The organism is Pseudomonas sp. SCT, from assembly GCF_003864275.1.
Classification (GTDB): domain Bacteria; phylum Pseudomonadota; class Gammaproteobacteria; order Pseudomonadales; family Pseudomonadaceae; genus Stutzerimonas; species Stutzerimonas stutzeri_AE.
This window is the reverse complement of record NZ_BDJA01000003.1, coordinates 508,456-560,655: the sequence shown is the minus strand read 5'-3', so window position 1 is coordinate 560,655 and position 52,200 is coordinate 508,456. Positions and strand designations below refer to the sequence as shown.

The following is a 52,200-nucleotide window of genomic DNA, read 5'->3' as shown; positions in this document are numbered from 1 at the left end:
GAGGCCGGTTTCAAACCGCTCGGGTTGGGAGGGAGGAATAGGCCGCGCCTCACCAGAAGGGCCGTGTGCGGCTGTATCCAAGTCCAAGCTATTGCTTCAGATAGCGCCAGTGATGGTGTCGGACGTTCCAGCCAGCGGACGGCTACGTTGCTACTGGTGAATCATCAGGGGGAGAGGTTGCGCAAGGTGTGCTTGAGATGCAGCTTGTTGAACAGCTCGATAGGGCGGGGGCAAAAAGCAGTCTGTGGTGGTCAACACATCCCTGACAGAGTGGATTTCGTCTACCGCTAGTTAGCCCGTTGTCGTAGTGATGCGGAGTGATCAAGTTGTAGCAGCGCATCGGAAGTGGGTGATGCCCCGTTGAGCCTCTAAGACCGTGGAATCCGTTGCTGGTACCCATTTCGATTTTAGAATGCGGAACAGGCGCGCCTAGGGAGCTCACGGTTCAGCCGGTTGTGCATCTGGTGTTCATTTATACGCATGTGAGCCAGGTATACGCATGTGAGCCAGGCTGGCTTCTACCAGCCTCAGCTCACGTGTCAGCTGACGCACCCGATAACGACCAATCGTTACGCGATCCTCGCGCTACATAGTCGGGATTGAGCCGACCGGCTATTCACGACACAGGTTGTCCTGCCCGTCTCGTTCAGCGGTTAGTCCGCCATTGCAAGCTGTACGAGGCCGGCAACGGTCAGGAGCAGCCCGTTCATCTCTTATCACTATTCTCGCTGCCCCGATTCGAGCATGGTTTCCGGGCGAACCCATTGATCGAATTCTTCGCTGCTCAGGTAGCCGAGCTCCATGGCCGCTTCACGCAGTGTGGTGCCCTGCGCATAGGCTTTCTTGGCTATCTCCGCTGCTCGGTCGTAGCCAATATGCGGGTTCAATGCGGTAACCAGCATGAGCCCTCGCTCCAGATGCTCCGCCATGCGTGCCGGGTCCGGTTCGAGCCCCGCAATGCAGTGAGTGTTGAAATTGCGACACCCGTCCGACAGAAGCTGAATGGATTGAAGCAGGTTGTGAATGATCACCGGCTTGAACACGTTCAGCTGTAAATGCCCTTGGCTGGCGGCAAAGCTGATGGTCATATCGTTACCCATCACCTGACAGGCAAGCATCGACAACGCCTCGCACTGGGTTGGGTTCACTTTGCCCGGCATGATCGAACTCCCAGGCTCGTTGGCGGGTAACCGTATTTCTGCAAAGCCTCCGCGTGGGCCTGAGCCAAGCAGGCGAAGATCATTGGCCAGCTTCATCAAGGCTACAGCCAGGGTCTTCAATGCACCGGACAGAGCTACCAGCGGCTCATGTCCCGCCAATGCAGCGAATTTATTGGGCGCAGATACGAACGGAAGGCCCGAAAGCGCTGCAAGCTCCGCTGCAATGGCTTCGGCGAACCCGTGTGGGGAGTTCAGGCCGGTTCCTACGGCAGTACCGCCCTGCGCCAGCTCGTACACGGCCGGTAAGGACTGACGAATCGTGCGTTCGGCAATGTCCAGCTGGGCAACGAAGGCCGACATCTCTTGGCCAAAGGTGATCGGAGTGGCATCCATCATATGGGTGCGTCCGGTCTTGATAAGCTTGCTGTGCCGGGCCGAGAGCTCTGCGAGGCCGCCTGAGAGCTCTGCCAGCGCGGGAAGCAGCTTGGCATGGACCGCTTTGGCTGCAGCGATGTGCATTGCGGTCGGGAAACAGTCATTGGAGCTTTGAGCGCGGTTCACATGATCATTGGGATGCACGGGAGACTTGCCCCCGCGTGTGCCGCCAGCGAGCTCGTTGGCGCGACCCGCGATGACTTCGTTGACGTTCATGTTGCTCTGCGTGCCGCTGCCGGTTTGCCAGACCACTAGCGGGAACTGGTCGTCGTGCTGCCCATGCAGGATCTCGTCTGCGGCTTGTTCGATCAGGCGAGCCACATCGGGCGGCAGGTCACCAATCCGATCATTCACCCGTGCTGCGGCTTTCTTGATCAAGGCCAGCGCGTGGAGCACTTCGATCGGCATGCGCTCCGTGCCGATTTCGAAATTGCTCAGTGAACGTTGCGTCTGGGCACCCCAGTAAGCCTGATCCGGTACTTCGACTGATCCCAGGCTGTCGGTTTCTGTACGCGTCATGAAATGCTCCTGCTCGATAGTACTGGTTAGGGTGCCTTGCGGTGCCGGCGGTTCCCCTAACGTACCGCTCGCGGCTTGAGGCATTGGAACTCCCGGCGCAGAATGTGTCCATTGATGGCTACCTATAGCCTGCCCAAGGGATTTCCAATGCCAACGTTTCGTACTCAGGCCTTGCGCTCTGCAATGCTGTTTATCTGTATCAGTTCATCGGCCATGGCCGATAGCGCGAGCCATGCCGGGAGCGCAGAGCGTTTCCTGCAGCTAGCCAACGCGGACCGGCTCGCCGTACCCGTCTATGCCCAGGTGCAGCAGATGTTTGCGCAACGCTTTGCCGAGGCGCAGGGCTCTGACAGCAAGAAGGCGATGCTCGAGCGCTATCAGGCTCAGGCCAATACGGCGCTGGACAAGGCCATAGGCTGGGACAAGTTGAAGCCCGATCTGGTCGCCCTGTACACCAGCCAGTTTTCCGAAACCGAACTGAATCAGCTGATCGATTTCTACCAATCCCCGCTGGGCAAGAAGATGCTGACCAAGCTGCCGGAACTCAATGCACGCTCAGCTCAGCTTACCCAGGTCAAGCTGGAAGGTGCTGTACCGGAAGTGAACAAGTTGCTGGCTGACATGACGGCCGAGCTCGAAAAACAGAAGCCTTGAGAGACCCAGGTAAATGCGCAAGATCGATTCGATTCAGAATGCCCTGCAAGCCCTGCAGCCAGAACATCTCGAAGTCCTCGATGAGAGTCACATGCACAGTCGGGGGCAGGAGACTCACTACAAGGCTGTGATCGTCAGCCAGCAGTTCGCTGGTCTGAACTCAGTCAAACGCCATCAACGGGCCTACGCAGCGATGGGTGATCTGATGCGTGAGGTGCATGCGTTGGCATTGCACACTTACACGCCTGAGGAGTGGGCGCAACAGCGCGCGGCCCCGGCGTCGCCGGTCTGCGCTGGGGGGCATAAGTAGACGCGCTCGCGCAGGACCGCCCAGGCGTTCTTTGTTAGACTTTCGCTCGCGCCGGCCCACGCCGGCGTTTTCGTTTGTATCCGGTCCACCCTTTACGTGGGTGACCACTGGTGGAAGTACTCATGACCCAAAGAATCGTTGTGGCCGCGTTGTACAAGTTCGTATCGCTGCCGGATTACGTTGCGTTGCGCGAGCCTTTGCTCGAAGCACTCCTTCTGCACGGCATCAAGGGAACGCTGTTGCTCGCGGAAGAAGGCATCAATGGCACGGTTTCCGGGACGCGCGAGGCCATCGACGCGCTGCTGGACTGGTTCCGTCGCGATGACCGTCTGGCCGATATCGATCACAAGGAATCGTACTGCGACGAGCAGCCGTTCTATCGCACCAAGGTCAAGCTGAAGAAAGAGATCGTCACGCTCGGCGTCGATGGCGTCGATCCCAACAAGCAGGTCGGCACTTACGTGGAACCGCGAGACTGGAACGAGCTTATCGCCGATCCCGAAGTGCTTCTCATCGATACGCGAAATGACTACGAGGTAGCGATCGGCACATTCGAGGGCGCGGTCGACCCCAAGACCAAGTCGTTCCGCGAGTTTCCCGAGTACATCAAGGCCCACTACGATCCGGCGAAGCACAAGAAGGTCGCGATGTTCTGCACCGGCGGCATTCGTTGCGAAAAGGCGTCGAGTTACATGCTCGGCGAGGGCTTCGAAGAGGTCTATCACCTCAAGGGCGGCATTCTCAAATACCTGGAAGAGGTACCCGAGGCACAAAGCCGCTGGCAGGGTGACTGCTTCGTGTTCGATAACCGGGTAACGGTACGCCATGACCTCAGCGTCGGCGAGTTCGACCTCTGCCACGCCTGCCGCGCTCCGCTATCCGTGGAAGATCGGCAATCGGAGCACTACGCTCCGGGAATCAGCTGTCCGCACTGCTGGAATTCGTTAAGCGAGAAAACGCGCGCCGGCGCCCGCGAGCGGCAGAAGCAGATCGAACTGGCGCGCCAGCGCAACCAGCCGCATCCCATCGGCCGCGACCCGCGCGAACTGGATCGCTGAGCGTTGGCCGCCGCGCCAGCCCGTCACGCAGTAGTGGAGTAACGAAGTGGCCCGACTGATCTATGTGATGGACCCGATGTGCTCCTGGTGCTGGGGTTTTGCGCCGGTGATGACGGCGTTAGCCGGGCAAGCGGAGGAGCAGGGCGTATCGCTTGAGCTGCGGGTCGGTGGCCTGCGGCGTGAACGCGTCGTGATGGATCAGGCCGGGCGACAGCGCACATTGTCCTACTGGCAAGCCGTGCATTCGGCGACGGGGCAGGCTTTCAACCTGGAGCAGGGTCTGCCTGAAGCGCTGGTCTACGACACCGAACCAGCCTGCAGAGCCCTCGTTGCGGCTCGTGGCCTTGACGAGGCTCGTATCTGGTCGCTGTCGTTACTGATCCAACAGGCGTTCTATGAGCACGGGCGTGATGTGACCCAACCATCAGTGCTCGTCGGCCTGGCTGAAGCCGCCGGCTTTTCGCGCAGCGAATTCGCCGAGCGGTATGACGACCCTGCCACCAAAGCGGCTACCGCGGCTGACTTCATCTGGGTGGAGAATCTGGGCATCGCGGGGTTCCCCACGTTGTTGGCTGAGCACGAAGGACAACTGGCACTGGTTACCAATGGCTATCAACCTTTGCCTGCGCTGGCACCGCTATTGGCGCGCTGGCTGGAGCGCAACGCCCATGGCTGACCAACTCAGCTGGGCGGAAATCCGCAGGCTCGCGCTGCATCACCGCAAGGCGCTGATTCTGGCGAATCTGGTCGCGGTGCTGGCGACGCTCTGCAGCGTACCGATTCCCTTGCTGCTGCCGTTGCTGGTCGACGAAGTGTTGCTAGGTGCCGGTGATACTGCACTGCAGGTGATGGATCGCTTCCTGCCTGCCAGTTGGGAAAGTGCGGCGGGCTATATCGGGCTGATGCTGGGTATAACACTGGTCTTGCGAGCCTCGGCACTGGTGTTCAACGTGCTTCAGGCACGCCTGTTTGCGCGGCTGTCGAAAGACATCGTGTACCGCATTCGCGTGCGGCTGATCGAGCGCCTCAAGCGCATCGCCCTCGCCGAATACGAAAGCCTTGGCGGCGGTACGGTGGCAGCGCATCTGGTCACCGATCTGGAGACCATCGACAAGTTCATCGGCGACACGCTAAGCCGTCTGCTGGTTGCCGTGCTGTCGATCATCGGAACGGCGGCCATTCTGGTGTGGATGCACTGGCAACTCGCTCTGCTGATCCTCCTGTTCAATCCGCTGGTGATCTTCGCCACGGTGCAATTGGGCAAGCGCGTAAAACATCTGAAGAAGCTTGAGAACGACAGTACCTCGCGCTTCACCCAGGCGCTGACCGAGACCCTCGACGCGATCCAGGAGGTGCGTGCGGGCAATCGGCAAGGCTTTTTCCTCGGGCGCCTGGGGTTGCGCGCGCGCGAAGTGCGGGACTATGCAGTTGCCTCGCAGTGGAAGACCGACGCGTCCAACCGTGCCAGCGGCTTGCTGTTCCAGTTTGGTATCGACGTATTTCGTGCCGCAGCGATGCTGACCGTGCTGTTCTCAGATCTGTCGATCGGCCAGATGCTCGCGGTGTTCAGCTACCTCTGGTTCATGATCGGCCCTGTGGAGCAGCTGCTGAGTCTGCAGTACGCCTTCTATGCTGCCGGAGGTGCGCTGGGCCGGATCAACCAACTGCTGGCGCGGGCAGACGAGCCGCAATATCCCGGTGGGCGGGATCCCTTTGCTGGCCAGACAACGGTTGCAATCGAGGTGCGAGGCTTGCAGTTCGCCTATCAGGACGAACCGGTACTCGAAGGGCTCGATCTCAGCATTGCACCGGGGGAGAAGGTCGCCATCGTCGGGGCCAGTGGCGGAGGCAAGAGCACCCTGGTGCAGTTGCTACTGGGTCTGTATCAACCGCAGGCCGGTCAGATCCGTTTTGGTGGCGTGCCACTCGAGGAAATCGGACTGAGCACCGTCCGCGACAACGTGGCGGTGGTACTGCAGCATCCGGCGCTGTTCAACGATAGCGTGCGAGCCAACCTGATGATGGGCCGCGAGCGGGATGACGATGCCTGCTGGCGAGCGCTGGAAATCGCCCAGCTCGCCGATACGATCCGCCAGTTGCCGAACGGGCTGGACAGCATCGTCGGGCGTTCCGGTGTGCGTCTGTCCGGCGGGCAGCGGCAACGGCTGGCTGTGGCACGCATGATTCTCGCCGAGCCGAAAGTGGTCATTCTCGATGAAGCCACCTCGGCGCTCGATGCGGCGACCGAGTATGCGCTGCATCAGGGGCTCAACCGCTTCCTCCAGGGGCGCACGACGCTGATCATTGCCCACCGACTGTCAGCGGTAAAACAGGCTGATCGTGTACTCGTTTTCGATGGCGGCCGCATCGCCGAAGACGGTGACCACCAGCAACTCATTGCTGAAGGCGGACTCTACGCGCGCCTCTACGGGCACCTGCAGCACTAGCGCGGGTGCACCAGCGAGGGCTTCGGCGCGGTTTCGCCGGTTCGGCCGGGCCCGTTCAGGCGCTTGGCCATCGGCGGTCCGGCTCAAAGCATTCCGCGATGGCTTCCGCAAAGTCCCCTCTCTAGAAAGTCTCAGCCTACCGCCAGTCTTAAGGCGCCAAAATATCCTGTCTGGATGCTCAACTATTAGTAATCTCTGCCGACTTCCCGTTGTGCCCCTTTTTGCGGAACCCCTTCTGATGGAACCAGTACTGAATCTCTTCACCAATCTTTCGGTTGGCAAAAAGCTCATCTGCGGCTTCGGCCTGGTATTGCTGTTGACGCTCGGCGTGGCCGGTACCGGATTCGTTGCGGTCGATGAAATTCTTGGTCGGGCGCAACAGATCGAGCAGCTCTCGAGCGTCAACGCATCCATTCTGGCCGCTCGCGGAGCGGAGCGTGATTTCGCCCTGACGCGCCAGCAGTCTTCCGCTGATGCGCTGCACAGCTCCTTGCAGCAGCTCAATACGGAACTGGCGGGCTTGGACGCCAGTTCCAGCGCGGCGGAGCGGGCCTACCTGACGCGAATTCGTCAAGCGGCTGAGGAATACGGGCGTCAATTCGACCGTTACATGCAGCTGATCGAGCGAGGCGTGGCGCTGCGCACGCGTATGCAGGATGCGGCGCAAGTCAGCCGTGAGGAGTTCGAGTTCATCGAGCTGGATATGTATGACGCGGTGCGGGTACTGCGTCTGGAGGGTGATCGGCTCAAAGGTAGCGACCCGCTGACGATCGCTGAAGCGACATCCGGGCTGACCAAGCAGATCCTCGACATGCGTACCCAGGAGAACGTGTTCGTTGCCAATAGCTCCGATGCTGCGGCGAAAAGCTGGGGCGAGCTGCACGGCAACGTCACTGCCATCGGCAGCAACCTGAAGGTCTGGCTGAATGATGATCAACAGGCGTCCATGGACAAGGCCCTCGCGGAGCTGGAGCAATATCGCGCCGCGTTCGATGAGTTTCGCCAGAATCGTGGCGAGCGGCTCGAGCTGGAGCGCTCCATGGCTCAGCAGTCCGAGGTGGTGATCGCTGCCGCCGACGAGGCGCTGGCCAATGCCAGCAATGCGATGCAGCAGCAACAGCGCAGCAGCTACCTGCTGCTCGGTGTGATCGGCGCGCTGGCCATCTTCGTCGGCCTGCTGGCAGCGACTGTCATTTCACGAATGATCGTCGGCCCGCTGCGCAGTACCGTCCAGCAGGCCCAGCGCGTCGCCAACGGCGACCTGACGCACTCCGAGGCCAGCGCACGCCGCGATGAAGTCGGGCAGCTGCAGAACGCCATGCACGGCATGACGCAGAGCCTGCGCAACCTGATCGGTCGCATCGGTGGCGGCGTCAGCCAGATCGCCGCCGCCGCCGATCAACTGTCTGCCGTGACCGCGCAGACCAGTGCTGGGGTTCAGACCCAGCGCGTGGAAACCGAGCAGGTCGCGACCGCCATGCACGAGATGGCCGCTACCGTGCAAGAGGTCGCACGCAATGCCGAGCAGGCGTCCATCGCAGCGCGCCAGGCCGATCAGCAGGCGCGGCAGGGCGATCGGGTCGTACAGGATGCGGTCGGACAGATCGGCAATCTGGCCAGCGAGGTGGATCAGTCAGCTCATGCAATCGAAGCGCTGCATGCCGAAAGCGGGCGGATCGGCAGCGTGCTCGAGGTCATTCGTGCAGTTGCCGAGCAGACCAACCTGTTGGCCCTCAATGCGGCCATCGAGGCGGCACGTGCCGGCGAGCAGGGCCGAGGTTTCGCCGTGGTGGCCGATGAGGTTCGCGCGCTGGCCCGGCGTACGCATGATTCCACCGAAGAGATCGAAGGGCTGATCGCTAATCTGCAACGCGTTGCCCAGCAAGCCGTCGAGCAGATGCAGAGCAGCCGCAGCCTCACCCAGCGCACCGTAGACCTGGCCAACGAAGCTGGCGTCGCGCTGGGTCGGATCACCGAGTCGGTGTCCACCATCGAACAGATGAACCAGCAGATCGCCGCGGCGGCCGAGCAGCAAAGCGCGGTGGCCGAGAACATTTCCGAAAGCGTGACGCGCGTGCGGGATATCGGCGACCAGAGCGCCAGCGCCACGGAGCAGACCGCCGGCGCCAGCGCCGAACTGGCGCGACTCGGGGTGGAGCTGCAGGGCCTGGTTCGCCAGTTCCGTACCTGACACCTAGAGTCACGTAGCCACAAGCGGCTCGCACTCCGAGCCGCCTGGCTTATCGACTACCGTTCAGCTCCGCCGCCCAGGCTGCCAGCGGCAGTGCCGGTTCCTGCTGCCAGATGCGCTGCCACAGACTTGCCAAACGGCTCATGTCGCCCCGATTGGCGGGCAGGCGCTCAGGGAGGGGGACGAGCTGCCAACCCTCGGCAGTGCGTTCAGCGAGCGGGAAGCGAAATGGATGAAATCCGGTCATGCCCAGTCGCAGGTCCGTCACCAGCAGCTGGTTGCCATCCTCGTCATAGCGCAGCACGTTTCCGGTGAACCACTGCAATCGCTCATGTTGCGGTGAATCGCTCAGCGCTTTGGCCAAATGCACATTGCGTGGCAGCCGCACCAGGCTGGGTGGAGCGTCATCCCACCAGCTGACCAGGGTTTCGTAATAATGCTCACCGTCCACCAGAATCACCCGCCACAACAGGCTGTTGAAGGGCGTCGGTGTGCTGAACATGCGTTCTGCCTGAATGCCCTGGCTGGCCACGGCCGACTGCACGCGATGTTCGGCCATCTGCTTGCCGGCCAGGGTGAATCCCAGATAACCGGTTGAGATGATCAGCGCGTAGGTAGGCCATCTGGCGATTCGCCCGCTCAGCCCGAAGAGGCCAGCCGCCAGCACGGCGAGCAATAGCGGAACGCTGTAGAGCGGGTCGATGATGAAGATGCTGGACCAGGCGATAGGCGGCGTGGTCAGTGGCCAGAGCAGCTGCGTGCCATAGCTGGTGAAGGCGTCCAGCAGGACGTGAGTGATCAGCACCAGCCAGATGCTGAAGAACAGTCGTGTACCGGTGTATCGCTCGTCTGGGCGGAATCGCCTGATCAGCCAGGTCAGCAGCACGGCCACCACACTCAGCACGAACAACGAATGGCTGAAGCCACGGTGATAGGTCATGTTGGCGACCGCATCGCCGTAGTCGATGACCACATCGAGGTCCGGCAGGGTGCCGAGCACAGCGCCGTAAGCGAGAGCCTTGCGACCCTGCCAGCGACCGAGCATCGCACCTTGCACGCTGGCACCGAGTAGCGCCTGGGTGATCGAGTCCATGTTCTGATCCGTTGGGGCGGGGGTTTACCTTAGCCGAACGGCTGAAGGCGTCTGTCCTGCAAATATCTAAAAAGTGTGTCGGCGGCGCGCAGTGCATAGGACAATCGCGGGCGTCCATCGTCCGCTGCGAGCCTTCATGCTGGAAATTTCCAATACCGTGCAGTTGCCCGATGCCGAGATCGAGCTGACCGCCATCCGCGCCCAGGGCGCTGGCGGGCAGAACGTCAACAAGGTGTCCAGCGCGTTGCATCTGCGCTTCGACATCCTGGCGTCTTCGTTGCCGGCTTTCTACAAGGAGCGGCTGCTGGCGCTACGTGACAGCCGGATCACCAGCGAGGGCGTGGTGGTCATCAAGGCGCAGCGTTATCGCACCCAGGAGCAGAATCGTCTCGATGCGCTGGAGCGGCTGGCGGAGTTGATCCGCAGTGTCACCAAGGTGGAGAAGGCGCGCCGTCCGACCAAGCCGACGCTGGGCTCGAAGAAGCGTCGGCTTGAGGGCAAGAGCAAACGCGGCGCGATCAAGGCCGGGCGCGGCCGGGTCGACTACTAGCGCTTTCAGGTTCCGGTGCGCATGTCCGTCGGCGCTTCGGCTGGCGGCATATCGTCCAGTTCGCTTTCGTCCGCCGGTTCCTGGCTAGTCGCGTCTTCCGGTGTGTCGGGCATCAGTTCCATCACCGTCGGGCTGGTACGCAGGATCGGTGTGAAATGTCCGTGCGGTTCGGTGACCAGGTCGAATACCTTGCGCGGCCGGTAGAAGGCATAGAACGCCAGCACGCCGAGGCCTGTCGCGAAGAACAGCGGCAGTGCAATCGGGCCGAACAGATGCATCAGGCCGCCAGCGGCCACCGGGCCCAGCGCCGCGCCGAATCCGTTGGCCAGCAGCAGGCCACTGGAGCCGGAGAGAATCTCGTCAGGATTCAGCTGATCGACCATCTGCGCCACCGCGATGGAATAGATGGAAAAAGCCAGGCCACCCCAGACGAACATCAGTCCCAGCAGCAGCGAGCCGGCCAGCAGCGGCGCCACGGCAAGCGCCAGTACCGCGGCCAAGGCGACGACCCAGAGCAGTACGGTGCGCCGCTCATGTTTGTCGGAGAACAGCCCGATCGGCCATTGCAGCACCGCGCCGCCGAGAATGGTGATACTCATCAGCAAGCCGACGCCGGCGGCGTCGAAACCGATTTCGCTGGCATACACCGGGGCCAGGCCCCAGAAGCCGCCAAGAACGAAACCCGATATGCCGGCCGCCATCAGCGGCAGCGGGGCGATGCGCGCGAGCTGCAGCAGGTCGGTGGGCGGAATGTCTGGCAGCGACGGCTGCGGCTGGCGGGTCAAGGTGATCGGCATCATGGCGCTGCCGATGAGAATGGTCGCCAGGGCGAACAGGGTGAATTCCATCGGACTGTCGAGACCCAGCAGCTGCTGCGCTGCCGCCAGCGCACCGAGGTTGACCGCCATGTACACCGCAAACACCTGGCCGCGCTTCTCGCCGCTGACCTGAGCGTTGAGCCAGCTCTCGATGACCATGTACAGGGTCACCAAGGCGACCCCGTAGATCACCCGCAGAACGAGCCAGACCCAGGGATTGACGATCATGACGTGCAGCAGCACGGCGGTGGCGGCCACCGAGGCGTAGAAGGAAAACGTACGGATATGGCCGATGCGGCGAATCAGCGATGGCGCCAGCCAAGTGCCGATCAGGAACCCGGCGAAGTAGCCGGACATCAGCAGGCCGACCATCCCGGTCGAGTAGCCTTCGGCGACGCCACGCAGCGTCAGCAGCGTATTGAGCAGACCGTGGCCGAGCAGCAGCAACGCCACGCCAGCAAGCAGGGAACTGATGGGAGCGATCAAGGATTTCATCGGCAACACCCTAAGTAACGAAACTACCAATTACAAGTTGCGGTACGCCTGTGCGGTGGCGCGCCGTGATGCGACCTGCTGGTCGAATATGGCCATGACCTGTCGGGCAGGCGTGGAGATCGGCGTGCTGAACGCTTGGGCAGCAGGCATCGTTCAGGATTCCCGCTCCAATGGGTTCGGCAGCGGTTCAGCGTGACGTACAGCCTGGTTCAGCATCCGCACCGCTTCGGCTATGGCTTGCCGATCCAGCACGCCGTCCAGCGAGGCGGCGGCTTGTTCGAGGATCGCTTGCGCATGGCGCAGGATCACCCGTTCGTGCTCGATGCCCGGGGCGCTGAAGAGCAGGTTCTTGCAGGCCTGCAGCAACGTCAGCAGAACCTGCAGGTCATTCTGGCCGTAGCTGCGCAGCGAGCCGAAGGCCAGCAGGAGCATCCGATGCAGGTCGAGCTCGCGCAGGAATATCCGCGGGGCGCCTTCTTCGGGAGCCACGTCATGGTCCGGCAGCTTCATGCGTTCGGCGAACAGCACGCCCATCATGTCGATCGCCTTGATCGCCGTACCCGGATCGTTGATGCCGGGGCTCAACGCCCGCACGGCGATCTCGACGATCTGTTTGAAGCCGAAGAAGAAATGCCGGTGCGCGTACTCCTCGACATAGAAGTCGAAGCAGTCGAGCAATTGCGTTATGCAGCGTTCGTCGAGCTTGCGGTTCAGGCGTATCAGCGGGTGCCCGGGCATGACGAAAAAGCCGTAGTGCACCTGTACGGTCATGCAGGCGTCCTGCTCATCGAGCAACGCCTGGGCGGCGGATAGGTTCAAGGCTTTGAAATAGCCGGAGCGCCGCGCGGGGATGGTCTGCCAGCCGTCGTCATCCGGCCAGCTTGCCATGCTGCGACGCTCCAGCCGCTCATGGCGTTGTTGCAGCTGATCGTAGGTCTGCTTGTAGACACGGTTGAGGATGAAATCGACCTGGATCGACAGCGAAATCGAGCGGATGAAGTAGACGAACAGGCACAGGCAGATCACGCCTAGCCCCAGCGCCAGGAAGATGCCCAGGCTCGGCACGTTGATGTTGTCGCCTTCCTGAATGGTCGAGATCAGCATCAACGAGCTGATGATGGTGCCGAGATACACACCCAGCACGACCTGATGGCTGCGACTGCTGATCAGTCCCGGGATCACCCGTGGCGAGAGCGAGGACGCGGCCGAGTTGAGGACCACCATGACCATCGAGAAGCTGAACACCATCAGCGAGATGATGCCTGCCACCAGGGTGCCGAGGATCAGACGGGCATTGTCGGCGTTTTTCACCAGGCCCAGATCGAGGTCTTCCTTGTAAGGCTGTAGCCAGGTCATCTCCAGCACGATGGAGACGACGCACAGGCTGGCGAGGCCGACCGCGATCAGTGTCGGGTAGAAGGCGATGCTGCCGGTGACGCGGTGATACAGGCGAAACAGCCTGTTGGTGGCTGCGGACATTGGGGCTCCCTGCGATGGTCCGCCGAAGCGGGGCTACCCGCCTTTCGGCAGCATCCGGGGCGTAACGTTCGCTCAGCCCTTGTCGTCGGGGACCAGGGTCGCGATCAGCGCACGCACGCTACCGGGCAGCGCGTCCAGTTCTCGGACCAGAATGCTGCGTTCGCGCACTGCCCAGGGTTCGTCCAGTTCCACCAGCGCCAGCTGCATGGTGCGGCTGTGTCGGCGCGCCGCGGACTCGGGAATGATGCCGATGCCCACGCCGGCCTCGATCATCCGGCACACCGCCTCGAAGCTGGAAACCTGGATGCGCAGGGAGAGCTGGCCACCCAATTTTTCTATCTGGTCGCGCAGGAAGGTCAGCAGCGTGCTGCCTTCGTGCAGGCCGATGTGCTGATAGGCCAGGGTCTGGCGCAGCGTGACCTTTCGCTCGCCCGCCAGCGGATGGCCGACCGGCACCGCCAGCAGCAGGCGGTCGGTGCTGAAGTGCAGCACCTGCAGACCTTCGGCCTGCACCGGGCCGGCGATGATGCCCATGTCGGTGCTGCCGTCGAGCACACCGCGCACGATGTCGCGGCTCAGTCGTTCCTGCAGGTCAACGGTCACGCCAGGGCGCTCGGCGAGAAAACCGGCCAGCACTTCCGGCAGGAATTCAGTCACGGCCGTGGTGTTGGCGAAGATGCGGATATGTCCGGCCGAATCGGTGCCGTATTCGGTGAACTCGCTTTTCAGGTAATCGACCTGGCGCATGATCAGCCGCGCGTGCTGCAGCAGCTTGTGCCCGGCCGGCGTCAACTCGACACCGCGGCTGTCGCGGTAGAGCAGGCGGCTGTCGAGCTGGCTTTCCAGCGCCTTGATGCGTGCGCTGGCCGCCGCTGGCGACAGGTGCGCGCGACGTGCACCCTGGGTCAGGCTGGGGGATTCGGCGATATGAATGAACAGGCGCAGGTCGGCCAGATCGAAATGCATGCTTGCTACCGGTACTTGGGACGGCGTTCAGCTTAGCCGAACGCCGGTGTCGGTAAATACAAATTCACGGAACGCCGCCTTCGTTGCATTCTCCAGTGAAACAAAGACAACGACCGGAAGCCGCAATGACCGATATCTCTGCCTGGATTGGCCGCAGCGAAGAAGTCCACGACCAGCTCAGCCGCAACCTGCTGATGCGCATCGCCGCCACCTTCGGCGAAACCACTCCTGCTCATGGCGAAGCCTTGCCGCCGTTGTGGCAGTGGTGCTTCTTCCAGGAGCCCATCGCCGAAAGCGGGCTGGGTGAAGATGGTCACCCGGCGCGCGGTGGCTTCCTGCCGCCGGCGGACAACCGTAACCGCATGTGGGCCGGCGGCCGGGTCGAGTTCATTCGTCCGTTGGAAGCCGGTGGCGAGGCGCGGCGCGTATCGACCATCAAGCACATCGAGGAAAAGCACGGCCGCAGCGGCGCGCTGCTGTTCGTCACCGTGCAGCACGATTACCTGCAGGACGGCCGCCTGGCCATCCGCGAGGAACAGGACATCGTCTACCGCGAGCCGAGCCCGCCGAAGACCAGCAGTGGCGAACCCATGGTCGCCGGTGGCTGGCGCGAGGCGGTGACGCCGACGCCGACGCTGCTGTTCCGTTATTCGGCGGTCACCTTCAACGGCCATCGCATCCATTACGACTGGCCCTACGTCACCGAGACCGAAGGCTATGCCGGCCTGGTCGTTCACGGCCCGCTGATCGCAACCTTGAACCTGCGCGCCTTCTGCCGCGCCAATCCTGACGCCCGCCTGCGCCGCTTCGCCTATCGCGGCCTGCGCCCGCTGATCGCGCCGCAGCCATTCGAAGTCGGCGGTCGCATCGTCGCGCCAGGCAAGGCCGAACTCTGGGCCGGCGACCACAACGGCCTGGCGCAGAAAGCCGAAGCGGAATTCGACTGAACCGTAGGGTGGATAACGGCGCAGCCTTATCCACCGCTGAGGCCATGCGCGCCCAACGAACAAGCGAGAAACCGAGATGAACCCGAACAAGACCGAAGAACTGAATTTCATCCGCGAAGGTGTGCGCGCCCTCTGTGCCGAATTTCCCGCCGAGTACTGGCGCAGGATCGATGAGGAGAAGGGCTTCCCCGAGGCCTTCGTCACCGCCATGACCGAGGCCGGCTGGCTCTCGGCGATGATCCCGGAAGAATACGGCGGCTCGGGCCTGGGCCTGGCCGAGGCCTCGGTGATCCTCGAGGAGGTCAACCGTTGCGGCGGCAACTCCGGGACTATTCATGGGCAGATGTACAACATGTTCACCCTGCTCAGAAACGGCAGCGAGGAGCAGAAACGCTACTACCTGCCGAAACTGGCCAGCGGTGAGCTGCGCCTGCAGTCCATGGGCGTCACCGAGCCGACCACCGGCACCGACACCACTAAGATCAAGACCACTGCTGTGCGCCGGGGCGACAAGTACGTCATCAACGGGCAGAAGGTGTGGATCTCGCGCATCCAGCATTCCGACCTGATGATCCTGCTGGCACGCACCACGCCGCTGGCCGAGGTGCAGCGCAAGTCCGAAGGCATGTCGATCTTTCTCGTCGACCTGCGCGAGGCCATCGGCAACGGCCTGACCGTGCAGCCGATCGCCAACATGGTCAACCACGAGACCAACGAGCTGTTCTTCGACAACCTGGAGATTCCCGCCAGTAGCCTGATTGGCGAGGAGGGCAAGGGTTTCCGCTACATCCTCGACGGTCTGAATGCCGAGCGCACGCTGATCGCCGCCGAGTGCATCGGCGATGGCCGCTGGTTTGTCGAGAAGTCCGCCGCCTATGCCCGCGACCGCGTGGTGTTTGGCCGGCCCATCGGGCAGAACCAGGGCGTGCAGTTCCCGATCGCCGAAGCGCATATCGAGATCGAGGCCGCGGACCTGATGCGCTGGCGCGCCTGCGAGGAATACGACAGCGGCCGCAACGCCGGGGCGGCGGCGAACATGGCCAAGTACCTGGCGGCCAAGGCCAGCTGGGAGGCCGCCAACGCCTGCCTGCAGACCCACGGTGGTTTCGGCTTTGCCAACGAATACGACGTGGAGCGCAAGTTTCGCGAAACCCGGCTGTACCAGGTGGCGCCGATCTCCACCAACCTGATCCTGTCGTACGTGGCCGAGCATTTGCTCGAGCTGCCGCGCTCGTTCTAACGGCGCCAAACGTAGGGTGGAAAACGGCGAAGCCTTTTCCACGCGTATCGAACAGGCGACACAGGTGGTGGAAATGCTTCGCGATTTCCACCCTACGAAAGAGGGAAGTGCATCATGAATATCAGCCATCTCGACCACCTGGTGCTGACCGTCGCCGACCTCGAGGCCACGATCGACTTCTACACCCGCGTGCTCGGCATGCAGGCGGTGACCTTCGGCGAAGGGCGCAAGGCGCTGACCTTCGGCAACCAGAAGATCAACCTGCACCAGGCCGGGCGTGAATTCGAGCCCAAGGCCGAGCGGCCGACGCCCGGTTCGGCGGACCTCTGCTTTATCGTCGCCACACCGCTGGCCGAGGTGATCGCCCATCTCCAGGCGCAGCAGGTCGCCATCGTCGAAGGACCGGTGCAGCGCACCGGCGCGATCGGACCGATCCGCTCGGTGTACCTGCGCGACCCCGACCAGAACCTCATCGAACTGTCCAATCCGTTAGAGCATCCGCTGGAGCCCAACGCATGAGCCAGCACACCCGTGCCCTGACCGAATTTCTTTCCGGGCTCGCCTACGAGCAGATCCCCGAGCCGGTGCTTGCCCGTACCGAAGACCTCTTTCTCGACTGGCTCGGCTCGGCGCTGGCCAGCGCCGGCTCGCATCCGATTCCGCTGTTCGAGCGTTACGCGCAGAAGATGGGCCCGGCCGACGGGCCGGCGCGCATTCTGGTCAACGGCCGCAGCAGCAGCGCCTATTTCGCCGCGCTGGTGAACGCTGCCAGCTCGCATCTGGTCGAGCAGGACGACCTGCACAACTGCTCCGTGCTGCACCCGGCCACCGTGGTGTTTCCCGCTGCGCTGGCAGCGGCGCAGGATCTCGGCAAGACCGGCCGTGAGCTGCTGGTGGCCTCGGTGGCCGGCTACGAGGCGGGCATCCGCATCGGCGAGTTCCTCGGCCGCTCGCATTACCGCATCTTCCACACCACCGCGACGGTCGGCACGCTGGCCGCAGCGGTGGCAGTCGGCAAGCTGATGGATTTCGACCAGCAGCAGTTCACCCATCTGCTCGGCAGCGCCGGTACGCAAGCGGCGGGGCTGTGGGAATTCCTCCGCGATGCGGCGGATTCCAAGCAGCTGCACACCGCCAAGGCGGCGGCTGATGGCCTGCTCGCTGCGTACCTCACGGCCGATGGCCTGACCGGCGCGCAGAACATCCTCGAAGGCGAGCAGGGCATGGCCGCAGGCATGTCGAAGGACGCCAATCCGAGTGCGCTGTCAGATCGCCTCGGCAGCCGCTGGGCGCTGGCGGAAACCTCGTTCAAGTTCCACGCCTCGTGCCGGCACACCCATCCGGCGGCCGATGCGCTGCTGGCGCTGATGCAGCGCGAGGGATTGCAGGCGGACGAGATCGCCTCGGTCACCACCCGCGTACACCAGGGCGCGATCGACGTGCTCGGCCGCGTGACGGTGCCGCAGACGGTGCATCAGGCGAAGTTCTCCATGGGCACCGTGCTGGGGCTGATCGCCCTGTACGGCAAGGCCGGCCTGACCGAATTCCACAGCCATGCGCTCAGCGACTCGCGCGTCGGCGAGTTCCGCGCGAAGGTCTCGATGACCCTCGATCCCGAGGTGGACGACGCCTACCCGGCACGCTGGCTCGGTCGCGTCGAAGTGATCACCGCCGATGGCCGCACGCTGCACGGCGCCATCGACGAGCCGAAGGGCGACCCGGGCAACACGCTGAGCCGCGTCGAGCTGGAGGACAAATTCCGCCGCCTGGTGCAGTTCTCCGCGGCGCGCAGCGATGACGAGGCGGGCCTGCTGATCGATACGGTCTGGCGCCTGCGCGAGCTGCAGCGGCTGGACGCATTGGCCTGAAACTGAATCGTAGGGTGGGTGACGGCGAAGCCTCATCCACCAAAGTGGCGCCAGAGTCGCAGGGCATGAACACACGCGTGGAAAAGGCGTTGCCGTTTTCCACCCATCGCCGAATTTGCAGGAACCGAACATGAACGACAGCCAAGTCAAACCCCGCCCACTCGATGGCATCACCGTGGTCAGCCTCGAGCACGCCATCGCCGCGCCGTTCTGCACGCGCCAGCTGGCCGACCTCGGCGCTCGGGTGATCAAGATCGAGCGGCCCGGTGCCGGGGATTTCGCCCGCGGCTACGACGAGCGGGTCGACGGCCTGGCCTCGCATTTCGTCTGGACCAACCGCTCGAAGGAAAGCCTGAGCCTGGACGTGAAACAGGACGCCGCTGCCCAGGTGCTCGACCAGCTGTTGGCCAAGGCTGACGTGCTGGTGCAGAACCTGGCACCGGGCGCCGCCGCGCGCATGGGGCTCTCCTTCGAGGCGCTGCACGAGCGCTTTCCGCGACTGATCGTCTGCGATATCTCCGGCTACGGCGAGGGCGGCCCCTACGAACATAAGAAGGCCTATGACCTGCTGATCCAGAGCGAGGGCGGCTTTCTCTCCGTCACCGGCGGGCCGGGCGAGACCGAGATGGCCAAGGCCGGCTGCTCCATCGCCGATATCGCCGCGGGCATGTACGCCTATGCCGGCGTGCTTTCGGCGCTGATGCTGCGCGACAAGACGGGCGAGGGCAGCCGTGTCGACGTTTCCATGCTCGAAAGTCTGGTCGAGTGGATGGGCTACCCGCTGTACTACGCCTACAACGGCGCGACGCCGCCGCCGCGTGCTGGCGCCGCGCACGCCACCATCTACCCCTACGGCCCATTCCCCACCGGCGACGGCGGCACGGTGATGCTCGGGCTGCAGAACGAGCGCGAGTGGCTGCTGTTCTGCGAGAAGGTCCTGCTGCAGCCGGCATTGGCCAGCGATGATCGTTTTTCCAGCAACTCGCAGCGCTCGGACAATCGCGAGGCATTGCGCGCGATCATCGTCGACGCGTTCGGCAAGCTGAGTGCCGACGAAGTGATTGCGCGGCTCGACGCCGCGCCCATCGCCAATGCGCACGTCAACGACATGGCCGGCGTCTGGGCGCATCCGCAGCTCAAGGCCCGCCAGCGCTGGAGCGAGGTGGAAAGTCCATCCGGCCGCCTGCCGGCGCTGCTGCCGCCGGGGCGCAACAGCGCCTTTGCCCCGCGCATGGACCCGATCCCCGCGCTGGGCCAGCACACCGATAGCCTGCTGACCGAACTGGGCTATGCCCCCGGCGACATTCAGCGCTTGCACGAGCAGGGCGCGGTATGAGCGCGCCGAGGAGCCAGCCCATGAACTCATCGATCATTCGTAGCGCGCTGTTCGTCCCGGCGACCCGCCCGGAGCGCATCCCCAAGGCGCTGGCGAGCGGCGCCGACGCGGTCATCGTCGACCTGGAAGATGCCGTTGCCGAGAATCTGAAAAGCGAGGCACGGTCCAATCTCGACGCGTTTCTTACGGCCAACCCGGAGGCGAGCGTCCTGGTGCGCATCAACGCGCCAACCCACGCCGAGCAGGCCGCGGACCTGGCGCTTTGTGCCCGTCATGCCGGCGTTGCCGGCGTGCTGCTGCCGAAGGTCGAAAGCGCGGTGCAGGTTGCGCTGGCGGCCAGCTGCGGCAAGCCGGTCTGGCCAATCGTCGAAAGCGCCCGCGGGCTGGCCAATCTGGCGGAAATTGCCCATGCCCAGGGTGTCGAGCGGCTGTCCTTCGGCGCGCTGGACCTGGGCCTCGATCTCGGCCTGGCCAATGGCACCGCCGGCGCCGAGCGCATGCTCGACCAGGCACGCTATGCGCTGCTGCTGCAGTCGCGATTGGCCGGGCTGGCAGCACCGCTGGACAGCGTCTTCCCCGACATCAAGAACCTCGAAGGCCTCGCCCGTGCCGCTGCCGATGCGCGTGACATGGGCTTTGGCGGCCTGCTGTGCATCCACCCGAGCCAGGTGGCTGTGGTGCACGAAACCCTGATGCCCAGTGCCGCGGAACTGGACTGGGCGCAACGCATCCTCGCCGCCGGAGCCTCCGGCGATGGGGTTTTCGTGGTGGACGGACAGATGGTCGATGCCCCCGTCATCGGCCGTGCCCGTCGCCTGCTGCAACGTGCCGGACAAGCGGTGCCCTGACCGCAACGCTTGCCTGCGAAACGTACCAACCGACAAAAACAAGAGGGTACTTCCATGCTGAGTAACAAGCTCAAGGCAGTCGCCTGCGCGCTTTCTTTCACCGTCGCCGGGCTGGTGCATGCCGCCGACCCCGTGACCATCAAGTTCGCCCATGTGGTGGCGGACAACACACCGAAGGGGCAGGGCGCCCTGCTGTTCAAGAAGTTCGCCGAGGAACGCCTGCCGGGCAAGGTGAAGGTCGAGGTCTACCCGAACTCCTCGCTGTTCGGCGACGGCAAGGAAATGGAGGCCCTGCTGCTCGGTGACGTGCACATGCTGGCGCCCTCGCTGGCCAAGTTCGAGCATTACGCCAAGGCCATTCAGATCTATGACCTGCCGTTCCTGTTCGATGACCTGGCGGCTGCCGATCGTTTCCAGAGCGGCCCGCAGGGCAAGGCGCTGCTGCGCGCGATGGAGGACAAGAACATCACCGGCCTGGCCTACTGGCACAACGGAATGAAGCAACTTTCGGCGAACAAGCCGCTGCGCGAGCCGAAGGATGCGCGTGGGCTGAAGTTCCGCGTACAGGCCTCAGCAGTGCTCGACGAGCAGTTCAAGGCAGTGCGCGCCAACCCGCGCAAGATGAGCTTTGCCGAGGTTTACCAGGGCCTGCAGACCGGTGTGGTCAATGGCACCGAGAACACCTGGTCGAACTATGAAAGCCAGAAGGTGCACGAGGTCCAGCCTTACATGACCGCCTCCGACCACGGCCTGATCGACTACATGGTGATCACCAACACCAAGTTCTGGAACGGCCTGCCGGAAGACGTGCGCGGCGAGCTGGAAACGATCATGGAAGAGGTCACCGCCGAGGTGAACCGCCAGGCCGACGACCTCAACCAGCAGGCGCGCCAGGCCATCGCCGCCTCCGGCAAGACCGAAATCATCGAACTGACCCCCGAGCAGCGCGCGATGTGGCGCGAGGCGATGAAACCGGTGTGGAAGAAGTTCGAGAACGAGATTGGCGCCGAGCTGATCGAGGCGGCACAAGCCGCCAACCGCTCCTGACACCAAGCCAGCCGCCTGGGGGGCGCAGTGTGAACTCGCCCAGGTTCCTCTCGCAATCGACAATGCGACGCCCGTGCAGATGAGACGGGCCTGCTTTTTTTACCCAGACGAACGCTTATGCTGGCCGCTCGACCAACGTAAGGAGACGCCGGCATGAGTCGCTATGCCTTTGTCAGCACGCCGGTGCTGGATATCGCTTATCTCGAATGGAATCCCCGCGGCCAACAGGTGGCTGTGCTCGTGCATGGCTGGCCGGACTGTGCGGAGAGCTGGACCCAGGTCGCCGAGCGCCTGGCCGCAGCAGGCTATCGCGTGCTCTGCCCGACGCTGCGCGGCTTCGGCCAGACACGCTTCACTGATCCGCTGACCCCACGCAGCGGCCAGCTGGCCGCATTGGGCCGCGATCTGCTGGATTTCATCGACGCATTGCGCCTCGACCAGCCGGTGCTGGTCGGCCACGACTGGGGCGCGCGGGCGGTGGCCAATGCCTGCGGGCTGCGCCATCACGCCGCCGCACGGCTGGTAATGCTCGCGGTGGGCTACGGCACCAACGACCCGAACCAGCACATCTCGCTCAGCCAGGCGCGCAACTACTGGTACCACTGGTACATGGCCACCCCGCGCGGCGAGCAGACGGTAGTTGAGGATCGCGCGGCCTTCACGCGGCTGCTGTGGGATACCTGGTCACCGGCCGGCTGGTACGCCGAGGCGGATTTCATCCGGGCGCTGGAGGCGTTCGACAACTCGGACTGGGCTGCCGTGGTACTGCACTCCTACCGCCACCGCTGGGGCTTCGTCGACGGCGATCCTGCCTATGCATCGGACGAGGCGCTGCTGCAACCGGCCCCGGTGCTCGCCGTGCCGACGCTGGTGCTGCACGGCGAGGCCGATACCTGCAACGCACCGGAAACCTCGGCCGGGCGTGAGGCCTTGTTCAGCGGCCCTTACCACCGACAGCTATTGCCAGGCGTCGGCCATTTCCCCCAGCGCGAGGCACCGCAGGCGGTGGCCGACGCGATTCTGCAGTTCTGTCAGGGGGACTGAGCCCGTTGTTACATGCTGCGGGCGGCGAGACCTAACCGTTTCTCTCGCCTGCAGTGGTTGGTTTTTCTAGGGCTCTGCTAGGCCTGGCGCTTGTGCTTGCCAGTTTTTTGCGGCTCTACACGGCATGCAATCTCGAAGGCTTATCGACACGGCAAGGGTAGAGCGTGCTGAGGGGGCGCAGGCGGGCGAAATCTGATGGCGCCATTTTCATGCGTCTCGGGGCTGGAGTATAAATTAAATTCACAGCGTCTTTGGGGCGGCTGAGCTAGAGGCTTGGATTGGAGAGAAGGGCGAACGGAACGTATACCACAAGTTTGCTCAGTGTCTTATATATAGTTAGGCAACAAAGTGAGGCGTCTGTGAAGCCTGAAGTTTTCTACAAGTACACTAATCCTTCCACAGCCGAAATTATTCTCGGGAGTGGTAGGCTTCGCTGGTCGAGCCCGTCCATCTTCAACGATCTGGCAGAATTCCAACGCATGCCTCGCTTCGGGCCGACTGTCAGTGACTCTCATAAACTCTTTTCACAGGCATTAATTGATATTGCCGGCGGAAGGAGAACTGCAGACTTGGCACGCTTAGCACCAACTACATGGATGCTTCTTAACTACATCCAGCAGTCGCTAATGGACGGAGTCTCAGAAGAAGCGCTGCTGGAGCTTCTCGGAAACTTCGCGAACCCGCAAGCGGACGAAAAAATTGAACAAGCGCTGCGAGAACATTTTGATTCACTAGACATTCGGACTGCACGAGTCCTGTGCCTTACTGCGACGTCGCACAATGATGTCATGTGGGGCACGTACGCAGAGAATCATTCTGGCTGCGCTTTTGGTTTCTCGGCCGCATTACCGGAAAGTCCATTTCATGAAGCCAAGCCCGTTATCTATACCGAAAAGAGGGCAGTCGCCGGAACAGGGCTAGACTTTCTGCTGTATGGAAATACACAAAGTTTACGACAAAAGGCATTGGAGGCAGTCTGCTATACCAAAAAGACGGTTTGGTCCTATGAGCAAGAATGGAGATTAATAACCTGGCGACCCAATGAGATCGATGTCTTACATGGCGACTATATATTTTATCCGGAAGAGTTGAATTCAATTATTTTCGGCGCGCGAGCTAAACCAGATTTTGTCGAAAGCATATGCGCGATTGCAGAACAAAAGTATCCAATGGCGAATATTCTAAAAATTACTCATGACAAGGGGGGCATTGAGCGCAGTCAGCTTTGCCTAACTGGTCAGTAAAAGTAAGCGCTAATTTAATCGTGCCGGCATTTTCATAGCCCTCGCTGGTTCCTCCGCCCACCATTGCCGCGTGCCTCATTCATTATTTTAGAGACGAAATCATGAAATCAAAAATATTTAAATTTTTGCAATTTCTTATAGGTATTTGTGCAATCGGAGCTATCGTCTATGGTTTATGGCTTCTTATTAAAGAGTTTTTAAGTGCGCTCGCCGCCGCCAGTCCAGAAATAACAGCCGCCATAATTGGTGCTATGGCGACCATTCTAGTTGGCATATCAGCCCTTTTAATAAGCCAGGCGCATGAGCGCAAGCGCGCTGCAGATGAAGCTCATAGACTTAAGAAGATCGAAATATATCAAGGCTTTGTCGATATAATCAGCAGAATGATGGGTGCGTCGAATAAAAATCTTTCGCTAAAAGAGGTTGATCCCCAAGAGTTAGTGTGCTTCGCATTCAAGTTCAAATCCGACATATTGCTTTGGGGGTCGCCGAAAGTAATTAAAGCACAAATATATTTTGAAACCGTTTCAGGGAGTGGTGACACAAAGAATCTATTTCGCGCAGTTAATTCTCTGTACTTGGCCATACGAGAAGACATCGGTCTTAGCAACTCAGGGCTTACCAGTCTTGAGCTGGTTAAGCTATCTTTAAATCCCGAGGCGCGAAAAGAGATAGAGCAATAACTAGGGGTGTTATTTTTTGTTCCGGACTTCAAGATGATATTTGTTATTTCAGCCCTCTACTTAGGGATAATGCAGGGGGCAAAGCGTGCAAGCGATATCAACGGTCACGGTTGTTATCGGCCTTGTCCCGCAGCTAGCCCCGTCTGTTCCGGCAGTTTCGCTTCTCACCACAACCACCAAAAACTCACTTCATTATCTACCCCGCCGTCGGGCGGGTTTTGTGCTGCGCCAGCCGCCGCCTAACCGCCGCTCATTGCGCCACACCTTCCAGCAGATGCTTCGGACAGGGTCAAACGCCAGCTTCCTCCATCCACTTCGGTTTCGGGTAACGACGATCGGCCTTGCCGGCCTTTAGTACCGCGCCCGGCACGTCGTGGCCGACCAGTTGGGGCAGGTCGGCGGCGCATTGCAGCAGACGGTCGAGATCGACGCCGGTGTTCAGGCCCATGCGCTGGAACATATGCACGAGATCCTCCGTGCAGATATTGCCGCTGGCGCCAGGGGCGTAAGGGCAACCGCCGAGTCCGCCGAGCGAGGCATCGAAGCGGTCGATGCCGGCGTTCAGCGCTGCCAGCGCGTTGGCCAGGCCCATGCCGCGGGTGTTGTGGAAGTGTGCGGTGAATACTGCCTGCGGCCAGCTGTTCAGCACTTCGCGGCAGATGCGCTCGACCTGCGCCGGGTCGGCCATGCCGGTGGTGTCGCAGAGGGTGATGCCCTGCACGCCGATCTCCAGCAGGCGTTGCACCAGCTCATAGATGCGCCGCTCGGGCACGTCGCCCTCGAAGGGGCAGCCGAAGGTGGTCGATAGCGAGGCGTTGATGAACACGCCACTGCCGCGAGTGACTTCGATGATTTCGCGGAACTGCACCAGCGACTGCTCAGGCGTCATGCGCAGGTTGGCCAGGCCGTGGGTATCGCTGGCCGACATCACCAGGTTGATCTCGTCCACCTCGCAGGCCAGCGCGCGCTCGCAGCCCTTCACGTTGGGCACCAGCACGGTGTACTCGACGCCCTCCGCACGGCGGATGCCGCGCATCACGTCCTCGGCGTCGCGCAGGTTGGGGATGGCCTTGGGCGAGGTGAAGGAGGTGACCTCGATCTTCGCCAGCCCGGTTTGCGAGAGGCGGTCGATCAGGGCGATCTTGGCTTCGGTCGGCACGAAGTTCGCTTCGATCTGGAAGCCGTCGCGGGTCGCGACTTCCTGGATATACAGGCGTTTGCTCATGGGAGTCCTGTCGGTTGTGCCTGGGCGTAGGGTGGACGACGCTTTACCCGTCCCCCGTCGTGGCTTGCTGGCTGGTGGACAAGCTTCGCGTTGTCCACCCTACGTAGAGCTGTAGTTCGTAGGGTGGATGACGCTCCACCCATCCACCGTTTCGGGAATGTCGCGGTGGATGAAAAAGGCGTCATCCACCCTACGTGGCGTTCAGATGATCCCGCGTTCGCGCAGGCCCTGGCGTTGTTCATCGGTGAGGCCGAGGCCGGCCAGCACATCGTCGGTGTGCTCGCCCAGTTGCGGGCCGCCTTCGCCGATGCGCCCTGGCGTGCGCGACAGCTTGGGCAGCACGCCCGGCACCTTGAGCGGGCCGGCAAAGGTCTGCACCTGCTCGATCATCTGCCGCGCCAGGTAGTGCGGGTCCTTGACGATATCGGCGGCGGTGTACGGGTAGCCGGCCGGCACGCGGGCACCCTTGAGTGCTTCGATCACCTCGTCGCGGCTGTGCTGGATGGTCCATTCGCCGATGGCGGCATCGATCAGCTCGGCGTGCTGGGCGCGGCCGTCGTTGTGGGCGAAGCGCGGGTCATCGGCGAGGTCCTGGCGGCCCATCAGGTTCATCAGGCGCTTGTAGATGCTGTCGCCATTGCCGGCGATCAGCACGTAGGCGCCGTCGCTGCACAAATAGGAATTGGACGGGGTGATGCCGGGCAGGGCGCTGCCAGCCGGCTCGCGTACGTAGCCGAAGGCGTCGTATTCGGGCACGAGGCTTTCCATCATGGCGAACACCGACTCGTACAGCGCCACGTCGATCTCCTGGCCCTGGCCGCTGCGGTTGCGTTCCTGCAGGGCGAGCAATACGCCGATCACCCCATACAGCGAAGACAGCGAATCGCCGATGCTGACGCCGACCCGCACCGGCGGCTGGCCGGGATAGCCGGAGAGGTGGCGCAGGCCGCCCATAGCTTCGCCGATCACGCCGAAGCCCGGCAGGTCGCGATAGGGGCCCGTCTGCCCGTAGCCGGAAATGCGCAGCATGATCAGCCGCGGGTTCAGCTTCGACAGCTCATCCCAGCCCAGGCCCCATTCTTCCAGTGTGCCGGGGCGGAAGTTCTCCACCAGAATGTCGGCTTCGGCAACCAGCTGACGGACGATCGCTTGGCCTTCCGCGGCCTTGAGATCCAGTGTCACCGAGCGCTTATTGCGCGACTGTACGTGCCACCAGAGCGAGGTGCCGTCCTTGAGCTTGCGCCACTTGCGCAACGGGTCGCCGACCTTGGGCGGCTCGATCTTGATCACGTCGGCGCCGAATTCGCCGAGCAGCTTGCTGGCGAAAGGGCCGGCGATCAGCTGGCCCATCTCGATCACCTTGAGGCCCTGCAGCGGCAGGTTCTTGTCTGTCTGTTCGCTCATCACGACACCTGTGCCGGTTGATTCATGGTGCCGAGCATGACCGACGCATCGGCAGCGGACAATTGGCCGTTGGCCAAGTGAGGTTTCGCGCTTCACGAAGGCTAAGACGAAAGGAGCTTTGAAAAGCTCGGGCTGAGCGGCGCATGCTTCGTCTACCGCGAATACGGGAATCCACTATGCGCCGCATTGATTTCGTCACCCTTCGGCTGTTCGTCGCCATCGCCGAGACCCGCAGTCTGACCCGCGCCGCCGAGCGCGAGCATCTGGCGCTGGCGGCGGTGAGCAAGCGCGTCAGCGATCTGGAAGGGCAGCTCGGCGTCAGCCTGCTCTATCGCCAGCCCAAGGGCGTCGAGCTGACGCCGGCGGGGCACGCACTGCTGCACCACGCGCGCAACCTGCTGGATAACCTGCAACAGCTGGACGCCGATCTCAGCGAATTCAGCCAGGGCGTAAAGGGCCATGTGCGCATCCACGCCAATACCTCGGCGGTGATCGAATTCCTGCCCGAGGACCTGAGTACTTTCACCCGCCAGCACCCGGAGGTGAAGATCGACCTGGAGGAGCGCGTCAGCAGCGACACCCTGCGTGCGCTGCGCGAAGGGCTGACCGATATCGGCATCTTTGCCGGGCACATGCCGGCCGAGGACCTGCAGGTGTTTCCCTACCGCGAGGATCGGCTGGTGCTGGTAACGCCGCGCGAGCATGTGCTGGCCGGCCGCGAATGCATTGCACTGCGCGAGGCGGCAGGCTTCGATTTCATTGGCCTGCAGCAGGACGCCTCGCTGCACGCCTTGCTGCAGCAGTCGGCACAGCAGATGGGCACGCCGCTGCGCCTGCGCATCCAGGTACGCAGCTTCGAGGCGATCTGCCGGATGATCCACACCGGCATGGGCATCGGCGTACTGCCCGAGCAGGTGGTGCGCAACTACCTGCCGGCGCTGGACGTGGCCATGGTGCCGTTGACCGATGCGTGGGCGCGGCGCGAGCTGAAGCTCGGCGTGCGCAATCTGGAAAGCCTGTCGGTGACTGCGAGGCAGATGCTCGAGCACCTCACCGCTCGCGAAGGCAATGGCTGAAGAAGCGCGGCGGGCCTCGTGATTGCGCTGCTGCCTTCGCCAAGCACGAAGTCTTGCTTGGCCAAATAGCAATTCAGCGCGCGGGGGCGGCGGGGTAGAGTCGGGCCAGCGATATGGCTCACACAACTACAAAACGGAGCTCACCCCATGGCACGACTTTCCCGTGGCATTCTGCTCGCCGCTTCGGCGCTGTTTACCGTACTTGGCGCCCAGGCCGATCCGATTCTGATCAAGTTCTCCCATATCACCGCCGACAGCACGCCGAAGGGCCAGGGCGCGCTGATGTTCAAGAAGCTCGTCGAGGAGCGCCTGCCCGGCCAGGTAGAAGTGCAGGTGTTCGCCAACTCCTCGCTGTACGGCGATGGTAAGGAGATGGAAGCGCTGCTGATGAACGAGGTGCAGCTGCTGGCGCCGGCACCGTCGAAGCTCGAGCAGTACACCAAGCAGCTGCAGCTGTTCGACCTGATGTTCCTGTTCGACGACATGCCTGCCGCGCAGCGCTTCCAGCAGTCGGACAAGGGCCGAGCCATGCTCAAGTCGATGGAGGACAAGGGCATCACCGGCCTGGCCTACTGGCTCAACGGCATGCGCCACTTCACCGCCAACAAGCCGCTGCGCGAGCCGGCCGACGCCCGCGGGCTGAAATTCCGCGTACAGCCCTCGGACCTGCAGGCCGCCCAGTACACCGCGCTGCGGGCGGTGCCGCGCAAGATGGCCTTCGCCGAGATCTACCAGGGCCTGCAGACCGGCGTAGTCAATGCCCAGGACAATCCCTGGTCGAACATCTACAGCCAGAAGTACCACGAGGTGCAGAAGTACATCACCGAATCCGGGCACGGCATCGGCAACTACCTGCTGATCACCAATACCAAGTTCTGGAACGGCCTGCCGGCGGAGGTGCGCGGCGAGCTGGAGACGATCATCGATGAGGTCACCGCAGAGGTGAACCGCCAGGCCGAAGCGCTGAACGAGAAGGCCAAGCAGGGCGTGATCGATTCGGGCAAGAGCGAGATCCTGGTGCTCACCGACGAGCAACGTGCCAGGTGGCGCGAGGCGGTGCAGCCAGCGTGGAAGAAGTTCGAAGCCGATATCGGCAAGGAGCTGATCGAGGCGGCCCAGGCAGCCAACGACGCGTCCTGAGGCAAGCCCGCCAATGGTCTGTTAGACCAATGTGCAGTTTCCGCCACGGCGCTGGCTGCACAGAATGGCGGCGTCTATCTGCGTGATCGGACAAGTGTGTATTCCAACCGGATGGTTGAACGAGCGGCCCTAGAGGCCGCTTTTTTTTGCTCGTGATTCAGCGAGGCAGCGGATCGGCAAGCGTGGCAGGGCCAGGCCGGTGTGTTCGAAGCGCAGCACCAGGATGAACGCATGTATTGCGCGAATTAGTTTCGGCTAGAAGGTGATGCACCAGGGGCGCTGCGGTTGGCGAGATAGTGGATTGCGTGGCACGGGCACGATGGCGCCCGGCGATGGCTGTTACGAATTGAGACAGCCGCCGTGGGCAAATGGCCGCGAATCAGTGTCTATGCTTGGAAGGTGGTCGCCAGTGGTGGCCACTGCGGTATTGGCATCGGCTGAAGCAGACGTCTGACAGGCGCGTGGTTGGCGATCCGCACGGGAAACGTGGATCGATCGGGTGGTAAGGGTTCGCCTGCGAGACAAGGCTGCGAGCGGAAAATAACCAGACAACCCGAGGTGACTGCCATGTGCGCTGCGTCCGTGTATCCCGTGTCCCCTGAGGCTGCAAAGCATTCCCTGACCGACGAGGCCGCATATCGGGCCATGTATCAGCAGTCGGTGATCAACCCTGAAGGATTCTGGCGCGAGCAGGCGGCACGGCTGAACTGGATACGGCCCTTCACGGAGGTCAAACGCACCTCGTTCGATGACCATCACGTCGACATCAAGTGGTTTGCCGACGGCACGCTGAACGTCTCGGCCAACTGTCTGGACAGGCACCTCGCGGAACGCGGCGATCAGGTGGCGATTATCTGGGAGGGTGATGAGCCGTCCGAGCACCGTGAAATCACCTATCGCGAGCTGTATCAGGAGGTCTGCAAGTTCGCCAACGCGCTGCGTGGCCAGGACGTACATCGCGGCGACGTGGTGACCATCTACATGCCGATGATCCCGGAAGCCGCGGTGGCGATGCTGGCCTGCGCGCGCATCGGTGCGATCCATTCGGTGGTATTCGGTGGTTTCTCGCCCGAGGCTCTAGCCGGGCGCATCATCGATGGTCAGTCGAAGGTGGTGATCACCGCGGACGAAGGCATTCGTGGCGGCAAGCCGATCCCCCTAAAGGAGAACGTCGACGAGGCGCTGACCCACCCGCAGACGCGTTGTGTGCAGAAGATTATCGTCGTGCGCCGCACCGGTGCCGACATCCGCTGGCACCCGCACCGCGACGTCTGCTATGACGACCTGATGCGCGTGGCTGGCGAGGTTTGCGCGCCGAAGGAAATGGGCGCCGAGGAGCCGCTCTTCATCCTCTACACCTCCGGCTCAACCGGCAAACCAAAGGGCGTGTTGCACACCTGTGGCGGTTATCTGCTGTATGCCGCGCTGACCCACGAGCGAGTATTCGATTACCGCCCCGGCGATATTTATTGGTGCACCGCCGATATCGGCTGGATCACCGGGCACAGCTATCTGATCTACGGACCATTGGCCAATGGTGCGACCACCTTGATGTACGAGGGTGTGCCGAACCATCCGGACGTCACCCGCATCGCCAGGATCATCGACAAGCACAAGGTGAATATTCTCTACACAGCACCGACGGCGATCCGCGCGATGATGGCTGAAGGTGCGGCGGCCATGGAGGGTGCCGATGGCTCCAGCCTGCGCCTGCTTGGCACGGTGGGCGAGCCGATCAATCCCGAGGCGTGGCACTGGTACTACGAGACGGTCGGTCGATCGCGCTGCCCGATCGTCGATACCTGGTGGCAGACCGAGACCGGCGGCATCCTGATCAGCCCGTTGCCGGGGGCGACCGCGCTCAAGCCCGGTTCGGCGACGCGCCCGCTGTTCGGTGTGGTGCCGGGGCTGGTCGACAACCTGGGCAACCTGCTGGAGGGCCCGGCAGAGGGCAATCTGGTGATTCTTGATTCCTGGCCAGGGCAGATGCGCACCATCTACCGCGATCACGATCGCTTCGTCGACACCTACTTCAAGACCTTTCGTGGCATGTACTTCACCGGTGACGGCGCGCGGCGTGATGAGGATGGCTATTACTGGATTACCGGGCGGGTAGACGATGTGCTCAACGTTTCCGGGCACCGCATGGGCACCGCCGAGATCGAGAGCGCCATGGTTGCCCATGCCAAGGTGGCCGAGGCCGCCGCGGTGGGTGTGCCGCACGCGCTCAAGGGTCAGGCGATCTACGTTTACGTGACCCTGGTCGCCGGAGTGGAGCCGAGCGACACGCTGCGCCAGGAGCTGCAGCAGTGGGTGCGGCACGAGATCGGTCCGATCGCGGTGCCGGACACGATCCAGTGGGCGCCCGGACTGCCGAAGACGCGCTCGGGCAAGATCATGCGTCGCCTGCTGCGCAAGATCGCCACGGACGACTATGACGCGCTGGGTGACACCTCGACCCTGGCCGATCCGGGCGTGGTGGATCAGCTGATCGAGGCCCATGAAGCGGTGAAGCAGCGCTGAAATCGAGGGCGGCCGGCGAGGGCGGCCAAAGGGCCGCCACAGCTTTGGGCGCATCCAGTGCGACCCATGCCAGGCGGCAATGGTTTGGCTCTAGGGCTACCAGGCTCCCGCAACCTGACCGGGCCGCCGTGCCAGCCTCATTCGCGGACCAGGCCGTTCCCCACAATCAACCGGGCAAAACGCTTAGACGCCGGCAGGTGGGCTTTTCAGGTCATCGTTGCCGGTGACCGTGGTGCCGTTGGTGGCGGCCGCCGCATTGGCCCGCAACTGCTCCTCGTTCGCGGCGTACCGCTCGAAGGGCATCTGGTGCGAGCGCCCTTCGGCCATGCCGGCCTGTTCATTGACTTCATTGAACACCCGCTTGGCTTCGCAATGACCGGTCACGCCGCGGGCTACGGCCATGCCACCGATGCCCAGCTGCAGCAGGCCGCCGAGGCCACCGCGGCGCAAGCCCTTGGCAAGAAAATAGAGGCCGCCGGCCAGGGACATCGCGCGTTCCCAGCCGTGGACATTCTGTTCGAGGTGCTTGGAAGAGTTGTTCATGGGTGGCTCCGACGAAGACATTCTTAATGAATGACTGTCGCCGGAGCCGGCTGTTCGGCACCGCAGGTCGGCGGGTATGAGGCCGATCAGGCCATGCCGAACACCTTGAGCACGAAGGCGTACTCCAATGCCACGTCCTTGAGCGCCTGGTAGCGACCGCTCATGCCACCGTGTCCGGCGCCGAATTCGGTCTTGAGCAGCAGCAGATTGTCGTCGGTACGGGTAGCGCGCAGCTTGGCGACCCATTTGGCCGCTTCCCAGTACTGCACACGACTGTCGTTGTAGCCGGCCACTGCGAGCAGCGCAGGGTAGGCCTGGGCGCGGACGTTCTCGTACGGCGCGTAGGCGCGGATGCGTTCGTGCACTTCGGGCTGGTTCGGGTCGCCCCACTCGTCGTATTCGGTCACCGTCAGCGGCAGGTCGGCGTTGAGCATGGTGTTAAGCACATCGACGAAGGGCACCTCGGCGATCGCCGCACCAAACAGCTCTGGGCGCATGTTCAGCACCGCGCCGATCAGCAGACCGCCGGCGCTGCCACCGCTGATGGCCAGGCGCGCTGAGGTGGTGTAGCCGTCGGCCAGCAGCTGCTCGGCACAGGCGATGAAGTCGCTGAAGGTGTTCGGCTTATGTTCCAGCTTGCCGGCGCGATACCAGGCTTCGCCGAGATCGCCGCCGCCGCGCACATGGGCGATGGCGAAGACAAAACCGCGGTCGAGCAGCGACAGGCGCGCATGGGAGAACCACGGATCGAGGCTGTGGCCGTAGGCGCCGTAACCGTAAAGATAAAGCGGTGCCGGCTTGCCAAAGCTGTCACGCCGGCCGACCAGGCTGATGGGGATCTGCGTGCCGTCCTGCGCGGTGGCCCAGATGCGGCGACTTTCATAGGCGTCCGCATCGAAGGGGCCTTCCACCGGGGTTTCCTTGAGCACTTCCTGCGCACCGTCGGCCAGCGTCAGCTGACGGATTTGTGCCGGGCGGTTGAGCGCTTCATAGCGCAGGCGGATCACCGTGCTGGTGAACTCCAGCGAATTCTGTACGTGCAGACTGTAGGCCGCATCAGGCAGCTGCAGTCGATAGGGCTGCACGCCCTGTGGCCGCACCTCGATCACCGGCAGGCCGCTTTCGCGCAGGGTCAGGGTGATCGCCTCGGCGTTCAGGCTGACCTCTTCCAGCATTACCGCTTCGTCATGCGGGACCAGCTCCTGCCAGTGCTCGCGGCCCGGCTGGGCCTCGCTGGCGTGATAGAGGGCGAAATTGATGCCCGCCTGGTTGCTGCGGATCAGCCAGCTCCATTGGCCTTCGTGGAGGCCATGATCGGGAAAGTACTCGTGGTCTTCCTGGCGTGGCGCCAAGCACGTCCATTGACCTTCCGGCTCGTCTGCCGAGAGCACCCAGGCTTCGCTGGTGGTCTTGCTGTGGGAGAGGATGACCAGCTGGCGCTCGGAGCTGGCGCGGTAGCAGTGCACGAAGAAGCGTCCATCCGGATCGTGGTAAACCTCGCTGCTGCCGGTTTCTCCGAGGCGATGGCGGTGGATCTTGTGCGGGCGGTGGGTGTCGTCCAGTTCACCGTAGAACAGCGTCTGGCTGTCGTTGGCCCAGGTCATGCTGCCGTCGCAGTCATCGAAGGGCAGGGCGGTCACGTCGCCACTGGCCAGGTCCTTGACGAACAGGCGGTAGATCTCATCGCCTTCGCGGTCCAGGCTGTAGGCGAGCTTGCTGTGATCCTGACTGACGCTGAACGCGCCCAGGGAGAGAAAGCCGCCTTCGGCCAGCTCGTTAGGGTCGAGCAGCAGTTGTTCGGCGTTCTCATCTACGGTGAGCGAACCATCGAGCGGGCGCGGGCAGCGATAGTGCCGCGGGTACTCGTCGCCAGCGGTGGTGCGCTGGTAATACAGCCATGGTCCCCAAGGCGACGGCAGGGAAAGGTCGGTTTCGCGGATGCGACCCTTGATTTCCTGGAATAACGTCTCGCGCAGTGCGGCCTGGTCGGCGAGCTGTTCCTCGAGGTAGGCATTCTCTGCCTTGAGGTACGCCAGCACATCATCGGCGTCGCGATTCTCCAGCCAGCGATAGGGATCGGTGCCGGTGTCGGCGCGGGCGATGGGGGCGTTGGACATGCAGTAACTCCGGATTCGTTTCGCGGCCTGGGAGGGCCGGTGGTGGCATAGAGCGAGATGCGCCAGTGTACCTGCTCGGCTAGGTCTAGGATTGACTCGGTGGGTACGGTGCGGTTTCAGCCGTTCGGTCAGCCCGAGGTGGCGATCATCGATGTAGTGAATGCGCCAGGATGGCTGCGGTCGATGATGACCCGGCGGTCGTGAAATGTTCGCTTGCAGGCGGCTTTCGGTTAGGCAAACCAGCTGATTGACAATGCGGAGCTTTTCCCCGAAGGTGTGCCGACCCAAATCAAACGGGCGTATGAATCGAGCGTTTGCCAGAGCAGGCGCCGGTCACCCGGATTATCGTGTCGGTGGGTGTCGTTCGCCGCAAGGCGCGGCCGAGTAGGGCCGAAGACGTGAGACACGTAACGTTCAGCTTCCATACCTGGAGATCAGTTGATGATTTACGAAGGTAAAGCCATCACGGTTAAGGCTCTTGAGAGTGGCATCGTCGAATTGAATTTCGACCTCAAGGGTGAGTCCGTCAACAAGTTCAATCGCCTCACTCTCAACGATCTGCGCCAGGCCGTCGATGCCATCAAGGCCGACGCGTCGGTGAAAGGCGTCATCGTTACCAGCGGCAAGGACGTATTCATCGTCGGCGCCGACATCACCGAATTCGTCGACAACTTCAAGATGGCCGACGAGGAACTGGTCGCCGGCAACCTCGAAGCGAACAAGATCTTCAGCGATTTCGAAGACCTGGGCGTACCCACCGTGGCCGCCATCAACGGCATCGCCCTGGGTGGCGGTTTCGAGATGTGCATGGCTGCCGACTATCGTGTCATGTCCACCGCCGCCAAGGTCGGTCTGCCGGAAGTGAAGCTGGGCATCTACCCGGGCTTCGGTGGCACCGTGCGCCTGCCGCGCCTGATCGGTGTCGATAACGCCGTCGAGTGGATCGCATCCGGCAAGGAAAACCGCGCCGAAGACGCGCTCAAGGTTCATGCAGTCGATGCCGTGGTCGCTCCGGAGAAGCTGCAGGCCGCTGCACTGGATCTGGTCAAGCGCGCCATCTCCGGCGAGCTGGACTACAAGGCCAAGCGTCAGCCGAAGCTGGACAAGCTCAAGCTCAACGCCATCGAGCAGATGATGGCCTTCGAAACCAGCAAGGCCTTCGTGGCTGGCCAGGCCGGCCCGAACTATCCGGCCCCGGTCGAAGCCATCAAGACCATCCAGAAAGCCGCCAACTTCACCCGTGACAAGGCCATCGAAGTCGAGGCCGCCGGCTTCGTTAAACTGGCCAAGACCTCGGTTGCACAGAGCCTGGTCGGCCTGTTCCTCAGCGATCAGGAGCTGAAGAAGAAAGCCAAGGCCTACGACAAGCAGGCGCGTGACGTGAAACTGGCTGCCGTACTCGGCGCTGGCATCATGGGCGGCGGCATCGCCTACCAGTCGGCCGTCAAGGGCACGCCGATCCTGATGAAGGATATCCGCGAAGAGGGTATCCAGATGGGGCTGGACGAGGCCTCCAAGCTGCTCGGCAAGCGTGTTGAAAAAGGTCGTCTGACCGCTGACAAGATGGCTCAGGCGCTCAACGCGATCCGCCCGACCATGTCCTACGGCGATTTCGGCAACGTCGACATCGTCGTCGAAGCCGTGGTCGAGAACCCGAAGGTCAAGCACGCCGTGCTGGCCGAGGTGGAAGGGCACGTTCGCGAAGACGCGATCATCGCCTCCAACACCTCGACGATCTCCATCAATTACCTGGCCCAGGCGCTCAAGCGTCCGGAAAACTTCTGCGGCATGCACTTCTTCAACCCGGTACACATGATGCCGCTGGTGGAAGTGATCCGTGGCGAGAAGACCAGCGAAGTGGCTATTGCTACCACCGTCGCCTACGCCAAGAAGATGGGCAAGAGCCCGGTCGTGGTCAACGATTGCCCGGGCTTCCTGGTCAACCGCGTGCTGTTCCCGTACTTCGGCGGCTTCGCCCGCGTCATCGCCCACGGTGTCGACTTCGTTCGCGCTGATAAGGTGATGGAGAAGTTCGGCTGGCCCATGGGCCCGGCTTATCTGATGGATGTCGTCGGCATGGACACCGGCCACCACGGCCGTGACGTGATGGCTGAAGGCTTCCCGGATCGCATGAAGGACGACACCCGCACGGCTGTCGACGTCATGTACGAGGCCAACCGCCTCGGTCAGAAGAACGGCAAGGGCTTCTACGCCTACGAGATGGACAAGAAGGGCAAACCGAAGAAAGTCGTCGATGCCGAGGCCTACGAGCTGCTCAAGCCGATCGTTGCAGAGACTCGCGAGCTGTCGGACGAGGACATCATCAACTACATGATGATCCCGCTGTGCCTGGAAACCGTGCGCTGCCTGGAAGATGGCATCGTCGAAACCGCTGCCGAAGCTGATATGGGCCTGATCTATGGCATTGGCTTCCCACCCTTCCGTGGTGGTGCGCTGCGCTACATCGATTCGATCGGCGTTGCCGAGTTCGTTGCGATGGCCGACAAGTACGCCGACCTGGGCCCGCTGTACCACCCGACCGCGAAGCTGCGTGAGATGGCTGCCAACGGCCAGCGCTTCTACGGTTAATCGAGGGAGAGAGAATTCATGAGTCTGAATCCAAGAGATGCAGTCATCGTCGACTTCGGTCGCACCCCGATGGGGCGCTCCAAGGGCGGCATGCACCGTAATACCCGCGCTGAAACCATGTCCGCACACCTGATCGACGGCGTGCTGGCGCGTAACCCGAAGATCGACCCGGCCGAAGTCGAGGACGTGATCTGGGGCTGCGTGAACCAGACCCTCGAACAGGGCTGGAACATCGCCCGCATGGCATCGCTGATGACGCGTATCCCGCACACCAGCGCCGGCCAGACCGTGAGCCGCCTCTGCGGTTCGTCCATGAGCGCCTTGCACACTGCCGTGCAGGCCATCCAGACCAACAACGGTGACGTGTTCGTCATCGGTGGTGTGGAACACATGGGCCACGTCAGCATGATGCACGGGGTCGATCCGAACCCGCAGCTGTCGCTGTACGCCGCCAAGGCGTCCGGCATGATGGGCCTGACTGCCGAAATGCTGGGCAAGATGCACGGCATCACCCGCGAGCAGCAGGACGCCTTCGGTGAGCGTTCGCACCGTCTGGCGCACAAGGCCACGCTGGAAGGCAACTTCAAGGATGAAATCATCCCGATGGAAGGCTACGACGAGGACGGTTTCCTCAAGGTCTTCGATTACGACGAAACCATCCGTCCGGACACCACTCTGGAAAGCCTGGCTGCACTGAAGCCTGCCTTCAATCCGAAGGGCGGTACCGTGACTGCAGGTACTTCCTCGCAGATCACCGACGGCGCGTCCTGCATGATCGTCATGTCCGCGCAGCGCGCCAAGGATCTCGGCATCCAGCCGTTGGCCGTGGTTCGCGCCATGGCGCTGGCCGGCGTTGACCCGGCAATCATGGGCTACGGCCCGGTGCCGTCCACCCAGAAGGTGCTCAAGCGCGCCGGTCTGACCATGGACGACATCAGCCACGTCGAGCTGAACGAAGCCTTCGCTGCACAGGCGCTGCCGGTGCTCAAGGACCTCAAGCTTCTCGACAAGATGGAAGAGAAGGTCAACCTGCATGGCGGCGCCATCGCCCTGGGTCACCCGTTCGGTTGCTCCGGTGCGCGCATCTCCGGCACCCTGCTGAACGTGATGAAGCAGAACAACGGTACGATTGGTGTCGCCACCATGTGTATCGGTCTGGGCCAGGGGATCAGTACGGTCTTCGAACGCGTCTAACAGACAGATGCAGATGACTGCGCTAGGCTGACAGCCAATCCGCGATTTAGCGGGAATGATTGTCAGTCGGTGCATGGAAGCCGGGGCCTGGTGCCCCGGTTTTTCTTTTCTGTGTTGGTGTGGAGGTAGGCATGCAGTTGCAGCCTGGGCGTTATCGTCATTACAAGGGCCCTGAATATCGCGTGTTCGCCGTGGCGCGACACTCAGAGACGGAAGAGCCGGTAGTCTTCTATCAGGCGCTGTATGGGGAGCGTGGGCTCTGGATACGCCCGTTGTCGATGTTCACCGAAACGGTCGAGGTTAATGGCGAAACCGTGCCGCGGTTCGCGCTCATCGAAGCCGAGGCGAGCCTTTTTGTCAGCTGAACTGGCATTTGGCCATTTCGCTCGCGCTTGACCTCACGTCCATCGCCACTATATATAGCGGTGCTTTTCAGGCAGAGCTAAACCTCAGCGTCTGGTTCGTGGCATCGAGTCGGTGCTCTGTTTCGCGAACGGCCATGGTCGAGCAAGGGCAACTGATTGGCTTGCCTGCCTCGTTCGCAAAGCGCGCACCAATGTTCACCGATGCCCCACCGACCGAGATTGGTTTGGGCATTCAAACTGCCGGAGGCGCTGCCTCTGTTCACCTCTAGATTCAGGAACTCTCCTCTCCATGGGTAAATCGCTGGTCATCGTGGAATCACCGGCCAAGGCCAAGACAATCAACAAGTATTTGGGCAACCAGTACGTGGTGAAGTCGAGTATCGGCCACATCCGCGACCTTCCCACCAGCGGCTCTGCCAACAAGGAGCCGGTCAAGCGCGGCAAGGCTGCGGCCGCCGAAGCGCCTGTGCTGTCGCCCAAGGAGAAGGCCAAGCGTCAACTGATTACGCGCATGGGTGTCGACCCTGAGCATGGCTGGAAAGCCAAGTACGAGATCCTGCCCGGCAAGGAAAAGGTGATCGAAGAACTGCGCCGTCTGGCCAAGGAAGCCGACACCATCTATCTCGCAACCGACTTAGATAGAGAGGGGGAGGCCATCGCCTGGCACCTGCGCGAGTCGATTGGCGGTGATGACAGCCGCTACAAGCGCGTGGTGTTCAACGAAATCACCAAGAAGGCAATTCAGGAGGCGTTCTCCAAGCCAGGCGATCTCGATCTGAACCGGGTCAACGCGCAGCAGGCACGTCGTTTCCTCGATCGTGTGGTCGGCTACATGGTGTCGCCGCTGCTCTGGGCGAAAATCGCCCGTGGTCTCTCGGCAGGCCGGGTGCAATCGGTGGCGGTGAAGCTGGTGGTCGAGCGCGAGCGCGAGATCCGTGCCTTCGTCCCGGAAGAATACTGGGAAGTGCATGCGGACCTGGCAAACGCCCAGCAGGCCAAGGTGCGCTTCGAGGTCGCCCGCGAAAACGGTGAGGCCTTCAAACCGCTGAACGAGGCGCAGGCGAATGCCGCACTCGAGAAGCTCAAGGGCGCCAAGTACAGCGTCAGCAAGCGTGAGGACAAGCCGACCAGCAGCAAGCCGTCGGCACCTTTCATCACTTCGACCCTGCAGCAGGCGGCGAGCAATCGCCTCGGCTTCGGCGTGAAGAAGACCATGATGATGGCCCAGCGGCTGTACGAGGCCGGCTACATCACCTACATGCGTACCGACTCTACCAACCTGTCGGCCGACGCCATCGGCATGGTGCGTGGCTTCATCGAGAACGAGTTCGGCGACAAATACCTGCCGGAAAAGCCCAACGTCTATTCGAGCAAGGAGGGCGCCCAGGAGGCGCACGAGGCAATCCGCCCGTCCGACGTCAACCTGCGTCCCACTCAGCTGTCAGGCATGGAGCGCGATGCCGAGCGCCTGTACGAGCTCATCTGGCGTCAGTTCGTCGCCTGCCAGATGCCGCCGGCGCAGTACCTTTCCACCAGCGTTACGGTGGCAGCCGGTGATTTCGAGCTGCGCGCCAAGGGCCGCATCCTCAAGTTCGACGGTTACACCAAGGTCATGCCGCAGCAGAGCAAGGCCGGTGAGGATGACGTGCTGCCGGAAATGAACAAGGGCGACGACATGAAGCTGCTCAAGCTCGACCCGAGCCAGCACTTCACCAAGCCGCCGGCGCGCTATTCCGAAGCCAGTCTGGTCAAGGAGATGGAGAAGCGTGGCATCGGCCGGCCATCGACCTATGCGGCGATCATTTCGACGATTCAGGATCGTGGTTACGTCTCGCTGCACAACCGCCGTTTCTACTCGGAGAAGATGGGCGACATCGTCACCGAGCGCCTGTCCGAGAGCTTCAACAACCTCATGGACTACGGCTTCACCGCCGGCATGGAAGAGCATCTGGACGACGTCGCTCAGGGCGAGCGCGACTGGAAACACGTGCTGGACGAGTTCTACGGTGACTTCCGCAAGAAGCTCGAGGTCGCCGAAGCCAGCGAGAATGGCATGCGCGCCAACCAGCCGACCCTGACCGATATCCCGTGCAAGGTTTGCGGCCGGCCGATGATGATCCGTACCGCCTCGACCGGCGTGTTCCTTGGTTGCTCCGGCTACAGCCTGCCGCCGAAGGAGCGCTGCAAGTCCACCGTAAACCTGGTTCCGGGTGACGAGATCGCAGCCGATGACGAGGGTGAGTCCGAATCCCGCGTGTTGCTGGGCAAGCACCGCTGCCCGATCTGTAGCACCGCGATGGATGCCTACCTGCTCGACGAGACGCAGAAGCTGCATATTTGCGGCAACAACCCCGATTGCTCCGGTTACGAGATCGAGAAGGGCCAGTACCGCATCAAGGGCTATGAAGGCCCGAGCCTGGAATGCGACAAGTGCGGCAGCGAAATGCAGCTCAAGACTGGTCGCTTCGGCAAGTTCTTCGGTTGCACCAACGCCGAGTGCAAGAACACCCGCAAGCTGCTGAAGAATGGCGAAGCCGCGCCACCGAAGATGGATGCGGTGAAGATGCCGGAGCTCAAGTGCGAGAAGGTCGACGACACCTACGTACTGCGCGATGGCGCCTCCGGCCTGTTCCTGGCTGCCAGTCAGTTCCCGAAGAATCGCGAAACCCGCGCGCCGCTGGTGCGTGAGCTGATTCCGCACAAGGACGAGATCGACCCCAAGTACCACTTCCTGCTCGATGCGCCGCAGAAGGATCCGGAAGGCCGCTTCGCGGTCATCCGCTTCAGCCGCAAGACCAAGGAGCAGTACGTGCAGACCGAAGTGGACGGCAAGCCGACCGGCTGGAAGGCGTTCTACGACGGCGGCAAATGGAAGGTCGAAGACAAGCGCTGATTTCGTTGCGGTCGACCGCCCATCGGGTCGGCCGGACCGAGCGCATTTCTCAGATCGGCTGACGCTTCGTCAGCCGATCTGGTGCGGCAACCTGTGAAGGTCCATTCTCTGTTCATCTTCTTTCGGAGAGCATGCCATGGCTCACGAGCTCTACACGCGCACCAACCAGAAGATCTTCTTCGCCGGTTTGTCACTGGAAAGCTGGCGCAAGGCCGAAGAATCGGCCTCGATGAATTCTCAAGGCTTGATTCAGGCTGAGCGCGAGGCTTGCCTGTTCCACCTTTACGGCGCCTTGCTTGGTCTGTGCCATGAGATCGCCGGTTACTATCGGTCGCCTGGTGCGGATGCGCCGGTAGTCGAGGCATTTCTGACGCGCAGCGTGCTCGAGGCTGCGCCGAGCCCGGAACTTGCCGAATTGCTGGAATTGTCGGAGCAGCCAAGCACCTGGCTCGGACAGTTGCTTACTGCCTACAAGCAGCTCTTCCAGCCGCCACGCGCTCCTGCCAAGGCCAAGACCGATCCGCGGCAGCCGCTGATCGAGGCAGTCAGTGTCGAGGATGAAGTGCCGCCACTGTCGCGCGTCGAGCTGGAAGCCTGGCGACAGAACCTCAAAGGCCTGGCGTTACGTTTTCGTGAGTCGCTCACCGAGTGGTGACAGCGGGTGCCGCAGTATCAGCTGCGGTGCCTGATGCTCAGAACCATGGCGATGCCGCCGAGAATCGCCGCGCCTGAGATGATCAGCGTTGCCGTCAGCGCTTCACCCAGCAGTAGGGCCCCTGCAATGGCGGTGAGTAGCGGAACGCTGAGCTGCACGCTCGCCGCCTGTATGGCAGCCAAGCCGGGAAGGGCTGCGTACCAGATGGCGTAGCCGATTCCTGAGGCCAGCGCCCCGGAAAGCAACGCATAGACGACCCCGGGTGCGTCCCATTGCTGCTGGCCAAGCATCACGAGAGAAAGCACTGCGGCGAATGGCACGGCCTTGATGAAATTGCCTGCGGTTGCTGCCAGAGGATTGCTCGCGCCCCGACCGCGCAACGAATAGATGCCCCAGGCGACACCGGACAGCAGCATGAGCAGTGCGCCATCCAATGCCGGTGCACGGCTTCCCGGCAGCAGCAGGATCAGCAGTCCACTCATCGCCAGCAGCAAACCGGCAATCTGTCCGGCGCTGAAGCGTTCGCCGCGCAGCACGCCCCAGGCAAGCATGCTCAACTGCACTGCGCCGAACAGCAGCAGGGCGCCGGCTCCGGCATCCAGGTTGATATAAGCGTAGGAAAAGCTGGCGGCGTAGACGAACAGCGCCAGCGCGCTTAGCCAGTCACCGCCGGTTGAGCGTCGATCCCGACTTAGGCGCAACAGCAGCCACAGCGTGAGCGCACCGGCGAGGATACGCAGCCCTGTGAAGCTGGCCGGGTCGATAGTGGTATCGCGCAAGGCGATACGGCACAGGATCGAATTGCCGGCGAACGCCAGCATGGCCAGAGCGGTTAGCAGCAAGGTGCGGGGGCGCATGCGCAATCCTTATCGCGGTAGGGTGTCCGCGTTTTTTCAGCGCATGCTACGTGGCGATTCCCACGGGCGCATCGTTTTCTTTGCTGAGCCATCGCGCGTAACCCTCTGGCAGCCACGCTGCAGATCCTGCCGGCGTAGGCAAAGGCTGTCCTGAGGACGGTCGGCTGGTACAATGCCGCGCCTTTCACGCGGAGCTGATCAATGCCTACATCTTTTCTGGAAATCGTCGAGCTACCTGACGGGCGCATCGTGCTCCGTCGTGCCGAGGACGAAGAGGTGTTGGTCACGCTGGATTTTTCCGACGACGCCAAGCTGTTCTTGCAGGGCCAGCACGTCGAGATCGCCAAGGCGATGTTCAACGTCGGCGTTCAGATGGCCGGGCGCATGTCGGAAGGGGATTTCGAGCGTGACGATGATGAGCCACGTGTTCTGCACTGACCGCGCTGTTGCGTGAACGCAGTAATTTCCGGATTACATCCGTGACCTAGCAGCACTTCCCTGTGCCCGCTTGCTCAATATCCCAGACGAATATTCAGGCTCTGAGCTTCGCCAAGGCTTGCCGCGGCACGGAGTTTGTCGCGCGTTGCGCCCTCAAGCTGGCCAAACCAGCTGACCACGGTATGGCTACAACCTGAGGCCAGCGCTTTGCAGGCGAGCTCCAGCGCACCTTCGGCGTCGCGGGGTTGCAGCAGGATGATGCGTTCTCGATTCAGGCCGCATTTGCGCAGCCAGTTCTGCGAGAGGAAAGCAGGTGGGGCGATCAGTGTCAGCCAGCGGCTGTCAGCGGCATCGCCGAGTTCGCGCAGGATTGGGGCGAGCAACAGGTGGCAGTGTTCACTGCTGCCGCTCAGGCTCAACTCGCTCAGATACTCCTTGTCCTGCTCAGGTTTGTTGCGCACTTTCAGGCTGCCAAACGGTGCCAGGCTCTGCGCAATGACGCCGTCGAACAACGAAAGTTGGGGCCGGGAAGTGCTGGTCTGGTACTGCATAAACCTTCTCCTTAGCGGCGGATGACGCCGACACTCAAGCCTTCTATCACCAGTTCCTGCTGTTCGAGGTCGACCTCGATGGGCGCGAACTCGGGGTTTTCAGCCAACAGCCAAACCTTCTTGCCGTCACGCTTGAAACGCTTCACCGTGACTTCGTCACCGACGCGGGCGACTACGATCTGTCCATTGCGCGCCTCGCGGGTGGTGTGCACGGCCAGCAGGTCGCCATCGAAAATGCCGACGTCCTTCATGCTCATGCCGTGGACACGGAGCAGATAATCGGCGCGTGGATGGAAAAAAGCCGGGCTGATCTGGCAGGATTCCTCGACATGTTGCTGCGCCAGAATCGGCGCGCCGGCAGCGACGCGGCCGATGATCGGCAGGCCATTTTCGGACGCAGCGGGTTCGAAGTCCGGAATACGTATCCCGCGGGACGCGCCGGGCGTCATCTCGATAGCACCTTTGCGGGCAAGTGCCTTGAGATGTTCTTCGGCAGCGTTGGGCGACTTGAAGCCGAGCTCCTGAGCGATCTCCGCACGGGTAGGCGGATAACCGTTGTCTTCCAGGCAACGCTTGATGAACGCAAGGATTTCCGTCTGGCGAGGCGTCAGCTTGATCATGTCGGTCTCTGTTCTTTTATACAGTGACTGGGATTATATACAGTGATCCGGCCTTGGCAACGAATGATTCTGGAATGGCTGCTGCTCAGTTTCGCCAGCCACGGGCGGCGTCTGCGACAATGACGCTAGTGCCGCAAGGCGTTTCGTGGTTGACTTGCCGGTCGGTGAAACGTAAGTTTCAAACAGTTGTTTGTCTTTCGGAGGGGGCATGGCGCAGTCGGAAACAGTTGAGCGCATTCTTGATGCAGCGGAACAGCTGTTCGCGGAAAAAGGCTTCGCCGAAACCTCGCTTCGTCTGATCACCAGCAAGGCTGGGGTCAATCTGGCAGCGGTGAACTACCACTTCGGCTCGAAGAAGGCGCTGATCCAGGCGGTTTTCTCGCGGTTCCTCGGACCATTCTGCGCAAGTCTCGAGCGTGAGCTGGATCGCCGCGAGGCGCTGACCGACAAGAAGGATTCGCTGGAAGAGCTGCTGGAGATCCTTGTCGAGCAGGCCTTGGCAGTCAAGCCGCGCAGTGGCGACGATCTGTCCATCTTCATGCGCTTGTTGGGCTTGTCCTTCAGTCAGAGTCAGGGTCACCTGCGGCGTTATCTGGAGGACATGTATGGCAAGGTATTTCGTCGTTACATGCTCAAGGTGCACGACGCGGCGCCGGCCATACCGCCCATCGAGCTGTTCTGGCGCGTGCACTTCATGCTCGGTGCAGCGGCGTTCAGCATGTCGGGCATCAAGGCCTTGCGCGCAATTTCCGAGAATGATTTCGGTGTCAGGACCTCGATCGAACAGGTGATGCGCATGATGGTGCCGTTCCTGGCGGCCGGCATGCGTGCCGACAGTGGCATCGACGACAGCACGCTTGAAGCAGCGCAGCCGATCGCGCGGCGTAATGCAGTGGCGATCCCGGCGAAGGCTTGAGCTGCAAGCCGGCCGGGCGATCGGCTAAGCTAGCCGCTATGACATCTCTCGATTTTCTGCATATTTCTATCGCCGATCAGCAGCTTTACGGTTTCGCTGGCGGACGGCTATGTCTGCGTTCCCCGGTTTCCACGGCGCTTAACGGTGCTGGCGAGCTGAACGGTTCTGGCTGTACGCCGCGAGGGTTGCATCAGGTGCGCGCACGCATTGGCGACGACCTGCCGGCGGGGGCGGTTTTACGCGGACGACGCTGGACTGGCGAGGTATGGTCGGCGGAGCTTCACGAGGAGTTCCCAGGGCGTGACTGGATCCTGACCCGGATTTTATGGCTTAGCGGAAGCGAGCCTGGCCGCAATCGCATGGGGCGAGTCGATACGTTTCGCCGCTACATCTACATTCACGGCACTCCTGATTCCGAGCCGATGGGTGTACCGCTTTCTCATGGCTGCATTCGCATGCGCAACGCCGATCTACTCCGACTTTTTCCATTGGTGCCGCCTCATTGTCCGGTGCGCATCGACGAGGCGCCCTGTCCGAACTGGGCCGCCGCTGAACTCGAATAAGGATTTCTTCTGCATATGCACGGTTCACTGATGCTGGACATCGCCGGTACCTGGCTGACGGCCGAGGACCGGCACCTGTTGCGTCAACCGGAGGTCGGCGGGCTCATTCTGTTTGCCCGCAACATCGAGCACCCGCGTCAGGTCGACGAGCTGTGCCGCTCGATTCGTGCCGTGCGGCCGGATCTGCTGTTGGCTGTGGATCAGGAGGGTGGCCGTGTTCAGCGGCTGCGCCAGGGATTCGTCAAGCTGCCGGCGATGCGAGAGCTATCGCGCTGCGCCGATGCGCCACGGCTGGCCGAGGCCTGCGGTTGGGTCATGGCAACCGAGGTGCTCGCGGTTGGTCTGGACTTCAGCTTCGCGCCGGTGCTGGATCTTGATCATCAGCGCAGTGCAGTGGTTGGCACTCGTGCGTTCGAGGGGGATCCGCAGGCTGCCGTTGTGCTGATCGATGCCTTCGTTCGCGGCATGCATGCAGCTGGCATGGCGGCGACCGGCAAGCACTTCCCCGGCCATGGCTGGGCCGAAGCGGACTCTCATGTTGCCATTCCTGTGGATGAGCGAAGCCTCGATGAATTGCGCGGCTGTGATCTGATTCCCTTCCAGGCGCTGAGCGGAACGCTCGATGCGATCATGCCGGCCCATGTGATCTATCCTCAGGTCGACGACCAGCCTGCAGGCTTTTCGCGCCACTGGCTGCAGGACATCCTGCGCGGTGAGTTCGGCTTCAAGGGCGTGATCTTCAGCGACGACCTTTCGATGGCGGGTGCGCATGTGGTCGGCGATGCGGCTGACCGGATCCAGGCCGCCATGATGGCGGGCTGTGACATGGGGCTGGTATGTAACGATCGTGCTGCTGCAGAACTGGCCTTGGCGGCGTTGCAGCGCATGCAGGTTACGTCGTCGCCTGTGCTTGCGCGCATGCGCAGGCGCACAGGATGTGCGGCGGAGTACAAGCAGAACCCTCGCTGGCTGGACGCCATTGGCGCGCTGAAGGCCGCCGAGCTGATCGGCTGACCTTCTCTTCTTTCAAGGAATACCCATGACTGTCTACGCGATCATCGGCGGCACCGGCCTGACTCAGCTGACCGGCTTCAAGTTGCACCGTGCTCAGCTCATCGATACGCCTTACGGGCGTCCTTCCGGTGAGGTCTTGCGGGGCGAATATGGCGACCGCGAGGTGCTCTTTCTTGCCAGGCATGGGCATCCGCACCGGATTCCACCGCATCAGGTGAACTATCGCGCCAACCTGTGGGCTTTGAAGCAAGCGGGCGCCGAAGCGATTCTTGCGGTGAATGCGGTCGGCGGTATCCATTCGGCGATGGGCTCTGGGCATTTCTGCGTGCCCCATCAGATCATCGATTACACCTATGGTCGTGAGCACACGTTCTTTGAAGGCGACATCGACCATGTGACCCATATCGACTTCAGCTATCCATACGACGAGGCCTTGCGTGCACGTCTGATCGGCGCACTGGCCGCGGAGGGTTACGCCTTCAGCAGCCATGGGGTGTACGGCTGCACGCAGGGTCCGCGGCTGGAGACGGCCGCCGAGATCGCGCGCATGGAGCGGGATGGCTGCGACATCGTCGGTATGACCGGTATGCCCGAGGCGGCCTTGGCCCGCGAACTGGACCTGGCATACGCCTGTCTGTCTCTGGTGGTCAACCCGGCGGCCGGCAAGGCGAGCGGCGTGATCACCATGGCGGAAATCGAGGCGGCGCTTTCCGCCGGGATAGGCAAAGCGCGCCAGGTGCTCGCCCGAGTGCTAGCGGAGTGATGAGTCGCTTCGCTGTGTTATCGAGGCGGTACACATTCTTGAAGCGTGCTTGTCATATTGCGGCCTGAGACTGGTATTTTTGCGGCGGCACCCCATTGCGGCAAGCATGCTGCTTGCTACACTTGGGCGTCCTTTGGAGTACCGGAATGTTTTGCCAGGCACACACAATAAGAATTCTTAAAATAGTCGTGATGCTGAGCTTGCTTGGTGGCATGGCCGGATGCTCGACCTGGTTCTCGGGCGATTTCAAGGACCCTACGGTCAACCTCACCAAAGTCGATATCGTCAAGGCTAGGCTACTCGAACAGCAGTTCATGCTGCGCTTTCGCATCGACAACCCCAACGATCACAGCCTGCCGGTGCGCGGGCTGATCTATACCGTTCATCTAAACGATGTTGAGTTGGCGAGCGGCGAGTCCAGTGGCTGGCTGACCGTCCCTGCCAACAGTTTCGAGTATTACGAGGTGCCCGTTCACACCAACCTGTGGCGGCACATGAAGTACATCGTGCGGCTGCTGGAAAAGCCGGACCGTCCGATCAGCTATCGGCTGAAAGGTGAGCTGAAGACCGGCCTGATGGCAGGGCGGCGCGTGCACATTTCCACGGATGGCGAGATAATCCCGGGCAACTTTATTCCGGAGTAGTACCCAGATGAGTCAAGAGCCGCATGTGCATGGTCCCGACTGCAACCACGATCACGACCATGACCATCATCATGTCCACGGGCCGCATTGCAATCACAGCCACGAGCCCGTGCGCAATCCGCTGAAGGATGTCGGTCGCAACGACCCCTGTCCCTGCGGCAGTCAGAAAAAGTACAAGAAATGTCACGGCGCCTGAGCACCCCATGACTTTGGCCCTCGGTCTGTTCGTCGTAGCCGCGTTGCTGATCGTGGCGCTGGGCGGCTATGCGCTCTATCTCTGGCGTCGCGTCTGGCGCAACGAACGGCTGCAGGTCGAGGCGCGAGTCAAGCAACAGACCGCGCTGGCGGAGGATCTGCGGATTCTTGCCAGCTGCCTGCTGGATGGTCAGTTGCCGCTCATCGAGGGGGCCATCCGCATCAAGGTGCTGCTCGATAATTATGACGTGGCGTTGGGTCAGCATCCTCGTTGCCAGGTCTTCCAGCAGCTCTTCGAGGCGACCGAACAGGTGCCTACCCACGCTGCTTGGAAGGCGTTGGACAAGCACGAGCGGCGGCGTCACGAAGCACAGTTCAGCGCCTTGGAATTGCAACACAAGGCTGAAGCACGGCGGTCGGCGCGTTGGCTGCTCGACGAAGCTCTGCCAAAATCGCGCAACGCGGCCTGATCGCCCCGATCTTCTTCGCTGCCCGCACTCTAAGCTGTTAGCACTCTTTCCTCTTTGCAAGCCCGCACAGGAGTCTTCGATGTCTCTGCGTCTGCCGTTCGCCCTGGTTCGCCTGACGCTGGGGGCCGCGCTCGGTCTGGCCGGCCTCGGCGGTTGTCAGGCCTATCTCGATAACCGCTACAGCGCCAGTCTGCCGCCGGCACAGGGCATTCAACCGCTGACCGGGTTGGCAGGCAGTGCGAGCATCCGGCGCAATTCGCTGGGCATGCCGCTGATTGAAACCTCGTCCTTTCACGATGCGCTGTTCGCCATGGGTTACGTGCACGCGACCGACCGCCTGAGCCAGATGGTCAGCCTGCGGTTGATGGCGCAGGGTCGACTGGCGGAAATGGTCGGCCCCGGTGTGCTGGAAACCGATCGGTTCATGCGTGCGGTGAATCTGCGGCAGAACGCTGAGCTGCTCTATCGCGAATCCTCGCCGAGGATGAAGAAGTTCTTCGAGGTGTACGCCCGCGGCGTGAACGCCTACCTGTACCGCCATCGTGACAAGCTGCCGATGGATCTCGCCGAGTCCGGCTACAAGCCGGAATACTGGAAGCCAGAAGATTCTGTGCTGGTGTTCTGTCTGCTGAACTTCGGTTTGTCGCAGAACCTGCAGGAAGAGGTGGCAGCCTTGCTACTGGCGCAGAAAGTGGGTAGCGACAAGCTCGCCTGGCTGCTGCCGATCTATCCGGACGAGGCGCTGCCGTTTGCCGAAGCCGACAAGCTCAAGGGGCTCGCGCTGAGCGGATCAGTGCCAGGGCTGGCGGCGATCGAGCAGGCAGCGCAACACTTGGCGGCGCTGACTCCGACGGGCATGGCGGCGTCGAACAACTGGGCCATTGCCGGCAGTAACGCCCGAAGTGGCAAGCCAATCCTGGCTAACGACACACACTTGCCGCTGTCGATGCCGTCATATTGGAATTTCATGCAGATACGCGCACCGAAGTTCCAGGCGGCCGGCGTCACCATCGCCGGTGTGCCTGCGGTCGTGGCCGGTTTCAATGGCAAGCTCGGTTGGGGCATGACCATGGTCATGGGCGACAACCAGGACCTGTATCTCGAGCAGGTCCGCCGCGAAGGCTCGCGCCTGATGTATCTGGCCGACGGTAAATGGCTGCCGGCCCGCGAACGCCACGAGACCTACTTCGTCAAAGGCGAGCGGCCGATTCGCGAGACCATCTACGAAACCCGTAATGGGCCGCTACTGAACACGGCGCTGGGCGAGCGCAAGCATCCCTTGCAGCCGCTGCAAGTCCGCAGCGGTTACGGCCTGGCGCTGAAAACCACGCAGCTGGAGGCCGATCGCACCCTGGATGCGTTCTTCGATCTGTCCCGCGCGCAATCGGTGGATCAGGCTTTCGAGGCGTCCCGCGAAATTCGCGCAGCCGCACTCAATCTGGTTTTCGCCGATCAGCAGGGAATCGGCTGGCAGGTCACCGGACGGTTCCCCAATCGCCGCGAGGGTCTGGGGCTGGTGCCGTCGCCGGGTTGGGATGGCCGCTACGAATGGGACGGCTACGCCGATCCGATGCTGCACCCCTATGACCAGGATCCGTTCCAGGGATGGCTCGGCACCGCCAATCATCGCAGCGTGCCGCGTGGCTACGGGATGCAGCTGTCCAGCTCCTGGTATGGCCCTGAGCGCTACGAGCGGCTCGCAGAGCTGGCGGGACGCGGCAAGCACGACACGCGCAGCACCATTGCGATGCAGTACGACCAGGTGACGCCGTTCGCTGCCAAGCTCAGGGCAATGTTCGAGGCGCCGGGTATGGCCGCACCGTTGCGCCAGGCGATCGATGCGCTGCCGGCCAGTGAGCGGAGCAAGGCGCGTGAAGCATTGGATCGGTTGCTGGCCTTCGATGGCAAGCTCGCTGCGGATTCGGCCAACGCCGCGCTGTATGGTGCATTCCTGCAGGAAAGCGCGCGGCAGATCTTCCTTGACGAGCTGGGCCCAGAGGACACGCCGGCCTGGCGCGCGCTGGTGCAGGCGGCCAACACCTCCTATTCGGCCCAGGCGGATCATCTGCTCGCCCGCGAAGACAGTCCGTTCTGGAACGACCAGCGTACGGCGCAAACCGAGGACAAGCCGGCGATTCTAGCGCGCAGTCTTGCTGGTGCGGTGAGCCTGCTGGAAAGCCGCCTGGGCAACGAGCGCAGTGCGTGGCAGTGGGGCAAGCTGCACACCGCCAGTTGGACGTCTGGCGCAACGCAACTGGCGCCGCATATGCCGGCCAGCCAGCGGAGCAAGATCAACGCCATCGGTAGCTACCTCGACCGCGGCCCCTATGCCATAGGCGGCGATCACAGCACGCTGAATGCCTCGGCCTACAGCATGGGGGCGAACTTCGATACCTGGCTGATCCCGGCGATGCGCATCATTGTCGACTTCGGTCGCGACGAGCCGATGATCGGCCTCAATAGTTCCGGTCAGTCCGGCAACCCGGCCAGCCCGCACTATGCCGACGGTATCGATGCGTGGATGAAGGCGCAGTACATGAGATTCCCGTTCAAGACGGAGAATCTCGACAAGGTCTACGGCACGCAGCGCCTGCTGCTGACGCCTGCTGGCAAGTAGCGGGGCGCCGCGCCGGCACTAGGCCGGTTGCGGCGCTGCTGGCGCTACTTCGAGAACGCGGATCATGTCCGGAGTCGGGTAGTGCCAGCGCACGTCCACATCCCAGAACTGCGCGCCGTAACGCCGCTCCGGTTCGGGCTTCTGATAGGCCGGGCGCGGGTCCTGCGCCAGGCACTGTTCGATGAGTTCGACCAAGGGCTCGCCCAGGCGCAGTGCTTCGCGGCGGGCTTGCAGCAACCCCGATTCCGACCATTGCACCTCGATCAACTCTGGCGCGCCGGCGGCCATGTCGTTGCGTGCGTCAGGCAGCGCATCGGCGTAGGGCACGTAGGGTTTGATGTCCAGCACCGGCGTGCCGTCCAGCAGATCGATGCCGGAGATGAACAGCCGATCCGC

At 62.3% G+C, this 52,200-nt stretch carries 48 protein-coding genes and 1 pseudogene (1 of these 49 only partly in view); 36 read left to right on the top strand and 13 right to left on the bottom strand.

From position 1 onward, the window contains the following. Positions 1–719 precede the first annotated feature (719 nt). Positions 720–2,114 (bottom strand): class II fumarate hydratase, encoded by a 1,395-nt coding sequence (locus BHD08_RS11095; protein ID WP_125022212.1) that lies wholly within the window; start codon positions 2,112–2,114, stop codon positions 720–722. 147 nt (positions 2,115–2,261) lie between these two features. On the opposite strand from BHD08_RS11095, the gene BHD08_RS11090 reads away from it, so the two are divergent. The 7 genes and pseudogenes from BHD08_RS11090 (at position 2,262) to BHD08_RS23490 (ending at position 8,774) form a co-directional block, all read left to right on the top strand. After that, entirely contained in the window at positions 2,262–2,768 is a 507-nt protein-coding gene (locus BHD08_RS11090) for a DUF2059 domain-containing protein (protein ID WP_125022210.1), read from the top strand. Between the two features lie 13 nt (positions 2,769–2,781). Then, the gene (locus BHD08_RS11085; RefSeq protein ID WP_125022208.1) at positions 2,782–3,078 is read left to right on the top strand and encodes a BolA family transcriptional regulator; all 297 of its coding nucleotides are present in this window, start codon (positions 2,782–2,784) and stop codon (positions 3,076–3,078) included. Between the two features lie 122 nt (positions 3,079–3,200). After that, positions 3,201–4,136 (top strand): rhodanese-related sulfurtransferase, encoded by a 936-nt coding sequence (locus tag BHD08_RS11080; RefSeq protein WP_125022206.1) that lies wholly within the window; start codon positions 3,201–3,203, stop codon positions 4,134–4,136. A gap of 46 nt (positions 4,137–4,182) precedes the next feature. Continuing rightward, complete coding sequence (locus tag BHD08_RS11075; RefSeq protein WP_125022204.1) at positions 4,183–4,812, top strand: DsbA family protein; 630 nt, start codon at positions 4,183–4,185, stop codon at positions 4,810–4,812. Further along, entirely contained in the window at positions 4,805–6,583 is a 1,779-nt protein-coding gene (locus BHD08_RS11070) for an ABC transporter ATP-binding protein (RefSeq protein WP_125022202.1), read from the top strand. Before BHD08_RS11075 ends, BHD08_RS11070 begins: the two co-directional genes overlap by 8 nt. Then, positions 6,492–7,916: pseudogene (locus BHD08_RS23495) on the top strand (HAMP domain-containing protein); the annotation flags it as partial. The gene BHD08_RS11070 and the pseudogene BHD08_RS23495, both read left to right, overlap by 92 nt. After that, positions 7,902–8,774: a methyl-accepting chemotaxis protein gene (locus BHD08_RS23490; RefSeq protein WP_375708251.1), complete on the top strand. Its 873-nt coding sequence runs from the start codon at positions 7,902–7,904 to the stop codon at positions 8,772–8,774. The pseudogene BHD08_RS23495 and the gene BHD08_RS23490, both read left to right, overlap by 15 nt. 49 nt (positions 8,775–8,823) lie before the next feature. Here the strand turns inward: BHD08_RS23490 and BHD08_RS11060 are convergent, their stop codons facing one another. Continuing rightward, positions 8,824–9,867, bottom strand: coding sequence for a metal-dependent hydrolase (locus tag BHD08_RS11060; protein WP_125022199.1), 1,044 nt, complete (start codon positions 9,865–9,867; stop codon positions 8,824–8,826). 136 nt (positions 9,868–10,003) lie between these two features. Between BHD08_RS11060 and arfB the strand changes: the two genes are divergently transcribed. Next, positions 10,004–10,417 (top strand): alternative ribosome rescue aminoacyl-tRNA hydrolase ArfB, encoded by a 414-nt coding sequence (arfB, locus tag BHD08_RS11055; RefSeq protein WP_015277444.1) that lies wholly within the window; start codon positions 10,004–10,006, stop codon positions 10,415–10,417. Between the two features lie 5 nt (positions 10,418–10,422). On the opposite strand, the gene BHD08_RS11050 is transcribed toward arfB, so the two are convergent. Next, positions 10,423–11,730, bottom strand: a complete 1,308-nt coding sequence (locus tag BHD08_RS11050; RefSeq protein WP_015277443.1) for an MFS transporter — start codon at positions 11,728–11,730, stop codon at positions 10,423–10,425. Here BHD08_RS11050 and BHD08_RS11045 point away from each other — a divergent pair. Then, on the top strand, positions 11,708–11,926 hold the full coding sequence (locus BHD08_RS11045; protein WP_125022197.1) for a hypothetical protein: 219 nt from the start codon (positions 11,708–11,710) through the stop codon (positions 11,924–11,926). The genes BHD08_RS11050 and BHD08_RS11045 overlap by 23 nt on opposite strands. On the opposite strand, the gene BHD08_RS11040 is transcribed toward BHD08_RS11045, so the two are convergent. Then, positions 11,884–13,209 (bottom strand): DUF2254 domain-containing protein, encoded by a 1,326-nt coding sequence (locus BHD08_RS11040; protein ID WP_125022195.1) that lies wholly within the window; start codon positions 13,207–13,209, stop codon positions 11,884–11,886. The two genes, BHD08_RS11045 and BHD08_RS11040, sit on opposite strands and share 43 nt — an antisense overlap. Before the next feature lie 72 nt (positions 13,210–13,281). After that, positions 13,282–14,175, bottom strand: a complete 894-nt coding sequence (locus BHD08_RS11035) for a LysR family transcriptional regulator (protein ID WP_125022193.1) — start codon at positions 14,173–14,175, stop codon at positions 13,282–13,284. A 125-nt stretch (positions 14,176–14,300) separates the two neighbouring features. Between BHD08_RS11035 and BHD08_RS11030 the strand changes: the two genes are divergently transcribed. The 10 genes from BHD08_RS11030 (at position 14,301) to BHD08_RS10985 (ending at position 24,432) form a co-directional block, all read left to right on the top strand. After that, entirely contained in the window at positions 14,301–15,122 is an 822-nt protein-coding gene (locus BHD08_RS11030; RefSeq protein ID WP_125022191.1) for a MaoC family dehydratase N-terminal domain-containing protein, read from the top strand. A gap of 76 nt (positions 15,123–15,198) precedes the next feature. Then, positions 15,199–16,362, top strand: coding sequence for an acyl-CoA dehydrogenase family protein (locus BHD08_RS11025; RefSeq protein WP_125022189.1), 1,164 nt, complete (start codon positions 15,199–15,201; stop codon positions 16,360–16,362). 114 nt (positions 16,363–16,476) lie between these two features. Then, positions 16,477–16,881, top strand: a complete 405-nt coding sequence (locus BHD08_RS11020; RefSeq protein ID WP_125022187.1) for a VOC family protein — start codon at positions 16,477–16,479, stop codon at positions 16,879–16,881. After that, positions 16,878–18,230, top strand: a complete 1,353-nt coding sequence (locus tag BHD08_RS11015) for an MmgE/PrpD family protein (RefSeq protein WP_125022185.1) — start codon at positions 16,878–16,880, stop codon at positions 18,228–18,230. Before BHD08_RS11020 ends, BHD08_RS11015 begins: the two co-directional genes overlap by 4 nt. 130 nt (positions 18,231–18,360) lie before the next feature. Next, positions 18,361–19,566 (top strand): CaiB/BaiF CoA-transferase family protein, encoded by a 1,206-nt coding sequence (locus tag BHD08_RS11010; protein WP_125022184.1) that lies wholly within the window; start codon positions 18,361–18,363, stop codon positions 19,564–19,566. Between the two features lie 20 nt (positions 19,567–19,586). Then, positions 19,587–20,414 (top strand): CoA ester lyase, encoded by an 828-nt coding sequence (locus BHD08_RS11005; RefSeq protein ID WP_125022181.1) that lies wholly within the window; start codon positions 19,587–19,589, stop codon positions 20,412–20,414. Positions 20,415–20,468: 54 nt separating this feature from the next. Then, positions 20,469–21,461 carry a TRAP transporter substrate-binding protein gene (locus tag BHD08_RS11000; RefSeq protein ID WP_125022179.1) on the top strand — a complete coding sequence of 331 codons (993 nt, stop codon included), beginning with the start codon at positions 20,469–20,471 and terminating at the stop codon, positions 21,459–21,461. A gap of 153 nt (positions 21,462–21,614) precedes the next feature. After that, the gene (locus BHD08_RS10995) at positions 21,615–22,505 is read left to right on the top strand and encodes an alpha/beta fold hydrolase (protein WP_125022177.1); all 891 of its coding nucleotides are present in this window, start codon (positions 21,615–21,617) and stop codon (positions 22,503–22,505) included. Between the two features lie 359 nt (positions 22,506–22,864). Then, positions 22,865–23,749, top strand: a complete 885-nt coding sequence (locus BHD08_RS10990; RefSeq protein WP_125022175.1) for a DUF2971 domain-containing protein — start codon at positions 22,865–22,867, stop codon at positions 23,747–23,749. A 101-nt stretch (positions 23,750–23,850) separates the two neighbouring features. Then, on the top strand, positions 23,851–24,432 hold the full coding sequence (locus BHD08_RS10985; protein WP_122099893.1) for a hypothetical protein: 582 nt from the start codon (positions 23,851–23,853) through the stop codon (positions 24,430–24,432). A gap of 289 nt (positions 24,433–24,721) precedes the next feature. Here the strand turns inward: BHD08_RS10985 and BHD08_RS10980 are convergent, their stop codons facing one another. Continuing rightward, positions 24,722–25,657 carry a hydroxymethylglutaryl-CoA lyase gene (locus BHD08_RS10980; protein ID WP_122099894.1) on the bottom strand — a complete coding sequence of 312 codons (936 nt, stop codon included), beginning with the start codon at positions 25,655–25,657 and terminating at the stop codon, positions 24,722–24,724. A gap of 201 nt (positions 25,658–25,858) precedes the next feature. Further along, positions 25,859–27,061 carry a CaiB/BaiF CoA-transferase family protein gene (locus BHD08_RS10975; RefSeq protein ID WP_125022173.1) on the bottom strand — a complete coding sequence of 401 codons (1,203 nt, stop codon included), beginning with the start codon at positions 27,059–27,061 and terminating at the stop codon, positions 25,859–25,861. Between the two features lie 176 nt (positions 27,062–27,237). On the opposite strand from BHD08_RS10975, the gene BHD08_RS10970 reads away from it, so the two are divergent. The 3 genes from BHD08_RS10970 (at position 27,238) to acs (ending at position 31,800) form a co-directional block, all read left to right on the top strand. Then, a complete protein-coding gene (locus BHD08_RS10970; RefSeq protein WP_125022171.1) occupies positions 27,238–28,137 on the top strand; it encodes a LysR family transcriptional regulator in 900 nt (299 codons plus the stop codon). Between the two features lie 147 nt (positions 28,138–28,284). Further along, positions 28,285–29,277: a TRAP transporter substrate-binding protein gene (locus BHD08_RS10965; RefSeq protein ID WP_125022169.1), complete on the top strand. Its 993-nt coding sequence runs from the start codon at positions 28,285–28,287 to the stop codon at positions 29,275–29,277. A gap of 567 nt (positions 29,278–29,844) precedes the next feature. After that, on the top strand, positions 29,845–31,800 hold the full coding sequence (gene acs, locus BHD08_RS10960) for an acetate--CoA ligase (protein WP_125022167.1): 1,956 nt from the start codon (positions 29,845–29,847) through the stop codon (positions 31,798–31,800). 183 nt (positions 31,801–31,983) lie between these two features. Here the strand turns inward: acs and BHD08_RS10955 are convergent, their stop codons facing one another. Together BHD08_RS10955 and BHD08_RS10950 are read right to left on the bottom strand one after the other, a co-directional pair. Further along, on the bottom strand, positions 31,984–32,343 hold the full coding sequence (locus BHD08_RS10955) for a YgaP-like transmembrane domain (RefSeq protein ID WP_015277427.1): 360 nt from the start codon (positions 32,341–32,343) through the stop codon (positions 31,984–31,986). 86 nt (positions 32,344–32,429) lie between these two features. After that, a complete protein-coding gene (locus BHD08_RS10950) occupies positions 32,430–34,460 on the bottom strand; it encodes a S9 family peptidase (protein ID WP_125022165.1) in 2,031 nt (676 codons plus the stop codon). Positions 34,461–34,901: 441 nt separating this feature from the next. Between BHD08_RS10950 and fadB the strand changes: the two genes are divergently transcribed. The 5 genes from fadB (at position 34,902) to BHD08_RS10925 (ending at position 42,156) form a co-directional block, all read left to right on the top strand. After that, a complete protein-coding gene (gene fadB / locus BHD08_RS10945) occupies positions 34,902–37,049 on the top strand; it encodes a fatty acid oxidation complex subunit alpha FadB (RefSeq protein ID WP_125022163.1) in 2,148 nt (715 codons plus the stop codon). Positions 37,050–37,067: 18 nt separating this feature from the next. Further along, positions 37,068–38,243, top strand: coding sequence for an acetyl-CoA C-acyltransferase FadA (gene fadA / locus BHD08_RS10940; RefSeq protein ID WP_015277424.1), 1,176 nt, complete (start codon positions 37,068–37,070; stop codon positions 38,241–38,243). Positions 38,244–38,374: 131 nt separating this feature from the next. Further along, positions 38,375–38,608: a DUF1653 domain-containing protein gene (locus BHD08_RS10935; RefSeq protein WP_125022161.1), complete on the top strand. Its 234-nt coding sequence runs from the start codon at positions 38,375–38,377 to the stop codon at positions 38,606–38,608. Between the two features lie 289 nt (positions 38,609–38,897). Then, positions 38,898–41,501 (top strand): type I DNA topoisomerase, encoded by a 2,604-nt coding sequence (gene topA / locus BHD08_RS10930; protein ID WP_125022159.1) that lies wholly within the window; start codon positions 38,898–38,900, stop codon positions 41,499–41,501. A 136-nt stretch (positions 41,502–41,637) separates the two neighbouring features. Next, positions 41,638–42,156 carry a DUF6586 family protein gene (locus BHD08_RS10925; protein WP_015277421.1) on the top strand — a complete coding sequence of 173 codons (519 nt, stop codon included), beginning with the start codon at positions 41,638–41,640 and terminating at the stop codon, positions 42,154–42,156. Positions 42,157–42,173: 17 nt separating this feature from the next. On the opposite strand, the gene BHD08_RS10920 is transcribed toward BHD08_RS10925, so the two are convergent. Further along, positions 42,174–43,013: a DMT family transporter gene (locus BHD08_RS10920; protein WP_125022157.1), complete on the bottom strand. Its 840-nt coding sequence runs from the start codon at positions 43,011–43,013 to the stop codon at positions 42,174–42,176. Positions 43,014–43,214: 201 nt separating this feature from the next. Here BHD08_RS10920 and BHD08_RS10915 point away from each other — a divergent pair, with 201 nt between their 5' ends. Then, positions 43,215–43,451, top strand: coding sequence for a hypothetical protein (locus BHD08_RS10915; RefSeq protein WP_003302508.1), 237 nt, complete (start codon positions 43,215–43,217; stop codon positions 43,449–43,451). A gap of 74 nt (positions 43,452–43,525) precedes the next feature. Here the strand turns inward: BHD08_RS10915 and sulA are convergent, their stop codons facing one another. Then, complete coding sequence (gene sulA, locus BHD08_RS10910) at positions 43,526–44,002, bottom strand: SOS-induced cell division inhibitor SulA (RefSeq protein ID WP_125022155.1); 477 nt, start codon at positions 44,000–44,002, stop codon at positions 43,526–43,528. An 11-nt stretch (positions 44,003–44,013) separates the two neighbouring features. Then, the gene (gene lexA / locus BHD08_RS10905) at positions 44,014–44,622 is read right to left on the bottom strand and encodes a transcriptional repressor LexA (protein WP_014820593.1); all 609 of its coding nucleotides are present in this window, start codon (positions 44,620–44,622) and stop codon (positions 44,014–44,016) included. A gap of 208 nt (positions 44,623–44,830) precedes the next feature. On the opposite strand from lexA, the gene BHD08_RS10900 reads away from it, so the two are divergent. The 8 genes from BHD08_RS10900 (at position 44,831) to BHD08_RS10865 (ending at position 51,804) form a co-directional block, all read left to right on the top strand. After that, on the top strand, positions 44,831–45,538 hold the full coding sequence (locus BHD08_RS10900) for a TetR/AcrR family transcriptional regulator (RefSeq protein WP_125022153.1): 708 nt from the start codon (positions 44,831–44,833) through the stop codon (positions 45,536–45,538). 38 nt (positions 45,539–45,576) lie between these two features. After that, on the top strand, positions 45,577–46,101 hold the full coding sequence (locus tag BHD08_RS10895; protein ID WP_125022151.1) for a L,D-transpeptidase: 525 nt from the start codon (positions 45,577–45,579) through the stop codon (positions 46,099–46,101). Between the two features lie 15 nt (positions 46,102–46,116). Continuing rightward, a complete protein-coding gene (gene nagZ, locus BHD08_RS10890) occupies positions 46,117–47,115 on the top strand; it encodes a beta-N-acetylhexosaminidase (RefSeq protein ID WP_125022148.1) in 999 nt (332 codons plus the stop codon). Positions 47,116–47,140: 25 nt separating this feature from the next. Next, the gene (locus BHD08_RS10885; RefSeq protein ID WP_125022146.1) at positions 47,141–47,878 is read left to right on the top strand and encodes an S-methyl-5'-thioinosine phosphorylase; all 738 of its coding nucleotides are present in this window, start codon (positions 47,141–47,143) and stop codon (positions 47,876–47,878) included. Between the two features lie 146 nt (positions 47,879–48,024). Further along, positions 48,025–48,522: an LEA type 2 family protein gene (locus BHD08_RS10880; protein WP_165362605.1), complete on the top strand. Its 498-nt coding sequence runs from the start codon at positions 48,025–48,027 to the stop codon at positions 48,520–48,522. A 7-nt stretch (positions 48,523–48,529) separates the two neighbouring features. Continuing rightward, positions 48,530–48,718: an SEC-C metal-binding domain-containing protein gene (locus tag BHD08_RS10875; protein WP_015277412.1), complete on the top strand. Its 189-nt coding sequence runs from the start codon at positions 48,530–48,532 to the stop codon at positions 48,716–48,718. Between the two features lie 7 nt (positions 48,719–48,725). Further along, entirely contained in the window at positions 48,726–49,187 is a 462-nt protein-coding gene (locus BHD08_RS10870) for a DUF2489 domain-containing protein (RefSeq protein ID WP_125022144.1), read from the top strand. 79 nt (positions 49,188–49,266) lie between these two features. Next, a complete protein-coding gene (locus BHD08_RS10865) occupies positions 49,267–51,804 on the top strand; it encodes a penicillin acylase family protein (protein ID WP_125022142.1) in 2,538 nt (845 codons plus the stop codon). 18 nt (positions 51,805–51,822) lie between these two features. On the opposite strand, the gene tsaA is transcribed toward BHD08_RS10865, so the two are convergent. After that, positions 51,823–52,200, bottom strand: the 3' portion of a protein-coding gene (tsaA, locus tag BHD08_RS10860; RefSeq protein ID WP_125022140.1) for a tRNA (N6-threonylcarbamoyladenosine(37)-N6)-methyltransferase TrmO. Its footprint extends 330 nt past the window's final position; the window shows 378 of its 708 coding nt (coding positions 331–708); its start codon lies off the right edge, out of view — the gene reads right to left on this strand; its stop codon occupies positions 51,823–51,825.

Bases quoted from the DNA above. Each gene is read 5' to 3' on its own strand.
- BHD08_RS11095 (WP_125022212.1), bottom strand. From the start codon at position 2,114: ATGACGCGTACAGAAACCGACAGCCTGGGATCAGTCGAAGTACCGGAT.
- BHD08_RS11090 (WP_125022210.1), top strand. From the start codon at position 2,262: ATGCCAACGTTTCGTACTCAGGCCTTGCGCTCTGCAATGCTGTTTATC.
- BHD08_RS11085 (WP_125022208.1), top strand. From the start codon at position 2,782: ATGCGCAAGATCGATTCGATTCAGAATGCCCTGCAAGCCCTGCAGCCA.
- BHD08_RS11080 (WP_125022206.1), top strand. From the start codon at position 3,201: ATGACCCAAAGAATCGTTGTGGCCGCGTTGTACAAGTTCGTATCGCTG.
- BHD08_RS11070 (WP_125022202.1), top strand. From the start codon at position 4,805: ATGGCTGACCAACTCAGCTGGGCGGAAATCCGCAGGCTCGCGCTGCAT.
- BHD08_RS23490 (WP_375708251.1), top strand. From the start codon at position 7,902: ATGCACGGCATGACGCAGAGCCTGCGCAACCTGATCGGTCGCATCGGT.
- BHD08_RS11060 (WP_125022199.1), bottom strand. From the start codon at position 9,867: ATGGACTCGATCACCCAGGCGCTACTCGGTGCCAGCGTGCAAGGTGCG.
- arfB (WP_015277444.1), top strand. From the start codon at position 10,004: ATGCTGGAAATTTCCAATACCGTGCAGTTGCCCGATGCCGAGATCGAG.
- BHD08_RS11045 (WP_125022197.1), top strand. From the start codon at position 11,708: ATGGGAGCGATCAAGGATTTCATCGGCAACACCCTAAGTAACGAAACT.
- BHD08_RS11050 (WP_015277443.1), bottom strand. From the start codon at position 11,730: ATGAAATCCTTGATCGCTCCCATCAGTTCCCTGCTTGCTGGCGTGGCG.
- BHD08_RS11040 (WP_125022195.1), bottom strand. From the start codon at position 13,209: ATGTCCGCAGCCACCAACAGGCTGTTTCGCCTGTATCACCGCGTCACC.
- BHD08_RS11035 (WP_125022193.1), bottom strand. From the start codon at position 14,175: ATGCATTTCGATCTGGCCGACCTGCGCCTGTTCATTCATATCGCCGAA.
- BHD08_RS11030 (WP_125022191.1), top strand. From the start codon at position 14,301: ATGACCGATATCTCTGCCTGGATTGGCCGCAGCGAAGAAGTCCACGAC.
- BHD08_RS11025 (WP_125022189.1), top strand. From the start codon at position 15,199: ATGAACCCGAACAAGACCGAAGAACTGAATTTCATCCGCGAAGGTGTG.
- BHD08_RS11020 (WP_125022187.1), top strand. From the start codon at position 16,477: ATGAATATCAGCCATCTCGACCACCTGGTGCTGACCGTCGCCGACCTC.
- BHD08_RS11015 (WP_125022185.1), top strand. From the start codon at position 16,878: ATGAGCCAGCACACCCGTGCCCTGACCGAATTTCTTTCCGGGCTCGCC.
- BHD08_RS11010 (WP_125022184.1), top strand. From the start codon at position 18,361: ATGAACGACAGCCAAGTCAAACCCCGCCCACTCGATGGCATCACCGTG.
- BHD08_RS11005 (WP_125022181.1), top strand. From the start codon at position 19,587: ATGAACTCATCGATCATTCGTAGCGCGCTGTTCGTCCCGGCGACCCGC.
- BHD08_RS11000 (WP_125022179.1), top strand. From the start codon at position 20,469: ATGCTGAGTAACAAGCTCAAGGCAGTCGCCTGCGCGCTTTCTTTCACC.
- BHD08_RS10995 (WP_125022177.1), top strand. From the start codon at position 21,615: ATGAGTCGCTATGCCTTTGTCAGCACGCCGGTGCTGGATATCGCTTAT.
- BHD08_RS10985 (WP_122099893.1), top strand. From the start codon at position 23,851: ATGAAATCAAAAATATTTAAATTTTTGCAATTTCTTATAGGTATTTGT.
- BHD08_RS10980 (WP_122099894.1), bottom strand. From the start codon at position 25,657: ATGAGCAAACGCCTGTATATCCAGGAAGTCGCGACCCGCGACGGCTTC.
- BHD08_RS10975 (WP_125022173.1), bottom strand. From the start codon at position 27,061: ATGAGCGAACAGACAGACAAGAACCTGCCGCTGCAGGGCCTCAAGGTG.
- BHD08_RS10970 (WP_125022171.1), top strand. From the start codon at position 27,238: ATGCGCCGCATTGATTTCGTCACCCTTCGGCTGTTCGTCGCCATCGCC.
- BHD08_RS10965 (WP_125022169.1), top strand. From the start codon at position 28,285: ATGGCACGACTTTCCCGTGGCATTCTGCTCGCCGCTTCGGCGCTGTTT.
- acs (WP_125022167.1), top strand. From the start codon at position 29,845: ATGTGCGCTGCGTCCGTGTATCCCGTGTCCCCTGAGGCTGCAAAGCAT.
- BHD08_RS10955 (WP_015277427.1), bottom strand. From the start codon at position 32,343: ATGAACAACTCTTCCAAGCACCTCGAACAGAATGTCCACGGCTGGGAA.
- BHD08_RS10950 (WP_125022165.1), bottom strand. From the start codon at position 34,460: ATGTCCAACGCCCCCATCGCCCGCGCCGACACCGGCACCGATCCCTAT.
- fadB (WP_125022163.1), top strand. From the start codon at position 34,902: ATGATTTACGAAGGTAAAGCCATCACGGTTAAGGCTCTTGAGAGTGGC.
- fadA (WP_015277424.1), top strand. From the start codon at position 37,068: ATGAGTCTGAATCCAAGAGATGCAGTCATCGTCGACTTCGGTCGCACC.
- BHD08_RS10935 (WP_125022161.1), top strand. From the start codon at position 38,375: ATGCAGTTGCAGCCTGGGCGTTATCGTCATTACAAGGGCCCTGAATAT.
- topA (WP_125022159.1), top strand. From the start codon at position 38,898: ATGGGTAAATCGCTGGTCATCGTGGAATCACCGGCCAAGGCCAAGACA.
- BHD08_RS10925 (WP_015277421.1), top strand. From the start codon at position 41,638: ATGGCTCACGAGCTCTACACGCGCACCAACCAGAAGATCTTCTTCGCC.
- BHD08_RS10920 (WP_125022157.1), bottom strand. From the start codon at position 43,013: ATGCGCCCCCGCACCTTGCTGCTAACCGCTCTGGCCATGCTGGCGTTC.
- BHD08_RS10915 (WP_003302508.1), top strand. From the start codon at position 43,215: ATGCCTACATCTTTTCTGGAAATCGTCGAGCTACCTGACGGGCGCATC.
- sulA (WP_125022155.1), bottom strand. From the start codon at position 44,002: ATGCAGTACCAGACCAGCACTTCCCGGCCCCAACTTTCGTTGTTCGAC.
- lexA (WP_014820593.1), bottom strand. From the start codon at position 44,622: ATGATCAAGCTGACGCCTCGCCAGACGGAAATCCTTGCGTTCATCAAG.
- BHD08_RS10900 (WP_125022153.1), top strand. From the start codon at position 44,831: ATGGCGCAGTCGGAAACAGTTGAGCGCATTCTTGATGCAGCGGAACAG.
- BHD08_RS10895 (WP_125022151.1), top strand. From the start codon at position 45,577: ATGACATCTCTCGATTTTCTGCATATTTCTATCGCCGATCAGCAGCTT.
- nagZ (WP_125022148.1), top strand. From the start codon at position 46,117: ATGCACGGTTCACTGATGCTGGACATCGCCGGTACCTGGCTGACGGCC.
- BHD08_RS10885 (WP_125022146.1), top strand. From the start codon at position 47,141: ATGACTGTCTACGCGATCATCGGCGGCACCGGCCTGACTCAGCTGACC.
- BHD08_RS10880 (WP_165362605.1), top strand. From the start codon at position 48,025: ATGTTTTGCCAGGCACACACAATAAGAATTCTTAAAATAGTCGTGATG.
- BHD08_RS10875 (WP_015277412.1), top strand. From the start codon at position 48,530: ATGAGTCAAGAGCCGCATGTGCATGGTCCCGACTGCAACCACGATCAC.
- BHD08_RS10870 (WP_125022144.1), top strand. From the start codon at position 48,726: ATGACTTTGGCCCTCGGTCTGTTCGTCGTAGCCGCGTTGCTGATCGTG.
- BHD08_RS10865 (WP_125022142.1), top strand. From the start codon at position 49,267: ATGTCTCTGCGTCTGCCGTTCGCCCTGGTTCGCCTGACGCTGGGGGCC.